At 49.3% G+C, this 57671-nt stretch carries 41 protein-coding genes and 1 pseudogene (1 of these 42 running past the window's edge); 19 read left to right on the top strand and 23 right to left on the bottom strand.

Annotation, left to right across the window (positions count from 1 at the left end):
* Together pdxA and H6G00_RS10800 are read left to right on the top strand one after the other, a co-directional pair.
* Window positions 1-393, top strand: partial view of a 4-hydroxythreonine-4-phosphate dehydrogenase PdxA gene (pdxA, locus tag H6G00_RS10805; protein ID WP_190796727.1) — the final stretch only. Its footprint begins 726 nt before the window's first position; the window shows 393 of its 1119 coding nt (coding positions 727-1119); the start codon falls outside the window, past its left edge; it ends in the stop codon at window positions 391-393.
* A gap of 419 nt (window positions 394-812) precedes the next feature.
* Complete coding sequence (locus H6G00_RS10800; protein ID WP_190682948.1) at window positions 813-1034, top strand: DUF4327 family protein; 222 nt, start codon at window positions 813-815, stop codon at window positions 1032-1034.
* Between the two features lie 119 nt (window positions 1035-1153).
* On the opposite strand, the gene H6G00_RS10795 is transcribed toward H6G00_RS10800, so the two are convergent.
* The 3 genes from H6G00_RS10795 to H6G00_RS10785 form a co-directional block, all read right to left on the bottom strand.
* Window positions 1154-1540 (bottom strand): hypothetical protein, encoded by a 387-nt coding sequence (locus H6G00_RS10795; protein ID WP_190682950.1) that lies wholly within the window; start codon window positions 1538-1540, stop codon window positions 1154-1156.
* A 98-nt stretch (window positions 1541-1638) separates the two neighbouring features.
* Window positions 1639-1986 carry a hypothetical protein gene (locus tag H6G00_RS10790; RefSeq protein WP_190796726.1) on the bottom strand — a complete coding sequence of 116 codons (348 nt, stop codon included), beginning with the start codon at window positions 1984-1986 and terminating at the stop codon, window positions 1639-1641.
* A gap of 124 nt (window positions 1987-2110) precedes the next feature.
* Window positions 2111-3166, bottom strand: a complete 1056-nt coding sequence (locus H6G00_RS10785; protein ID WP_190796725.1) for a D-Ala-D-Ala carboxypeptidase family metallohydrolase — start codon at window positions 3164-3166, stop codon at window positions 2111-2113.
* 534 nt (window positions 3167-3700) lie between these two features.
* Between H6G00_RS10785 and H6G00_RS10780 the strand changes: the two genes are divergently transcribed.
* From H6G00_RS10780 to tilS, 3 genes are all read left to right on the top strand, one after another.
* Window positions 3701-4591 carry a cation diffusion facilitator family transporter gene (locus H6G00_RS10780; RefSeq protein WP_347278167.1) on the top strand — a complete coding sequence of 297 codons (891 nt, stop codon included), beginning with the start codon at window positions 3701-3703 and terminating at the stop codon, window positions 4589-4591.
* A gap of 87 nt (window positions 4592-4678) precedes the next feature.
* Window positions 4679-5707 (top strand): c-type cytochrome biogenesis protein CcsB, encoded by a 1029-nt coding sequence (ccsB, locus tag H6G00_RS10775; protein ID WP_190796724.1) that lies wholly within the window; start codon window positions 4679-4681, stop codon window positions 5705-5707.
* 22 nt (window positions 5708-5729) lie between these two features.
* Window positions 5730-6761, top strand: a complete 1032-nt coding sequence (tilS, locus tag H6G00_RS10770) for a tRNA lysidine(34) synthetase TilS (RefSeq protein WP_190796723.1) — start codon at window positions 5730-5732, stop codon at window positions 6759-6761.
* Between the two features lie 9 nt (window positions 6762-6770).
* Here the strand turns inward: tilS and hmpF are convergent, their stop codons facing one another.
* Entirely contained in the window at window positions 6771-8537 is a 1767-nt protein-coding gene (gene hmpF / locus H6G00_RS10765; protein ID WP_190796722.1) for a pilus motility taxis protein HmpF, read from the bottom strand.
* A gap of 547 nt (window positions 8538-9084) precedes the next feature.
* Here hmpF and H6G00_RS10760 point away from each other — a divergent pair.
* The 8 genes from H6G00_RS10760 to H6G00_RS10720 all read left to right on the top strand — a co-directional run bounded on the left by H6G00_RS10760 (window position 9085) and on the right by H6G00_RS10720 (window position 25826).
* Window positions 9085-10377 (top strand): response regulator, encoded by a 1293-nt coding sequence (locus tag H6G00_RS10760; protein ID WP_190796721.1) that lies wholly within the window; start codon window positions 9085-9087, stop codon window positions 10375-10377.
* Between the two features lie 111 nt (window positions 10378-10488).
* On the top strand, window positions 10489-10854 hold the full coding sequence (locus H6G00_RS10755; RefSeq protein WP_190642131.1) for a response regulator: 366 nt from the start codon (window positions 10489-10491) through the stop codon (window positions 10852-10854).
* Window positions 10855-10895: 41 nt separating this feature from the next.
* On the top strand, window positions 10896-11426 hold the full coding sequence (locus H6G00_RS10750) for a chemotaxis protein CheW (RefSeq protein ID WP_190796720.1): 531 nt from the start codon (window positions 10896-10898) through the stop codon (window positions 11424-11426).
* 42 nt (window positions 11427-11468) lie between these two features.
* Window positions 11469-14291 carry a methyl-accepting chemotaxis protein gene (locus H6G00_RS10745; protein ID WP_190796719.1) on the top strand — a complete coding sequence of 941 codons (2823 nt, stop codon included), beginning with the start codon at window positions 11469-11471 and terminating at the stop codon, window positions 14289-14291.
* A gap of 236 nt (window positions 14292-14527) precedes the next feature.
* Window positions 14528-21400 carry a response regulator gene (locus H6G00_RS34675; protein ID WP_199318427.1) on the top strand — a complete coding sequence of 2291 codons (6873 nt, stop codon included), beginning with the start codon at window positions 14528-14530 and terminating at the stop codon, window positions 21398-21400.
* A gap of 293 nt (window positions 21401-21693) precedes the next feature.
* Window positions 21694-22602 carry an Hsp33 family molecular chaperone HslO gene (gene hslO, locus H6G00_RS10730; protein ID WP_190642134.1) on the top strand — a complete coding sequence of 303 codons (909 nt, stop codon included), beginning with the start codon at window positions 21694-21696 and terminating at the stop codon, window positions 22600-22602.
* A 208-nt stretch (window positions 22603-22810) separates the two neighbouring features.
* Entirely contained in the window at window positions 22811-24907 is a 2097-nt protein-coding gene (locus tag H6G00_RS10725) for a chromosome segregation ATPase (protein WP_190642135.1), read from the top strand.
* A 184-nt stretch (window positions 24908-25091) separates the two neighbouring features.
* On the top strand, window positions 25092-25826 hold the full coding sequence (locus H6G00_RS10720; RefSeq protein WP_190682971.1) for a TVP38/TMEM64 family protein: 735 nt from the start codon (window positions 25092-25094) through the stop codon (window positions 25824-25826).
* A gap of 33 nt (window positions 25827-25859) precedes the next feature.
* On the opposite strand, the gene H6G00_RS10715 is transcribed toward H6G00_RS10720, so the two are convergent.
* The 3 genes from H6G00_RS10715 to crtD form a co-directional block, all read right to left on the bottom strand.
* Window positions 25860-27851, bottom strand: coding sequence for a TIR domain-containing protein (locus H6G00_RS10715; RefSeq protein WP_190796718.1), 1992 nt, complete (start codon window positions 27849-27851; stop codon window positions 25860-25862).
* A gap of 142 nt (window positions 27852-27993) precedes the next feature.
* Window positions 27994-28704 (bottom strand): Uma2 family endonuclease, encoded by a 711-nt coding sequence (locus H6G00_RS10710; RefSeq protein WP_190796717.1) that lies wholly within the window; start codon window positions 28702-28704, stop codon window positions 27994-27996.
* 151 nt (window positions 28705-28855) lie between these two features.
* A complete protein-coding gene (gene crtD, locus H6G00_RS10705) occupies window positions 28856-30379 on the bottom strand; it encodes a C-3',4' desaturase CrtD (RefSeq protein ID WP_242042222.1) in 1524 nt (507 codons plus the stop codon).
* A 522-nt stretch (window positions 30380-30901) separates the two neighbouring features.
* Here crtD and H6G00_RS10700 point away from each other — a divergent pair.
* Window positions 30902-31499: pseudogene (locus H6G00_RS10700) on the top strand (Uma2 family endonuclease).
* A gap of 138 nt (window positions 31500-31637) precedes the next feature.
* On the top strand, window positions 31638-32546 hold the full coding sequence (locus tag H6G00_RS10695; protein ID WP_190796716.1) for a hypothetical protein: 909 nt from the start codon (window positions 31638-31640) through the stop codon (window positions 32544-32546).
* A 28-nt stretch (window positions 32547-32574) separates the two neighbouring features.
* Here the strand turns inward: H6G00_RS10695 and glpK are convergent, their stop codons facing one another.
* The 9 genes from glpK to H6G00_RS10650 form a co-directional block, all read right to left on the bottom strand.
* A complete protein-coding gene (glpK, locus tag H6G00_RS10690; RefSeq protein ID WP_190796715.1) occupies window positions 32575-34071 on the bottom strand; it encodes a glycerol kinase GlpK in 1497 nt (498 codons plus the stop codon).
* Window positions 34072-34236: 165 nt separating this feature from the next.
* On the bottom strand, window positions 34237-35766 hold the full coding sequence (locus H6G00_RS10685; RefSeq protein WP_190796714.1) for a bifunctional orotidine-5'-phosphate decarboxylase/orotate phosphoribosyltransferase: 1530 nt from the start codon (window positions 35764-35766) through the stop codon (window positions 34237-34239).
* A gap of 57 nt (window positions 35767-35823) precedes the next feature.
* Window positions 35824-36483, bottom strand: a complete 660-nt coding sequence (locus H6G00_RS10680) for a hypothetical protein (RefSeq protein ID WP_190796713.1) — start codon at window positions 36481-36483, stop codon at window positions 35824-35826.
* A 305-nt stretch (window positions 36484-36788) separates the two neighbouring features.
* Window positions 36789-37706, bottom strand: a complete 918-nt coding sequence (locus H6G00_RS10675; RefSeq protein WP_190796712.1) for a glutaminase — start codon at window positions 37704-37706, stop codon at window positions 36789-36791.
* 43 nt (window positions 37707-37749) lie between these two features.
* A complete protein-coding gene (ppk1, locus tag H6G00_RS10670; RefSeq protein WP_190796711.1) occupies window positions 37750-39942 on the bottom strand; it encodes a polyphosphate kinase 1 in 2193 nt (730 codons plus the stop codon).
* 209 nt (window positions 39943-40151) lie between these two features.
* Window positions 40152-40301 carry a hypothetical protein gene (locus tag H6G00_RS10665; RefSeq protein ID WP_190796710.1) on the bottom strand — a complete coding sequence of 50 codons (150 nt, stop codon included), beginning with the start codon at window positions 40299-40301 and terminating at the stop codon, window positions 40152-40154.
* A 249-nt stretch (window positions 40302-40550) separates the two neighbouring features.
* Complete coding sequence (locus H6G00_RS10660; protein ID WP_190796709.1) at window positions 40551-41288, bottom strand: PEP-CTERM sorting domain-containing protein; 738 nt, start codon at window positions 41286-41288, stop codon at window positions 40551-40553.
* A gap of 358 nt (window positions 41289-41646) precedes the next feature.
* A complete protein-coding gene (locus tag H6G00_RS10655; RefSeq protein ID WP_190796708.1) occupies window positions 41647-43263 on the bottom strand; it encodes an ATP-dependent DNA ligase in 1617 nt (538 codons plus the stop codon).
* Window positions 43263-44255: a ligase-associated DNA damage response exonuclease gene (locus H6G00_RS10650; RefSeq protein ID WP_190796707.1), complete on the bottom strand. Its 993-nt coding sequence runs from the start codon at window positions 44253-44255 to the stop codon at window positions 43263-43265. Before H6G00_RS10650 ends, H6G00_RS10655 begins: the two co-directional genes overlap by 1 nt.
* A gap of 131 nt (window positions 44256-44386) precedes the next feature.
* Between H6G00_RS10650 and H6G00_RS10645 the strand changes: the two genes are divergently transcribed.
* Window positions 44387-44908, top strand: coding sequence for a MarR family transcriptional regulator (locus H6G00_RS10645; RefSeq protein ID WP_190796706.1), 522 nt, complete (start codon window positions 44387-44389; stop codon window positions 44906-44908).
* Window positions 44905-45783 (top strand): DMT family transporter, encoded by an 879-nt coding sequence (locus H6G00_RS10640; protein WP_190642151.1) that lies wholly within the window; start codon window positions 44905-44907, stop codon window positions 45781-45783. The genes H6G00_RS10645 and H6G00_RS10640 overlap by 4 nt, the downstream gene beginning before the upstream one ends.
* A gap of 40 nt (window positions 45784-45823) precedes the next feature.
* Here H6G00_RS10640 and H6G00_RS10635 read toward each other — a convergent pair whose 3' ends face one another.
* The 5 genes from H6G00_RS10635 to H6G00_RS10615 form a co-directional block, all read right to left on the bottom strand.
* Window positions 45824-49429, bottom strand: coding sequence for a hybrid sensor histidine kinase/response regulator (locus tag H6G00_RS10635; protein ID WP_190796705.1), 3606 nt, complete (start codon window positions 49427-49429; stop codon window positions 45824-45826).
* A gap of 70 nt (window positions 49430-49499) precedes the next feature.
* Window positions 49500-52013: a methyl-accepting chemotaxis protein gene (locus H6G00_RS34670; protein ID WP_199318426.1), complete on the bottom strand. Its 2514-nt coding sequence runs from the start codon at window positions 52011-52013 to the stop codon at window positions 49500-49502.
* Window positions 52014-52066: 53 nt separating this feature from the next.
* Window positions 52067-52651, bottom strand: coding sequence for a chemotaxis protein CheW (locus H6G00_RS10625; protein ID WP_190796704.1), 585 nt, complete (start codon window positions 52649-52651; stop codon window positions 52067-52069).
* 58 nt (window positions 52652-52709) lie between these two features.
* Window positions 52710-53075: a response regulator gene (locus H6G00_RS10620; RefSeq protein WP_190642155.1), complete on the bottom strand. Its 366-nt coding sequence runs from the start codon at window positions 53073-53075 to the stop codon at window positions 52710-52712.
* Between the two features lie 53 nt (window positions 53076-53128).
* On the bottom strand, window positions 53129-54406 hold the full coding sequence (locus H6G00_RS10615) for a response regulator (RefSeq protein ID WP_199318425.1): 1278 nt from the start codon (window positions 54404-54406) through the stop codon (window positions 53129-53131).
* 908 nt (window positions 54407-55314) lie between these two features.
* On the opposite strand from H6G00_RS10615, the gene H6G00_RS10610 reads away from it, so the two are divergent.
* Together H6G00_RS10610 and H6G00_RS10605 are read left to right on the top strand one after the other, a co-directional pair.
* Window positions 55315-55935, top strand: a complete 621-nt coding sequence (locus H6G00_RS10610; protein ID WP_242042220.1) for a YdeI/OmpD-associated family protein — start codon at window positions 55315-55317, stop codon at window positions 55933-55935.
* A 36-nt stretch (window positions 55936-55971) separates the two neighbouring features.
* Window positions 55972-56586: a Uma2 family endonuclease gene (locus H6G00_RS10605; RefSeq protein WP_190642156.1), complete on the top strand. Its 615-nt coding sequence runs from the start codon at window positions 55972-55974 to the stop codon at window positions 56584-56586.
* Window positions 56587-56794: 208 nt separating this feature from the next.
* On the opposite strand, the gene H6G00_RS10600 is transcribed toward H6G00_RS10605, so the two are convergent.
* Window positions 56795-57043, bottom strand: a complete 249-nt coding sequence (locus H6G00_RS10600; RefSeq protein ID WP_190796703.1) for a hypothetical protein — start codon at window positions 57041-57043, stop codon at window positions 56795-56797.
* A gap of 259 nt (window positions 57044-57302) precedes the next feature.
* Window positions 57303-57656, bottom strand: coding sequence for a hypothetical protein (locus tag H6G00_RS10595; protein ID WP_190796702.1), 354 nt, complete (start codon window positions 57654-57656; stop codon window positions 57303-57305).
* Between the last annotated feature and the right edge of the window lie 15 nt (window positions 57657-57671).

Genomic DNA, 57671 nt, shown 5'->3' with positions numbered 1-57671 from the left:
GAGCAGGACTGGTTGATTCCCTGGCTCAAAGAAATGGGCGATCGCTATCCTCATATCCAGCTGGAAGGACCCGTTCCACCTGACACCCTCTGGACGCGTCCTGGTCAAGCCTGGTTCGGGACTACTCAATCGTCAGCGCATGATGCGTACCTGGCGCTTTACCACGATCAGGGGCTAATTCCGGTTAAGTTAATGGCGTTTGACCGAGCCGTCAACACTACCATTGGGCTACCGTTTGTCCGCACTTCTCCTGATCATGGCACGGCCTTTGATATTGCTAGGCGAGGGGTTGCAGATGCGACCAGCATGAAAGCAGCTTTGCAACTGGCAGCAGAGTTAGTACAGCAACGCACCACTTTGTATCAAAGTCGAGCGGTTAAGTTTAAAGAATAGTATCAGTTCTAGCAAAAGCAAGCTTTGAGGATCTAGAGTTAACGGGTTTTCTGGGGCATAGGCTGAGTCAGTCGGACATACGACTTAGGGAAGAAATAGCAATCACGCAATTAAATCAGCTAAACCCTCTAATCCATCTCTACAAACCATTAGGGGCTTTTCGTTAGATTACAGGAGAAGGGGAAAATGTCAGGACTTGATGACTTTCGTAATTTTTATTAATATAATCAGATAGTGTTTAGCTTGAAGATAAGAAAGATTCAGTATAGAGGGCTACAAAGTCAAGGGCTTGCTAGCCGACCTGTTCAATTTTGTCTATTAATTTCGCTTTAATACGGCAATCTTCCACTTTTATTCATTTTTCGGTCAAAGCTCTCGGTCGTCACAGTTAATACGTTGGTAAAGCAGAGGGTGAATCAATGCTCCAATCCATTCAATACTCCATGGACTTCATTCGGGATGAAGCTCGTCAACTCGTTCAACAAGGAGTGATCAGCCGTCATCAGCCCATTTATGTTCTTTGCCAGTACATTCCCGCCCGGGAATGGACTTGGGTTGAATGTGAGTTAGAAAAAAGCAGCTTTCTGCTCCGCGATCGCATTGGTGATCTGCTGGGGCGGGAAGATTGGGATAACGATTAGTCACAAAGCGAAGCTACAAAACAATCAGTCACCCTGACACGCGCTTGGCGATACTAGGCGATCGCCAGTGCAGCAAGTGTCAAAGTGAGTCCAGAATGAGCGTCAGGGACTTTTCGAGACTAAGATGGTGAATCTTGCTCTCGTAGTCTCTCAAGCTCTGCCCGAATCGCAGCAATTTGTGCAGTCAGCTCTTCTAAATCAAGCTGCACATCGGGTGGAGCGGCCGTTGCCGTACTGGAACTGTTAGGAGTGCTAGGGGTATCGCTGGAGTTTGTTTGAGCAGCGCGTTGAGACAAAATTGTGTCCACAAAGTTTCGTGCTTCTTGCTCCGTCATCTCACCTTTTACGGCCCATTCTTCAGTGAGTTGACCTAGTTCAGCTCTTAGCCTGTAAAGGTTTTCGTCACGACGTTGCGGATCTTGCAAGGTTTCGATTAATGATGCAGTCGCGCCCAGGGTAACGCGAAATCCTTTTTGGACAATTTGGAGAAGAGTGTCTGAGTTCATTAAGGTTTTTAGAGGCTAGGCGTTCTGTTGCCCCGATTCTACGCTTTCCAGTGAGGCGATCGCAATTGCTGGGGGCTTTCGATCCTTGCTGCGCTGGTTCACTGCTGTTCTAAATATTGGTTGATATCTTCGATCAGACGCGTCAGCTCGGCTTCTGTGCTGAGACGAATACGTTCATCCCGCAGCGTGATCAAAACTTTTGCTGCAAAAGGGCTAGACCATATATTCGGGTTGCAAAAGATTTCTAAAAAGACATCTCCGGTATATTGGTATTCCATTGGTTTTTGGGGATTAGGCTTCCCCGCGCCCGAAGTGGCATGAGAGGCAGTGGCTCTAAGGCTATCCATTAGAGTGGCGATCGCCGCCTGAAGCGCTTTTGCTGCCTCTGGTGAAAAGTTAAACGAAACAGATCCCTCAACAAGATTCAGCCTGAGTTGGGAAGACATACAGCACTCCTCAATAAGTTAGTTATTAATAGGTCAAAAGATAATTGCAGGCAGAACTGTAGGGTGTGTTAGCGCAGGGAACACTATCAATCTTGCAGTATCCTGCACTGCGCTCAACACTTGCTCAAAAGCCCCATTTGCGTCGTCCGCCCACATCAAGGTGGACAATATGTCTGCGGTTGCCAGGATAAACTCCCACACCGCCTGGCCACCAAGACATTACCGCATTTGCAACCTGCCGCCCAGAATATCCAGCAACAGAAATATCTGCAGCCCTGCCGCTTAAGTGCTGGCTGTTTCTTACCCCACCCACCCGAGTGTTATAGGGCTCGGGGCGATACCAGGATGTAATTCTAAACGGTCTACCAATCTGGTTTCTAGCTCGCTGAAGCTGCCTTGCTAGAGCCAAAATGTTACTGACTTCCTGGGTCGTTTTAGGAATACGAGTGCCGCTTTTAGTCGCTTCCCCCCAAGTAAAGCTACCCCCCGGAATGATGGGTTGATCGGTGTAGAAAGTACTCTGGTTGCCAGGGAGTTTAAAGCTTCTCCCTTGAAATGGTCGGGGCGCTCCTGCTCCAGGACTTGGTGTAGGCGATGGGGTAGAACTGGGAACTTGAGGAATGGGGTAGACCACATCGTTGTCAAACTCGACATGGGCGTGCTGTTCGTAGACAAACCAGGAACTCAACCCTCGGATGTAGTCTTCTTGGTTTTCTAACGCAAATTTAATGTGATTATTAAAGTCTCCCTGAGCATTGGCATAGGCATAGGACTGAAGCTCAAAAGACGCACCTTTGGCGATCGCCTGCACCTCTTCAGCACTCAACTGCCCTGACTGAAGAGGACGACGCTTAAATAGTGTGTTTTCTGTCACCTTCAAAATAAAGCTGGCTGCCTGCTCTTCTTGCGGATAGACCACCTTGCCATCAAACTCAACTTGGGCATGGCGATTGTAAACATACCAGGTGTTCATACCGCGAATGTAATAGGCTTGATTGGCGATCGCAAACTTGATGTGACCATCAAATTCTCCGTTTGCATCGGCGTAAGCATAGGATTGAATTTCTAACGTAGCACCCGCCGATACGCTATAACGTTCCTCTGTTTCTAGCTCTGAAGCCGAAACGGGACGACGCTTAAAGACGGTGTTTTGGGTCACTCTTAAGACCTGACGCACCATAGGATGATCCTCACTAAAACGGTTATTGGGGTGATATTTTTGGCATCACTTAGGTTCTTTTCAAAAGTGGAATCTAAGCTGCAACTGCCTTGAATTCAATAGCCTTGAGACTAAATAGCCACGTAGCTCAAATCCTAATTTAATGACATTCAGCTTAAGCTCCTTGTTTATCGTTTATCTCAAGATGCCTAAATTTGAAGTCTGGCCGCGTAAGGACTATTTCGCCAGATGAAATTCGCCTTTCGTCAAATACTGCCATGAATTGAGTCGGGGAGGCTGATAGTCTTCAATCATACAGTTGCTTTTAACCGTTTGAGCAACCGTTTAAACCGCTTAAACCGCCAGAATTCGCGCTCGTCAATCTCATACCGTTTCTAGATGTAGCTTCAAAGAGGATTGTTATAACGTTCAGTTGCCATTACACAGAATTTAAGAAATTGGAAAGATAGGTTCTTGTACACAATCTGTTTTTCTTGAGATGCCGTGATTTCCGTGTGATTTTGGTGAAGAGCATTATTGAAGTGAGACAAAGCCGTGGACTACCGCGCTCAGGTGCGTCGAGTATTGCTGATCACACTGCTGCTTAACCTGCTGGTCATGTTGATTAAAGCAGGAGTAGGTTGGTGGACAGGTTCACTCAGTTTGATTGCAGATGCGCTGCATAGCGTCACCGATAGTGCTAGCAATGTTTTAGGACTAATCGCCAGCAGATTTTCTTCACCTGAACCCGACCGGGACCATCCCTACGGACATCAAAAATTTGAAGCCGTCGGTGCGTTGGGAATTGCCGCATTTCTAGGAATTGCCTGTTTTGAAATTTTGCAGGGGGCAGTCGAGCGAATCTTTGCAGGTGGGCAGACCGTGGAACTGTCGGCGATCGCTCTATGGCTGGTGTTATTTGTATTAGGAGTGAATATTTTTGTTGCCTTTTACGAGCGGCGGGTAGGGCAACGGTTGGGTAGCAATATTCTGATTGCGGATGCTCACCACACCATGAGCGACATCTGGATCACCATCACAGTTTTGGTGAGCTTGTTGGGCGTTTGGTTAGGCTACCAATGGCTGGATATTTTCTTAGCATTTCCAGTGGCGCTGCTGGTGTTTCGCAGTGGGTGGATGGTGCTACGGGCCAACTTACCCTGGCTAGTGGATGAAATGGCGATCGCCCCAGAAGCAATCTACCAGGTCGTGATGCAGGTACCCGGTGTGATCAACTGTCACGATATTGCTTCTAGAGGTCTATTAGGACGGCAAGTGTTTATGGAAATGCATTTGATCGTAGATGCTGAAGACGTAGCCGCAGCCCACCAAATTACAGAAGCCGTAGAAACCCATTTAGAAGAGAGATATGGCCCTGTTCGTATTAGCATTCATGTCGAGCCACCTAACTATCAGTCCAGCCAGATTAGCTACAGCAAAGAGTGAAGAATGGAGGTTTGGATCAATCCATACGCCTATAGGCAGAGGAAGACCGATAGGATAGAGAGAGAAGTTTAAGGGGAGAAGAAACGCATGGATTTGGTTTCGCTTCAGGGATGGCTTGATAACGCCTCATTTGCCGTTCTGTTTGTCACCATGCTGCTTTATTGGGGCGGTACGGCGTTTCCCCGAATTCCCTACCTGGCAATTTTAGGAACGGGGGGAATGGCGATCGCCAATCTTTGCATCGCGACCCTTCTAGCCTCCCGTTGGATCGAAGCAGGTTATTTTCCCCTCAGCAATCTGTACGAGTCACTATTTTTTCTGGCATGGGGCATTACTGCTGTGCATCTGGTGGTGGAGAACTCGAGCCGCAGTCGCCTCGTTGGTACCGTTACGGCACCTGTGGCGATGAGCATTACGGCTTTTGCAACGCTGACTCTGCCCTCTCAAATGCAGAACGCTGAGCCATTGGTGCCTGCTCTCAAGTCAAACTGGCTAATGATGCACGTCAGCGTCATGTTGCTGAGCTATGCCGCGCTACTGGTTGGGGCACTGCTGGCGATCGCTTTCTTGGTCGTCACTCGCGGTCAAAACATTGAACTGCGCGGCAGTTCTGTCGGCACGGGAGCCTATCGCGATTCGCGCCGTCAACTCCGCAAACCCAGTGAAGCTAACCAGATGGTCGTAGTTGCTGAAACGACCTCAGCCATCGAGAGTCAGGCTGTAGGCGGCACGGCTGTATTAGATGCTGTAGCAACCTCTGCTCCTGTTGCTACTGAACCTTTGTCTCCTCAACGCTTGAGTTTGGCAGATACACTAGACAACATTAGCTATCGCACCATTGGATTAGGATTTCCGCTGCTCACGATTGGCATTATTGCTGGAGCCGTTTGGGCAAACGAAGCCTGGGGGTCTTATTGGAGTTGGGACCCGAAGGAAACTTGGGCGCTAATTACCTGGCTCGTTTTTGCAGCTTATCTGCACGCCCGGATCACTCGGGGTTGGCAGGGTCGCCGTCCCGCGATCCTTGCAGCATCAGGCTTTGTCGTGGTCTGGGTCTGTTACCTGGGAGTCAATATCTTAGGGAAGGGCTTACATAGCTATGGTTGGTTTTTCTAGGGTTGCTCGTGGGTTATGACGCATGACCTGGACAGCAATTCATGCGTCAGTGCATCAAATCATTCGGGCTAGAGGTTTGTTGCAGAAGGGTCAACATCTGCTGGTAGCGGTTTCTGGTGGACAGGACTCACTATGTCTGGTGCGGTTGCTGCTCGATTTACAGCCTAAATGGAATTGGACCTTGGCGATCGCTCACTGCGACCACCGCTGGCGATCAGATTCCTCAGCGAATGCAGATTACGTTGAGCAATTAGCTCAACAGTGGCAAGTTCCCTATTTTGGGGTGGTGGCAATCGCTCCACCTAAAAGCGAAGCCGCAGCACGAGAATGGCGCTATGGGGAGCTTGCTGAAATTGCAAGAAAACACGGTTATAGTGCCATTGCAACAGGGCATACGGCTAGCGATCGCGCTGAAACATTGCTCTACAACCTGATGCGGGGCAGCGGTGCAGATGGGCTGCAAGCCCTGACCTGGCAGCGAGAGCTAAGTCCTGGGTTGCATCTTGTCCGACCGCTGCTCGAAATGACCCGGGCTGAAACAGCCCAGTTTTGTGAAACGGCTCAGCTTCAGGTTTGGCAAGATGCAACTAATCAGGATCTACACTACGCCCGCAACCGCATTCGCCGGGAACTGTTGCCTTACCTCAAAACTCACTTCAACCCCCGAATTGAGCAAGCGCTATCGCAAACGGCGGAGCTACTGCGAGGCGACATCAATTATTTAGAAACAGCTACTACTGCCCTGCGACAGCAAGCAACCGCACTAGAGCCTTCCACATCAAACCAGTCCCCTTCAAAGGAAGATTGCTCAGAGCATCGACTCAACCGATTGGTGTTAAAGTCGGCTCACCCAGCCCTTCAGCGGCGAGTCATGCGGCAATGGCTGCAACAGGTTTTACCCGAAGCCCCTAACTTTGACCAGATCGAAAAGCTCACTGCACTTATCTCTGCGCCGAATCGCACTCAAACAGACCCTTTTCCTGGAGGAGCGATCGCGGTTGTCCGGGGAGACTGGATCTGCCTGCACACTAGCAATTCATCAAACAATCCATAAAATGGCTGCTTATGAAGTCGCAAACTCTGGAGTCGGATTGCTCGTCAATTGCTCAATGGTTTGCTGCATTTCTGCGATCGCCTGAAGCTGATAGTCGCTGGCTTCCTGGAACTGGGCGGTGAGGTTGGCGATCGCCTCCAGCTTTTCCTTTACGCTATTGAGGTTGTCCTGAGTCGGTTGCAGCGTCTCCTGATATAAGTTGACCCTGCCCCACAGTTCTGCTGCCTGAGCTTTTTGGGTCTGCCACTGCTGCTCTAGCTGCTTGATTTCATTGCGCTTTAGCTCTTGTTCACCCGCCTGATGATCAACAGCGCCCTGAGCTTGCTCAATTGCCGTCTGAATCTGCTGAATCTGTTCCTGAAGTTCTTTTAAGTCCTCTGCTTGCTGCTGCCGTAGCTCTTCAAGCTGTGTGATAATCGGCTCTAAATTCAGATTCCCTTCCCCAGAAGGCGAGTTTTCTACCGTTTTACCTTGGCGACGGTCTAAAACTGTTTGGTGTTGCTGAAGCACCTGTTCTCGGTCTCGATAGTTACGCCGCTGACCGACCAGTGTTTCATTCAACATCTTGTAGCGATCTTGTTCCTCGGCTAGTTCCGTTTCTAGCGCCATTCGGTCGTACTCGCTAGCCTGCTGCATCCGCTCTTTGAGGGCATCGATCGCCTCTTGTTGCAGCGTCAGTTCCTCTTCCTGCCCGTTAACAAACCGAAAAACCTTTTCTAAATCTCGCTGCAAATCTTGTACAACCTTTTGCAGTTCGTCGATTGACATTTGCTCCAGGGTATCAACGTCAACCCTAGTTCCAACCAAGACCTTGTCTGATCCTTCTGCAATTCGGCAAATCTGCCGATGCAGATCGTCCTGGTTTTGCGATCGCACCATCAGCGCCTGTGCCTGTGCCTGCTTCAGCGTCAGTGCATTTTGCTGCACCAATAGCTCAGAGCGCGATCGCTCCAAAGCATCCTGCGCCTCATGCCAAGCCTGCCAGCGATTTTGAATATCTGGAGTCTGCTGGTCTACTTCCAACTGAAGCTGCTGAGCCGAATTGCGCTGTTGCTCCAGATTTTGCCAGTGATGGTCGAGCGTTTGCTGATACTGAGAAATTGCCTCAAAAGAAAAGTTAAGCTGTTCCCGCACAGACTCCGTTGGTGCAACCGCTCCGGACAATCGACTCAACAATTCTTGGATGTGTAGAGCCTGTTCTTCATCCAGTCCGACCGTCTGCTGTAGCTCTGCCTGACGCTCCTCCAGCTTATGCATCTCTCCGTGCAGCTGCGCCCACGCTCCCTCTAGCTCCTGGTTCTTGCGGTCAAACTCTTCCCGCAGTCGATTCACTTCTTCACGGGTTGCTTCAATTTCTTGCTGCTGCTGCTCTAGCTTCTCAAACTCTTGCTCCATCTGTTCGAGCTGTTCGCGGCGGGTTTCCATCTCCATCTCTCGGAGATTTAGCTCCTGGCTCTGGTAAGTAAGAGACTGCTTCCACTGCTCAATTTCTTCTTCCTGGGTTTTAAACTTCTCTTGTAAACGCGAGAAGTTTTGCAGAATGCTAACGAGCTGGCGACCTGCTTCACTATGCCGCTGCACCTGCTTGCCATTGGTTAAATCCACCATGACCAGTGCGCCCGCGTTGTATCCAGCGTCATCCGGTGCTGGAATGATTTCATCTCCCGATACGGCAGTCCAACATTGCTCAGACCGCTGACAGGCCAACAGCTTAAACTCAGCCTTGCCACCTCCAATCACTCTAGCCTTTCTCTGTACTTCTGCCAGATACAGCACGCCGATAATCCCCTTCCGTGTCTTAGCTTGATTCTGTTTCTATTAGCTTATTTGCGAACTCAGCTATCCAGTCTAGTTGGCTTAAATCTAGTTGGCTCAAATTCGATTGGTTTAAATCTAAATTAATTGAATCCAGTTTAAGGAGACAACGCTAGCAAAACAACCTGCTATAGCAATTTCTATAGCAATTTCACTGATTCAATTTCGCTTTCGACACCACAGTGACACCTAAACTCCACCAGACTTGTTACAGCAACATTGCCAAACTGAACCAAATAGCACCCCTGGAATCCATCAATGGTATCGTCACTTTAGGGCGGATTGCCAACAACACTGCTTCTTTTCTGATTGATCTCATTAAAAGGGAACTGAAACTTCTAAGAGGAAGTTATAGTTATATGACACATATTGCACCCTTGCCGAGTCAGTTGCTTTAGGATTGCAGTGATTGCCACAGTCAGTTACTTGGAAGTTGTGAAAGTTAGAGCGATCAGGTAGGCAAGCTTGACCCAGGTTTAGGCTGTTTTCAGGAGAGCATTTTGGCTACATGCAGGGCAAGTTGAGCGAAATCGATATCCGCAGCATTTTACAGCTCGTTGAGTTGGGTCAGAGAACGGGTGAGCTGTTTGTGGAAGCGTATGGAATGGGAAGCATTGTGGGCGATGCGGTCGGTAGCTCTGCCTTGCGACGTGCCTCTAAACGAATGAGCGATCGCTCCTGGTTTGTTTTCTTCATCAATGGTCAAATCATTTACGCTGGCGACAGCGGCGGTAATCTAACTCGGCTGCGCGACCATCTGCGGCGCTACAAAAAACCAGATAACGTCCTTGATAACATCAGCGTTTCCTCAATTGCTACTGTCAACGCACCTGAATATGGACACCTCTGGGCACTGCTAGAAAACCACATTCTTACACCCGCTCAGGGACGCAGCATCATCCAGAGCATGGTGCATGAGACCTTGTTTGATCTGCTCAGCTTTCACCAAGGCTCTTTCATTTTTGAAATTGGACCCGCCCTCTCTCCCCAACTCACCACCCTGGAGATTGGTCCGCTGCTGGTCAAGATTATTAAACAGGTGCAGGAATGGAAGCAGTTTCATCCTCACATTCAGTCACCGGATCAGTGCCCTGTAATTTCAGACCCTACGCAGTTGCGTGAAGCTTTGAATGAGAATGCTTTCAAAATGCTAGGCAGATGGGTAGACGGGAAGACCTCCATCCGGCAAATGGCGCGCTACCTCAATCGGGACATTCTCACAGTTGCCAAAGCTATCTATCCCTATGTACAGCAAGGGCTAGTGCAGCTCTTGCACCTCACTTCAGAAGAATCTCTGTTTGGCAGACGTAACTTTGACCTGCCGCAGCAAGACAAGGTGCCTCGCATTGTTTGCATCGATGACGGAGCAACCATCCGCAAAGCAGTGGAATTTATCTTGAACGAGCAAGGTTATGAAGCCACTGCGATTAGCAATCCAGTTAGGGCGCTGAGTCTAGTTTTTCAGCTAAAGCCCGACCTGATTTTGTGTGACATCGCCATGCCAGAACTAGATGGCTACGAAATTTGCGCCATGCTGCGTAAGTCTACTGCATTCCGGCAAACCCCCATCGTGATGCTGACGGGCAAAGAAGGCTTTATTGACCGGGTAAAAGCCCGCATGGTAGGAGCAACGGACTATTTGACGAAGCCGTTTGGCGAAAATGAATTATTGATGCTGGTAGAAAAATATGTTGGGTTGGGGTATCCCGATCGCCCCCGCCCTGATCGCCTTCTCGCAGAAGCCTTGGAAGATGAGCTAGAAATTGATATTCCTTCCGCTTCTACTTCATCAAAACCTTAAGGTTAAATCCAGTTAATTATGATAAGGAGTACTTTACTTAGTTTGATTAGACTCCAAGGTAGATTACAGTAGTTCTTTCCGTTGGCGATCGCGGTGAGCAGGTGGGAAGTTATGAGTACAGTTCTAGTGGTAGAAGACAGTGTGACGCAGCGGGAGATGATTACAGATTTGCTCAAAGGCAGCGGATTAGACGTAACGGTCGCCAGCGACGGAGTCGAGGCACTAGAGCAAATTCAGGGAAAATGTCCTGATTTAGTTGTGCTAGACATTGTGATGCCACGCATGAACGGATATGAAGTTTGCCGCAGGCTTAAAGCTGATCCAAAAACTCAAAATGTTCCTGTGGTAATGTGTTCCTCCAAAGGCGAAGAATTCGACCGCTATTGGGGAATGAAACAAGGAGCCGACGCCTACATTGCCAAACCTTTTCAACCGACAGAGTTAGTAGGTACGGTTAAACAATTGTTACGAGGGTAGAATTATTGCGATAAAAGCCGTTTCAAAAAATAGCAGGTGTGATGATAGGCAACTCAGATTTCTTAACAGGTAGAGGTCAAGACCAAGTTCCAGAATTTCAGGAATTAGAGAGTCCTGAAGGTGAACTGCATCTGAGGTTTTTTGTGCCTTCAGGAGATGAATTTGCCTTACCTGCAACTGGAATTCGCGAAGTCATCTCATCTTCTTCCGACCGAATTACTCCCATCCCGAATGTTTCTCCCTTATTGTTAGGTACACTAAACGTTCGTGGAAGAGTAATCTGGGTCGCGGATCTCGGTCAATTTTTAGGAGATCCAACTCCTTTAAGCACAGATAGGCAAGACATTTCAGTGATCGCTGTCGAAGATCAAGACGCTATGCTAGGCTTAGCAGTTGACCGGATTTTAGGAATGGACTGGTTGGATGTTGATGAAATTCAAATACCAACCAACGTCCCAGACGGGATGGCTCCTTTTCTTCGGGGAGAGTGGTCAACAGGAAAAGAATCTAACCGATTTCTTAGACTGCTCGATCAGATAGCAATTCTTCGATCAGCACGGTGGGCAGCATGAACTTTTAGCATAAGCGGGTATTGCACGGGCAGGAGAAGGCAAATGGGATCAGGCACGGAGTACGCACAGGAATATCAACAGGCTGAGAAAGCCTACATGCAGGGCAGCTATGAAGAGGCCGCTGCCATTGTCGATCGCCTGGTTGAAGATTACCCAGAAGACCCAAACGTGCGTCTTTTACGGGGGCACATCTACTGCTATGGCTTACAGCAATACGAGGTGGCACTAGAGCAATATCAGTCGGTATTGGGACTCACCTCAGATGCAGAATACCTTGACTACGCCAATAACGGCATGGCTTATGCAGGGCAGTTCATTGGTGCTGGAGATCTCGATGAGGACGACATCGATGACTTTGCTGCCGATGGATTTACAGATATTGATGAAGACTTCGACAGCACCATGGAGTCTCAAGCGGCGTTTAATTCCGCTAACTTTGGTGCGCCTGCTGACAACTGGCAAGATTCGCCCGACCAAAATTTTGGCAGTGACTTTGACTTTGCCAGCCTTGATGTAGATAGCTCCGACGATATACCAGTAAGTTCTGGCTATGCCGCTGCTAGCAGCACCTCCCCGTTTGACGACCCCTTTGCTAGTGGCGGAACAAGCCATGTAGCGGGTGAAGCCGAAGCCGAAACCTTTGACGATTTTGGTGATCCCTTTACAGTAGACGAAGACTCTTTTGACTTCTCAGGCAATTCGGACAGTGTTGATCCAGATGCAGCAGATATGCCCAGCATCTACACTAGCAGTTCGGGTTATGCCAGCGATTCAGGCTTTTCGACTGGCAGTAAGTTTGCTCCTCCCAGCGACTTTGATGAATCTGACTATACGCCGCCTGATTTTCAGGATTCATCTGGGTTAAACACGCGTCCACCCACCGATGAAGAGACTCTGTTTATGGCTGCGGAAGAATCTGCGGCGACCTTTAAGCAAGAAGAAACGTTTGGTTACGCTGATCCAGACTCAGGCGAGTACAACGGTAGTTTCTATGACGATGACGATCGCACCTTTGTCTCTTCAGAAGGAAACGGCTATTCAGAAGGTTTCGATGAAAGTGACTTTGCTACCAACGAAGAGGTCGCGTTTGTCAGCGATTCCTCCGCAGGTGTAGGCAGTCGCAGCAATGTAGACTTTCTCGACGAATTTGACGAGTTTGATGACTTAGGCAGCATTTCCGACTTTGATTTGTCTGATAACTCTGCTGGCTTTGCTAGCCCCAACATCAGCTCTGGCTTTGGCAGTTCTAACAACAGCGATGGTGGCTTTGACTTTGGTGACAGTAGCGATCACTCGGTCATCCGCGAGGATGAGATCTTTAGTATCTCTGGCAGCTCCGAGCAGTTGCCAACGTTTGCCCATTCTGATAATCAAAGCTTAGATACCGAGGTCAATGTTGAACAGGGCACTCTCAGTTTCCTGGAAAATACACCACTGGGTGGGAAGAAGCTGGTGGTGGCGATCGCCACGGGTGTCGTTTCCCTCTTAACCGTAGCCTTTATCCACTACGGCTTTAGACTCGTTACAACGAGAAATCAAAGCCTTGCTCAGGAAACCCGCGTCCAAATTGCTTCACAGCTTGATCGGGCAGCCCTGGCAGCGAGCCTGGCTGCTGGATTGGTCGGTGGCACAACTGCCTTTATCCTCGCTGGAGCAACCAACAAGCAAATCAAGCGCACAGCCGACGATTTACAGGCTCAATTTGAAGCCGTATCTCACGGCGATTTGAGTGCGCGAGCAACAGTCTATTCTAAAGATGAATTTGGTCAACTTGCGGCTGGGTTTAACCAAATGGCGCGAGTAATCTTGACCACTACCAGCGAAGCGCAGCGCAAGGCAGAAGAGCAAGAACAGGCTAAGGAAGACTTGCAACGTCAGGTGATTCGCCTGCTGGACGATGTAGAAGGCGCAGCGAGAGGCGACTTGACCGTACAGGCAGAGGTAACGGCTGATGTACTGGGCGCGGTAGCGGATTCCTTTAACCTGACCATTCAGAACCTGCGAGACATCGTACAACAGGTGAAGATTGCGGCACGTCAGGTTAATAAAGGTGCAACGGAAAACGAAATTTTTGCGCGATCGCTTTCCTCTGACGCTTTGCGACAGGCAGAAGAGCTAGCCGTGACGCTAAATTCTGTGCAGGTGATGACCGACTCGATTCAGCGGGTAGCCGAAAGTGCCCGTGAAGCCGAGGAAGTGGCGCGTTCAGCATCGGCAACCGCCCTTAAGGGCGGCGAAGCGGTAGAACGCACCGTATCCGGTATTCTCGAAATTCGAGAAACGGTTGCAGAAACCACTCGTAAAGTGAAGCGACTGGCAGAATCTTCCCAGGAAATTTCCAAGATTGTGGCGTTGATTTCTCAAATCGCTTCTCGCACCAACCTGCTGGCGCTTAACGCCAGTATTGAGGCGGCGCGAGCCGGAGAAGCGGGACGAGGCTTTGCGATCGTGGCAGACGAAGTGCGACAGTTGGCTGACCGAGCCGCAAAAGCCTCTAAGGAAATTGAGCAGATCGTCCTGCAAATTCAGAGTGAGACGGGCTCTGTAATGACTGCGATGGAAGAAGGCACGCAGCAGGTGATTGAGGGTACTCGGCTGGCAGAGCAGGCCAAGCGATCGCTCGAAGACATCATTCAGGTGTCAAACCGAATCGATGTACTGGTGCGATCCATCACCGCCGATACCGTTGAGCAGACCGAAACCTCCCGCAACGTGGCACAAGTCATGCAGTCGGTCGAATTGACGGCTCAAGAAACCTCTCAAGAAGCACAGCGGGTGTCTGGTTCTTTGCAAAGCCTGGTTGGCGTTGCGCGAGATCTGCTCACGTCGGTGGAGCGATTCCGAGTAGAGGCAGATCCCAAATAAGCCACTGTTTAGGAGTAACCCAAAACCCTAGATATTAAGATTCAGGTAGTGCAAGAGTAGATTTACTTAGCTTTGATGTCGATTTAAATAGAATCGGGTAAAGTTAATCAAACAAAGACTGAATTTGAAGCTCAGTTAAAACTGGGGGCACACCACACCTGAGGTCGTCGCTTTGTCCCCGTTGAAATGCACTTTAGCCGAGGGGCTCTGCCCAGATTAATCAGAGGGACACTGCTATGCTGTCTGAACAACAACAGCGGATTATGGGGTACTTCATTGAGGAGGCGAAAGACCACCTCAATACGATTGAGCAGGGTTTGCTGAATCTACAAAGTACGATCGCCGACCCAGAGATGGTTAATGAGATGTTCCGGGCGGCACATTCCGTCAAGGGTGGGGCAGCTATGCTGGGGCTAAACGGCATCCAGCAAACCTCTCACCGCCTGGAAGATTACTTCAAAGTCTTAAAAGAATGCCCTATTCAGGTTGACCAAAAGTTAGAAACTCTGTTTTTGCGGGTGTTTGATACGCTTCAGGAATTGCTTGAGCACCTGCAAGGACCGTTTGGCTTAACCGATGACAAAGCTGAAGAGGTGATGTCGGACGTGATGCCCGTATTCACAGCACTCAACGAACATCTGGGTCGGCTTGTTAGCCAATGTGGATCGGTGCCCCCAGAAGACGTTGATCTGGGGCTGGAACAACCTGTCGCCGCTGCTCCTGCTGCCCCCTCAAGGATGCAACCTGTCTCTGAGGAAAGCGCTCTGAGACTAGTATTTCAAAGTGATGTTCCGGCTCAGTTGCGAGAGATGTTGGGACTGTTTAAGCAAACAGACCAGCCTGTTAGCCGTGAACAGCTTCAGTTTGTATGCCATAATCTGGCCCAAGCGGGAGAACAGTTTGAGTTAGCTCAATGGTGTGAACTGCTGGAACTTGCTCGGCGGGCGATCGCCCACTCCGACAACAGCTACCGCACCCTCGCGCCGACCGTTATCAAAGACATTAAGCAAGCCCAAGAGCTTGTTCTGTCTGGTCGTTCTGCCGAAATTTGCTGTAGCGAAAGCCTCAGAGCCTTATTGCCCGCTGAACCTGAACCCGTAGAAGGTCTGGACGATTTTGCAGACCTGTTGGCTTCAGTAGACTTTGACCGCAGTGACAGCGAACTGGAGCTACCCAACTTCGCGCTTGATACTGATGACGAGCCACTGACCGCTGCGGAATCTACCGAGCCAGACAATCTGTTTGACCAGGATGATAGCTGGTTCACCGAATCAACTTTCGTTGATGAATCAACTTCTGCTCAACAAGAGAGCAATTTCTCGGAAGCTGACCTTGGGTTTGGGGAACCCGCTCCAGAGTACAACGATCCAGGTACAGGTCTGAATCTAGGGCAACCTTCCAGTCCGTCACGATTCGCAGATCATACGGGTCCAGAAGTCGGTGCGGCTGAGCTAAACAGTTTAGCTGACCTGTTTGAAGGGGAAGTTCCCGATTTGGGAATGACCTGGCAGGAGGAAGTCGTGATTGTAGATGCATCTGGGGATTTCTCAGATGCGCTTGATGCAGATGCTTCTAGCGACTTTTCAGACCTGCTGTTTGACCAGGATGCTCTGGACGACGACCTGTCGCTGCAAGCCGAAATCCAGGATGACGATGACCTGTCAGGGCTGCTAAACAGCAGTGAACTCTTTGGCGATAGTTCTGGAATGAGTCAGTCGTCAGCCTTGGACGATCTAGGCGACTTGATGAACGAAATGCCTGACCAGCCAGAGGGCGATCTAATCGCGAACCTCAATGTTGAAGCCACAGGTGAAGTCACAGACGAACTGTCTCTAGATTTCTTGGAAAGCGAATTTGAAAGTTCGGATCTGTCCGATGCCGACCCCTTTGCCGATGTGGAAGTAGACGAACCAGACACCCAAAGTAGTCTGCCCAAAGCAAGCGGTGACTTGGAAAACCTCACGGATCTGTTTGCCGATCTGGATGAGGATTTCACGGCAGAAGCTTCTGACCCTTTCTCGTTAAATCATTTAGACCAGGCGTTTACGGCAGAAGAACCTGAACTAGAGCAACCAGATCAAGCTCCTGAACCGTTTGCTGAGTTCCCGTTTGGTGAACTTCCTGATCCCTTCTCAGACGAAGACGAACTTTCAGAAACCCTGTCTACTAATCAGACAGATCAGGCAGATGATCTGGTTCTGGAGTTGGACGACGTTGACCTAAGCAGCTTTGAGACAGATGATTTCTCGATAGACACAATGGAAATGGAGAGCGATCCCTTGCGGGTATCTCTCGGAGATCGCCCCTCCTCCGACTCCCCCGAATCTGCCGATGCCGCTCAAGACTGGGAAATATTGCAAGATTCCAGTGGCGACGATTCTCTCATTGATGCCTTCTTACACGACGATGGACCCGTTACCGCAGCCCAACCTGCGGAGGATCTGCTAATTGAAGAAGATTTACCTCTGGAAGAGGAACTGCTGGTAGACACAGAAACGCCGATCGAAACCTTAGCCGATGATGCATCGCTATTCGTCTCAGAGCCGGATAATACGTCGCTGTTTGTCTCAGAGCCCGAGGCTCCGCCTGCCGCACATATACCCAGCGCAAAGCAAACAGTCTCTTCCGTATTTGATCCTTGGGACGAGGAATTTGAGGAATTTACTCAAACTCAGGGACAACCTTCCTCAATTCACGATTTCGATGCGGACGACGACTTTTTTGACTCATTCTCAGGAGTCTCTGTCACTCAAAGCTCGAAAAAGAATCAGGCAGATGCAGATTTGTTTGCCGATCCATTTGACGACCCTATTCCGGCTCAACCCGTAACGTCGTCCCAACAGGTCGTGCCGGCCGTACCGCAAGCAGAACCAGAACTTGATTACGTTACAGAAAATGAGGCAACCTCTGAGGCTTTTGATGACGAAGTACTCGAATCAATGGCCGCAACAGATGCCGCTGCCCTAGGAGGGGTTGTTGTAGAGGAGCTATTTGTAGAGGGCTTCGTCATAGACCTATCCGAGTCTGAGGACGAACCTGTTTCAGAGCCATCAGAGCCATCTAACTTTGTGGAAGGATTTACTTCCGACTCGTCTGACTTTGTAGAAGGATTTGTTTTTGACTCGTTTGACACAGAGGAAACTGAATCTGAAGCAGAGTTTGACGGACTGTTTGAACCTGAAGCCAACTTTGCAGCAGAATCACTGGATTTAACGGACGACCTGTCTAACCTAGAAGAGGCAGGGGAAGATCTGGGAGGACTTTTTGGAGAAGGGGAAGAAGCGATCGCTCCTTCTCCAACATCCGATCTTTCAGACGATTTTTCAGACAACGATACTGACTTTGACAGCTTGTTCGAGCCAGAGATCACTGAACCGCTTGAGCCAGTTGCCCTCGACCTTTCCTCGGAGGAAGATACAGAGTTTTCTAACCTGTTTGGCAAGACGGACGATGAAGCCGATTTGAGCGACTTATCTGCTCCAGATTTATCTGGAACTGACGATGCCCTTTTCGATCTTGGCACCGTCGAAGACTCAACAGAACCTCAAGGTTTCTCAGAAGACTTATTTGATCTGGAAGACACTACGGGACTAGATCTAGATCTGACGGAATCTGCCGCCGATTTAGACTTTGACCTGGGTGCAGAAACGGCTGAAACAACAAACTTCAACCTGGATGCCGAAGAAACCGAAGATTTAGGCTTCAACCTGGATGCTGATAGTACTTCGGATCTGGATTTCAACCTGGATGCTGATAGTACTTCGGATCTGGATTTCAACCTGGATGCTGAAGAAACCGAGGATCTAGATTTCAACCTGGATGTTGAAGAAACTGAGAATTTGAGCTTTAGTCTAGATGCTGAAGAAACTGAAGATTTAGGCTTCAATCTAAATGCTGATAGTGCGTCGGATCTAGATCTCAACTTGGATGTTGAGGGTACCGAAGATTTAGGCTTCAACCTGGATGCTGATAGTCCTTCGGATCTGGATTTCAACCTGGATACCGATGGTACTTCGGTTCTAGACTTCAACCTGGATGCTGCGGAAGCTGAAGAAACTGAGGATTTGAGCTTTAGTCTGGATGCTGAAGAAACTGAAGATTTAGGCTTCAACCTGGATGCTGATAGTCCTTCGGACCTAGACTTCAATCTAGATACTGATAGCACTGAAAGTTTAGAAGCATTGGATGAAGCGATGCTTGGTCTTGATGACAGTGCAGTTAGTGAGCAGGAACAGGATTTTTCAGCCATGTTCGCTGAGGAATCTGGGTTAGATTTCGAGACCGAACTTTCTGCAGCACAGGATGTAGAGACTGATGAGGCATTCAGCTTTGATGAGATGAATGTTGGCGAAGACGCAGGCATTCTAAACGAGGAAGCTTTTGACTTTGACCTGTTCGGTGAAGGTGAGGAATCGAGTGAGGAAGCGATCGCATCGGAGGCGATCGCCTTTGATGAGCTAACAGACACTCCCACCACTGATGTCAACGACCTCGACCTTGACGACCTGTCTTTTGGTTCAGAAACCGATCTGGAAGAAATCACAGGCGTTCCAGAAATCAGCGAAATGACCGAAGTGGATGTTTTACCTGACCTTTCGGACTCCAGCCCGGAAGCAGTCAGTATTACTGAAGCGGACGACTTTACTGATTTAGATGCGCTGCTAGGTGACGCTGATGAAGTGGATGAGGCGATTTCGGAGGGATACCCGCAGGGGGTCGCCCTTGACGCTGAACTCGATGCGATCGAGTCTGATGATTTCGCCGATTTAGATGCCCTGCTGGAAGAATCTACTGAATCCACTACTTCAGTTGCAGAATCAGTCGCAGAACCCCTGCAAGACGATTTTTCCGACCTGGATACGTTGCTTGAAGATCAAGTAGCTGAACCCATCTCCCTCGATTTTGATGCTTCATCTTCAGAAGCGGTAGACGATTTTGCCGATTTGGACGCACTGTTGGGTGATGATTTTGCAGCCATATCGCCATCTGCCCACTCACCAAATCAGGCAGTAGAAGCTGTTGATGAATTCGACGACCTGGAAAAGCTGCTGGAAGATGCCGACCAAACTCTGGGTGGTTCACCGACTAGCAAGAACGCCCGCCGTCCTGCTCTCGCACCCAATCGCCGCAATACTCGTCGAGGCGGAGGAGTTCTTAGCGACCAGACGATGAGAGTTTCGGTGAAAAACCTGGACAACCTTAACAACCTGGTTGGGGAACTCGTCGTTAACCGTAACAGCTTGGAGCAAGGACAGGAACGCCTAAGACAGTTTCTGGATAATCTGCTCTACCAGGTGCAGCAATTGAGCGATGTAGGGCAACGGATGCGCGATTTGTATGAGCGATCGCTCTTAGAAAGCTCCCTGCTCTCCAACCGTAAAAGCTATCAGCTTTCCCCTCCTGGCAACGGCGGCTCCACCATAACCCAAAACAGCCACTCCACAGGCTTAAGCTTTGATGCCCTGGAGATGGACCGCTTCACCGGCTTCCATACCCTTTCCCAGGAAATGATCGAACTGATTGTCAGAGTTAGGGAATCTGCCTCTGACATCGATTTCGTCGTCGATGAAACTGACCAGGTAACGCGAATGTTCCGTCAGGTCACGACACAGCTTCAGGAAGGCTTAACCCGTTCTCGCATGGTGCCCTTTGCTCAGACAGCCGATCGCCTCCCCAGAGCTGTGCGCGACATCTCCCTTAAGTGCGGCAAACAAGCTGAGCTAACCATTGAAGGACGGGAAACCTTGATCGACAAAATGATCCTGGAACAGCTTTACGATCCGATGACTCACTTGGTCAACAATGCCATTACTCATGGCATTGAAACCCCAGAAGAAAGGATCGCAGCCCGCAAGCCTCCCGTTGGACGAATTACCGTTCGCACCTTCCATCAGGGTAACCAAACCGTCATTTCGGTCACCGACGATGGCGCTGGCATCAATCCCCAGAAGGTCAAAGCCAAAGCACTGGAAAAAGGCTTAATTACACCAGCCGAATCCAGAGAAATGACCGAATTAGATGTCTATGACCTGCTGTTTCATCATGGCTTCTCCACTAAGGACAAAGCAGATGATTTGTCCGGTCGCGGAATCGGTATGGACGTTGTACGTACCAGCTTGAATGAAATTCGCGGTGTAATTAACATTGATTCCACTGTCGGTAAAGGCACCACCTTTACCGTTCGTCTGCCGCTCACTCTCAGCATCTCTAAAGCGCTCTGCTGCATCAGCAACCGTGCTCGCATCGCCTTCCCAATGGACGGGGTAGAGGACATGCTAGACGTACCCAAAGAGCGCATTCAAACCGACAGCGAAGGACGCTCCTGCATCCTCTGGCGCGATACGTTGCTGCCCTTCCAGCCGCTGTCAGAATTGCTGAAATATAACCGCAGTTTGGGTCGTGGTAGTGTGTACGGCGGCAACCAGGAAGAGGACATCGTTTCAGTGGTCGTATTACGCAGCGCAGGCAATTTCCTTGCCCTCCAGGTTGATCAAGTGCTGGGCGAACAGGAAATTGTAATCAAGCAGCTAGAAGGACCAGTGCCCAAACCCGTCGGTGTTGCAGGTGCAACCGTGCTAGGGGATGGTCGAATCATGCCGATCGCCGATGTGCTAGAGCTAATTGACCTCTCCGTTGGTCGGATTCGTCGTGAGGCAGGCAATGCCCTCTGGGAGAAAGAGCAAGAGCCACCCGCCGAACCGCCAGTCATCAAGACCGACCCAACGGTGCTGATTGTAGACGACTCCATCACCGTCCGCGAATTGCTCTCAATGACCTTCAACAAAGTGGGCTATCGAGTCGAGCAAGCGCGTGATGGTCAGGAAGCCTGGGAAAAACTCCGTTCTGGACTGCCCTGCGACCTGGTCTTCTGCGACATCGAGATGCCGCGCATGGACGGTCTAGAATTGCTCTCGCGCATTCAGAAAGACCCTAACCTGGCGCATCTGCCGATCGCCATGCTCACCTCCAGAGGAGCCGATCGCCATCGCCAAATGGCCGTTCAACTGGGTGCCAAAGGCTACTTCACGAAGCCTTACCTGGAAGAAGCGTTACTGGATGCTGCTCAACGGATGCTCAAGGGCGAGGTACTCGTCACCGGGGATAGCTAGTTTCATGTTGCCTGATCAGGTTTAGGGGTGGGGCGATCGCTCCACCCTAAAGACACATTCACAAAAGGACATCCATAATTCCTAGTTCCCAAGCTCCAGCCTGAGAATTGCCTAAAGAAGCTCTAGCTTTCTCCGAATTTAGAAGGAAGTTGGAGCTTCAGTTCAGCATTACCAAGCTTCAGCTTGGCAACGAGTAAACGGATATCCACCCGCACGTAGTCCGTCTGACTTCGGCTATCAAACAGACACCGTAGAATGGAATAAGGGACTATTAAGAAGTATTTAGGATTTTCATGGCGGATCAGTTAGTTCGAGCGACGGCAGCAGATGGAGGAATTCGCACCGTCGGCGTAATTACCACACGTCTTACAGAAGAAGCCAGACAGCGCCACAACCTTTCCTACGTTGCGACTGCAGCACTAGGGCGAACCATGTCAGCAGGGCTTCTGCTTGCCTCCAGCATGAAGCGACCCGAATCACGAGTGAACATTCGGATCAATGGTGACGGTCCGTTAGGTGGCATCCTAGTTGATGCCGGATTAGACGGAACCGTGCGCGGCTATGTCGATAACCCAACCGTAGAACTTCCTCCTAGCCCAATTGGCAAGCTGGATGTAGGTGCAGCTGTAGGACACAACGGCTACCTATATGTCGTTAGAGATGTGGGCTACGGCTATCCTTACTCCAGTACGGTAGAGCTGGTTTCTGGAGAAATTGGGGATGATGTCACTCACTATCTCGTTAGCTCTGAGCAAACTCCCTCAGCTCTCGTTTTGGGCGTGTTTGTCAGTGCTGAAGGGGTAACGGCATCGGGTGGGCTACTGGTGCAGGTAATGCCCAAAGCTGCCAGAGATGAAGCCCTAGTGCAACTGTTAGAATCTCGCGTTGCTTCTCTAGCTGGGTTTACCCCATTACTCAAAGAGGGTAAATCGCTGCAACAGATGTTTGAGCAACTGTTGGGCGATATGAATCTGGAAATTTTTCCAGAAACTCAGATGTTGCGCTTCCACTGCGGTTGTTCCTTCGATCGCGTCTTAGGAGCCTTGAAGATGTTGGGCAAGGACGAGCTGCGAGACATGATCGAAAAAGACGACGGAGCCGAAGCTACCTGCCATTTCTGCAACGAAGTATATCAGGCTAGCAGCGATGAGCTAGAACAGTTGATTCGAGATTTGCAGGCAGAAGCAGGGGCTAGGGGGTGAAGGGGGCAAGAGACCAGGAACTAGGGGTGATGCAGGAGCTTCGCTCTGATAATGTCTGGGGACATTCAATCTTCCATTCCCTAGCCTCCAGCCTCTAGTCTCTAGCCCCCAGAAAGTGGCGTTTTCCTCCATTGAGGAGTAGGATTGCAACTATTGCGTACTGCTGCTCGACGATCTAGGTTGCTGCGCCATTGTTGTGGGCTGGGATATGAGTAAAGATTGGGGAACACCGGAGCATCGTCCAGATTTGGGGCGAGCACATCGAATTCCTAAAAAGCTGCCTAAAGTACCTGCGTCTCGCAAACGTCCGTTGCCCCAGCAGGGGCCACCTATGCCGAAGTTGCCTGCGCCTGAGTCTTCTTTGCTGCGTCCAACTGTCCAACCGATGCCGGGAGGGCGACGATCGCCCCGTCCGATTCCACCTGCTGAGCAGTTGCCCTACGCCCAGCTTACGACAGCGCAATCGCCTCATCTTCCTGGTGCAGACTATCCAGAAGACCCTCAACAGGCAAGACGGCGTAGATTACAGTTGCCCAAGCTGCGACTTCCAACCAGTCTCAAGTTTTGGGCGATCGCTTCTGTAGTTACGCTGACTGGAGTTAGCATCGTTTCGGTTGCGCTATTGCTGAAGCTGCCTGCGGTACCAAACTGTCCGTCGATTTTCTGGCCGACTGCATCAGCATCTTTGCGGCTGTATTGCGCTCAACTGGCAGCAAACAAGCAAACGGCAAATGACTTGCTGGAGGCGATTGAGCTAATCAACAGTCTGCCTGCCGACCATCCCCTACGTCCAGAAATCAACCGCCACATTGAGGACTGGTCGCAACAAGTTTTGGACTTGGCAGAGGAAGCCTTTGATCAGGGTAAGTTTTCAGAAGCATTGGATATTGCCAACAAAATTCCTGCTGACACCTCTGCTCGTGCCCAAGTACAGGAACGGGTCGATCGCTGGAACGGAATTTGGGCAGAAGCGGAGAAGATTTACAAAGACGCAGAAGCCGCCCTTCGGCAGCAGGATTTGCGAAAGGCATTTGATATTGCGGTTGGGTTGTTGTCCGTCGATAACACTTACTGGAAGACTACCAAATATGACGAGTTGAACGGGCTAATTAATGCGACTCGTGAGGATGCAGCGAAACTCGCTGAGGCAAGACGGTTTATCGATCGAGGAGGTCTGTCCAACCTGAGCGAGGCAGTCAAGCTGGCAGAAGAAATTGGTGATGGCAGCTATGCCTATGGTGAAGCCCAAAAGGTAATCACTGAAGCGGGCAAAGGAATGCTGGAGCTAGCAGAATCAGCGTTAAATCGTCAGGATGCAGATGAGGCGATCGCCATTCTGCGTCGCATTCCCGAACGCGCCAACTTGGAGGCAGAAGCTCAAGATTTGACTCATTTAGCATCCGCTTATTCCCAATCGTGGGGCGGTACGGTTGCCGATCTGGAAGCTGCAATCGTTCAAGCACAGCGGCTGCGGCAGGGTCGTCCACTTTATGGCAGAGCGCAGGAGTTAATCAGCCAGTGGCAGGCAGAGATACAAGACATCATGCGGCTGGAAACGGCAAGACAGTTAGCGCAACCTGGCTCTGTAGGAGATTTGCGAGCAGCAATCGCCGAGGCAGAGCAAATTCCGCGTGGCAATCCACGTCGGGCTGAGGCGCGAGAGGCGATCGCCGACTGGACTCGTGAAGCTGAGACGATGGAAGACAGACCCATCCTAGATACAGCCGATCGGTTTGCTAATAGCGGTGATCTGACATCAGCCATTGAGCAGGCTAATCGAATTGGGTCGGGTCGGGCCCTGTCTGATGAGGCTCGTCAGCGGGTGCGAGATTGGACAGATCAAATTCAGCGCACTCAAGACCAGCCTTATCTAGACCGGGCGAGAGAACTAGCTGCCCTGGGCAACTTACCAGAAGCGATTGCCCTGGCAGAGCAGATCGGACAGGGACGCGCCCTCCACGACGAGGCGCAGGCAGATATTCGTACCTGGCGTAACCAGACTCTGGAGCAAGAGCGAATGCAGCAGGCCTACGAGGCAGCTAGCATTAGCACAACGACTGGGTTGCTTGCAGCAATTCGGGCGGCCGAGCAAGTTCCTGAGGACAGCCCAACTCGCCCAGAAGCTGAACAGATGATCAACCTCTGGAGTCAGCAAATTTTGCAGGCCGCCCAGCAGCAGGCTGGATACGATTTGGAGGGGGCGATCGCCACCGCTGAGAGCATTCCACCTCGTACTGAAGCTTATGACGCTGCCCAGCTCCAGGCCCAAACCTGGCGACAGCAGCTAACGGGTGAAGAGCTTTAGGCTGGGATAGTTTGTGCTTGGCACTTACCTTGGCACTACCCTTTGTGTTTAGCACTACATAGAGGCGAGGCATTTTGTCTCTGTGAGGAATACCCATTGGGTTTCCTTGAGACAGATGGCAAAGTTTTGTGTCGTAGACTAAACCTTTAAAAGAGGCGCATTTACAAGTCTCTTAAAGCATTTTATGAAGGCATGGTTACGTCAAAGAAAGTCTCTACTGCTGGTTTTGCTTGGAGTACTAGTTGCGATACTCGTAGCGACAAGTGCGCTACCGCTAAAGGAATGGTCAGTTGGGCTAAATGAGTGGCTGCGATCGCTCGGCTGGTGGGCAATTCCCGCATTTATTGTGATTTACGTGCTGGTAAGTGTTGCAGGCTTGCCCAACATTGCGTTGATTTTAGTTGCAGGAACCGTTTTTGGTTTAGTCGTAGGCATTGCGTCTGCGTCCGTTGCCGATACGTTGGGTGCCGTTGTTTGTTTTGGTCTGGGTCGAACAGTTGCTCGCAAACGGGTGAAGAAACTGATGCAGCGCTATCCTACCTTTGGGCAGCTTGATCAGGCGATCGCAAAAAAAGGCTGGAAAATTCTACTCCTCAGTCGCCTTTCGCCGATCATTCCCTCCAACGTGCTGAACTATGGCTTTAGCTGCACCAAAGTCAATTTCTGGCAGTACTTCTTCTTTACCTGGCTGGGAATGATTCCGGTGATCGCGCTGTATGTCTACATCGGCTATTTCGGCACATCCATCATCGGTGGCGACAATTCTCCTCGCTCCCTGATTCTCCAAGGTGGAGGGCTACTAGCAACAGCAGGGGTCGCTATCTACACCACCCGACTAGCAAAAACAGCATTGTCACAGCCAGACGAGCAGAAGGAGGGAGAGAATGAGAAGAATGAGGATAAGAAAGATGATGGATGAGGAATGACAACTTCCTGCCCTAACCCCCAGCCCCTAGTCTCTTCCACAAAGCTGGCGATCGCTCTCATCAATCGCAGGATTAGTGTTCAAGTAGTCTTTTAGCCAATCGCATCCTTGCTGTAGAAAGGTGGTTAGGTCGGTATTAGAGAGCGATCGCACCGAGTCATCTTGATTCCCCATTACGCTTTCATCAGCCCTTGATATAACGCTTAGTTCCTCCTGCTCCACTTCAAGTCCTGAAGCTTGGCGGCTAGAATCCCACAATCGCACAGTGCCATCCTCTCCTGCTGTCGCAAGCTGCTTTCCGTCAGGGCTAAATCGCACGACATTTACACCACTTTGATGTCCTATGAATTTGGCTAGTTGCTGTCCAGAAAGATCCCAGAGCTTGATTCTGCCATCTTCTCCCGCTGTCGCAAGCTGGGTTCCATCAGAGCTGAACTGAATACTCGTAACTTCAACCGGGTGAGCTTTGAATTCTCCGATCTTTTCACCAGAAATATTCCAAAGCCAGACCGTGCCATCTTCTCCCGCTGCTGCAAGTTGGGTTCCGTCTGGGTGAAAATCGACACTGCTAAACTCACTTCCATCTCCTCTAAACTCAACAGGTGGCTTTCCAAACAAATCCCAAAGCCGTATCGTGTCATCTCTCCCAGAGGAAGCAATCTGAGTACCGTCAGGGCTGAAGCTGATACTGCTGACTTCTCCTGTATGTCCTTGAAACTGTCGGGACTCACCTGAAAAGCTCCACAGTCTAACAATCCCATCTTCTCCGGCTGTAGCCACTTGTCTACCACCGGAACTGAAACTGACATCAGTAAGTCCGGTTGGATAAATTCTAAGGGCAACCAGTTGTTGCTCAGACAGATCCCATAGCTGCAACATTCCATTTTCCCCGGCGATCGCAAGCTGCATTCCGTCAGGGCTAAAACTAATGTTGCTGACTTCGTCTGGGTGTCCGGCAATCTCGGCTAGCTTTTCTCCTGTCAAACTCCAGATCCGGGTCACGCCATCCTCTCCGGCCGTAGCAATTTGACCCCCATTAGGATTAAAACTGATGCCATTCACCTCACCGGGATGGGCTGGAATTCGATTCTGTTCTTGAATATTTTGCAGAATGGTTTGCAGAGCCAGCACAGGACTGAGGGTTGGATATTGCTCAACAGAACGATTCTCCACCACCGACTGCAAATATCGTCCAGCTTTGATTGCTTTCAACAGACCATCTAATTGAGATGAGTCAAATTGCTCCAACGCATCGTCTGTTTCTTGCTCCAATCGGTTGACTATCTTGGTATGGAGCTGTTGTTGAAACGCCTGAACTGTGACAACTGTTGCCGCCGCTAAAGTCACTAGAGCAATGCCCATGACCAGGGTGGCAATTCGGAGTCTACGCTTTGCTGTCTCATTTGCCTGAGCAATTCGCTCACTAAAATCTTCTGCCTCTCGACTTTTGCTAATGTAGTTTTTTTGCTGCTCAGTTGGCTGAGGATCTTTATTGGCACTCTGTTGCAACCATTGCTCTGCATCTTTTAGGTTGCTGCCGCGCAATAAAAAGCTGTCGTTGCGACCTTTGTCTTCCCATTCCAAAGTGCGAACGAGAATTTGAGTGTGAGTATGCAAATGCTCCAGGTCAGTATCGATCGCCTTGATTAAGGCTTGAAAGGCAATATCAAAGTCATCATCCTCTCGAAAAAATAACCAGTTGTGACGCGCTAACGCAGGATGCAGCAAGGCTTGATTCAATTCTTCTCGATGCACAATCGGCACTAAACGCTTGTTGTGCAACACTGCGTGCTCAACTTCCCGCCGACAAACAGAAGAAGTAATGGAATCTGGACTGATGATAAAGACAAAAGTATTTGCCCCTTCGATACCGCGTTTGATCTCTTGCCACCAGTCGGCAGTGAGGGGAATGTCCTGCCAATCAATCCAGGTTTCTCGTCCTGTAGCTTCTAGCGCAGCATGAAGTAATTGGGTAAAGACTTTATCCTTGCGGGAGTAAGAAATAAAGATGTCGGTCATGCTGCCCCTGCTAAAGCGAGATCTGAACACAAGATAGCTGTGCTTTGGGGAGAATTGCAGAGGAGTTTACTAAATTTCTTGAGCAGATGAACAGGGTGAGCAGAGAGGCGACCCCCTGCGGGTATCTCTCCGAGATCACCCCTTATTCTTCTGGCTCAATGCCAGCGGCGCGTAGCTGTGCTGCCAGTCGCTCTGCCCGTTGACGCTCCTGTTCTGCCCGTTGGCGCTCCTGTTCTGCCCGTTGGCGCTCCTGTTCTGCCCGTTGGCGTTCTTGCTTCAGTGCCTGCGCCAATTCTTCGGAAACTAGTAGCTTTTCACCCGTGTCTTCACGATAAAAATTAAGTAACTGTTCTTCAACCTGCAAGCGCAGGGCTAACGGCTCACTACGCCCATCAATAATTGATTCATAAATCTCACCCCGGAGGCGATATCCTTGCAACTGCCCCTCAATCCATTCACCTTTGGGGTCAAACAGCCAATATTCTCGTACCCCCATCTGTTCATACAGAGTTTTCTTATGGACTTTGTCCTGCTCACGGGTGCCTTCTGATGTGATTTCAAAGATGACAGCGGGTACCTGACCTTCCTCCCAAGCTTTATAGTTGTCGCGGGGTCCAGGCACTACATCAAATATCACCATGACATCAGGAGCAACGCGCAGCCGGGGAAATCCTTCAGCAAAATAAAAAAACTGGTTGCTCAACACGATGGCTTGCTGACCTTCTAGATAAAGGCGCAGAGCAGTGATAATCGCGATGATTGCATCTACATGAATTGAAGTCTCTGCCAAGGGTTCACCGTCAGAACTGGGGTAGATGATTGTGGTTGGCTCAGTCGGGACGTAGGCAGTCATAAGAATTGCCGATTCTTAGAATTAGGGCTGGTAGTTAATCATTAGTCACTGATCATTGTCGTTGACCACTGGCTATTAGTCGTTAGGTGTTGGCTTACATGAATGACTAATAGCTAAAAACCTTAATCTTATTTTGCCTTCATCAGATGTCCTATGCCTCAATCTGCCGAACAACGGTAAGAGCAGAATAGCTTACCCCTGCGGTGCCTTCACCGGGATGAGTAGAGTCTCCAACCAGCCAGAGGTGCTTGACTGGCGTACGATTGGCAAATCCAAACGGGCCAAAGGTGGGGATGCGTTGACCAATGCCGCCGACAATGCCGCGATCGCGCCCTGTAAAGTGAGCAAAGGTGCGTGGCGTTGCCGCTTCAGTATGAACCAGGGTTTCAGGAGTGAGGTGAAAGAATTGGGATAAGCGGACGATCGCCTCTTCCGTATACTGCTGCTTCAATGACTCATAGTTGTCGCAGTGTGACCAGATTGTTGGATCAGTGAATGAGGAAGCAATTACCGTAGCCTTGCCCTCTGGTGCACGCCCATCTCCAGGATGGCTAACCGAGACAAATGAAGAATTGTTTTCACCAATTGGTCCGTCGTAGTCGTAGAGAAATTGAAGATGCGGCGGACAATCAGCAGGAATAGCAGACTGGTCAACACCCAGATACACCACAAATGCGCCCGATGCTGAAGGCAATTTTTCTACTCGTCGCTCATAGCCTTTGGGAGCTTCTGTGCCCAATAGCTGCATCAAATTTTGCACAGTGACGTTAGCGACGATGTGGTCAGCGGTTTCTGTCCAGGTTTCGCCTGTTTTTTGATTGCGAATGGCGATCGCCTTTGCCTGCCCATTCTCCGTATAAATCTGCTCAACGGTGTGACGCATCAGCAGTTTGCCGCCATCCCGCTCTAGAGATGCCACGAGGCGATCGCTTAATACCTGCATACTGCCCTGCAAATGATAAAGTCCCTGTGGCTCCTGAGAAACCCCTAGCGCAGTTGCTGCATAGAGCAGCGCCGTATCTTCTGCATCAACTTGAGAATAAAGCTTGAGCTGAAGGTCAAGAAATGTTTTGAGACGGCGATCGCCCCCCAACCCATACCAGCGCAATACCTGACCCACTGTTGAAAAAGTATGTGGCAGCGTAAACAGCGTTCCTGGACGAACCGCCTGAACAAGCTGCCCAAAATCCCACAGGTTACGGGGCGGCAACACCGGATCGCGGGACTGAAATGCCCAGCTATAGCGAAACAAGTCTGCCATTAGTTGCCAAAACGGTTCACTGCCCGGAAACTGTCGTTGTCGCTCAGCCTGCCAGCGATCGGAGTCACGCCAAACGCTGATCGGTTGAGTCTCTCCTGGCAAATACACTGCACAAGCCGGATCGCAAGGAGTTGCTTCTGGCAAATCAATGTCTAATTCTGCAAAGATCCGACGATGAATTCCTCCAGGTTCTAACCCTGCAACTTGAGTCGCACCAACATCAAATGTAAACCCGCGTCGCTTAAACGTCGAAGCACACCCACCCGGCACCAGCGCCTGATCTAGCACCAACACCTGATAACCCCGATGCGCTAATAGCGCCGCTGCAGTCAGTCCCCCAATGCCCGCCCCAATCACGACTACTCGTTTAGCGTTGGAATAGGTACGACTCGACATTGGAAACCTGCCAACCATGATTTACATTCCTTAATAATTCTATAATATTCCACCCTTAGAACTTTTGATCGATAAGGTAAGAGCAAGTAAAACCTTAGTAATGCCATTTCGATTTGAGCTTACACAGAACTAGCTTCAATGAAACAGGGCTCTTTATTTAAGTCCCTACTTTTTATACTTCTTGTTCTATACAGCTTCACGAAGAATTGGTATAGGTTACCTTTCCTAATGCAGATGTATAGATCGTCAGGGTTTTAAGTAACGGATTAAACAGGATAAGCAATGTCAGAATTACTGCTTTGGGAGTACAGCGTGGAGGTAGTAGGCGGGTTGTTCAAATTTCGCTTCGCCAAATACCCAGAATTGCAAGCTGTGTGTACTAGAAGAGGAAGAGAAGGTTGGGAACTAACTTACGTAACGTATGACTGGCTTACTGTCACTTATGTTTTATTTTTCAAAAGGGCAGTGACAAAGAGGTAGGGCATCAGCCGAATCAGGGATACGAGAGTTGAATCAGATTCACCAAAGTTAGAGGATGTTATGACTCAAGCAATCATTGCTCCCATTCAAAAGGAAGAACCTCTGCTGTTTGAGCCACTGCCCTGGAGGGAGTTTAAAGCTGTTGAGCAGTTGTTAGACCGTCCTGGCTACCGACTGTCGTTTTTAGATGGAATATTGGAGATCAGACGGATGCCAGGAGAACCGCATGAAACAATTAAAAAAAGAATTGCAGCCTTAGTAGAACTTTACCTACTGATGGCAGGATACGATTTCATCCCAACGGGGTCAATGACAATAGAAAATGAAGCGACTGCCGTTAAACGCGAAGCAGATGAGTCTTATAAACTGTTCCCTGGTCGATCGCGCCCTGACTTAGTCATCGAAGTTGTGTTTACCAGTGGGGGTATCAACAAACTAGAGGCATACAAGCGGCTGAAGACCCCTGAAGTGTGGTTTTGGGAGGACGGTGTGTTACAGGTTTATCACCTGCGAACAGAAGAGGATAGGCTCCGCTATGAGAAGATTTCCAGCAGTGTAGGAATTGCAAGGAATTGATCTGGATTTGTTAATACGTTGCATAGGCATGACCAATCACGTTGAAGCGGTGAAGACATTTCAGCAGTCACTTCAGAAATAGCTGAGAATTGGCGATCGCCCTCTATCTCTCGCTACACTTCAACACTCAAGACTAGTAGGGTGAAGGCAAATGAAGCTTCATTAAGTTAACTTTCGGACTATAGAGAGTTAAATAGTACGAACAAATAGCTTCTAGCAAATGCGTCAACCCAATAAGAATCAAGGAAGCCAGAGTTTTTACCAGATAAATCGTTCCTTGTCAGGACTACTATCAACCCGATTGAAGCGTAGAAAGCTTTTAGCGGGTGCAGGGCTTTTACTCGGTTTAGGCACTGCTCGACATCAGGGTTGGGCAACTCCTAACTCAAACTTGAGGTGGCGATCGCCCTCAGAACTGGTCGCTGTTGGGTTTGAGCGATCGCCCGTTGTAATGATGAACGAAGCCCACAGCGGAGCTACTAGAAACATTCGCAGCCGTGAAATTGGACGACAAATTCTACCTGTTGCTCATGCGGCAGGAGTTCGTTATCTGGCAATGGAAGCGTTAACACAATTCGTCGCAACCGAGACAAACCAAACTCGACAGTTGCCCAAATTACCAGAAGATGCAGCAAACTACATGACTCATCCTGAAATGAGAGCCTTTGTTCAAGCAGCTTTGAGTTTAGGTTGGACGCTAATTTCTTACGAAATTGATTTTGAGGAATATCCCTCGTCTGACACGCTTTCGCTAGAATTTACAAACTTACGGGAGAGAGTTCAGGCAGAGAATCTAGTCAACGGCTTACAAAATCTGCCCTCTAGTGCCAAACTGCTGGTCTGGTGTGGCAACAGCCATCACATCAAAATCACAACTGACGAATGGACTCCAATGGGTTATCACTTTGTCCAACTCAGCGGAATTGAACACTTTGCGATTGATCAGTCAATCACAGTCAACTGGGACGACAATCCAGAACGGCTACGCCGATTGGGTGAGTTTATGCCTGATTTGGTGAGGCAGGGCGGCACGGCTAGTTTTCTAATTGAAGAAGCACCAAGCAGCTTACCCCTCCAAGAGAGCGGTATAGATGCAGTCATTCTTTCAACGCAAAACAAACTGGAGTAACCCCGTTTCTACATAAAACCTTAAAGCTTTACGAGATAGGGCTTTGCCAGCGGGCACGGTCAACCGCTTGATGCCATGAGGCAAGCAGCGTATGTCGTTGGTCATCACTCATGTTGGGTTCAAATCGACGTTCGACCTGCCACTGCTGAGCAATTTCTGCTTCATCTTGCCAGTAGCCAACTGCCAGACCTGCCAGGTAAGCGGCTCCCAAAGCCGTTGTCTCAGTGATTTTGGGACGCACCACCGGAACACCTAGCACGTCTGCCTGAAACTGCATTAGCAAGTCGTTTCGGGACGCGCCGCCGTTCACCCGCAGTTCTGAAAGCTCCAGGTTAGAGTCTTGCCGCATGGCAATGAGTACGTCTGCCGTCTGGTAGGCGATGCTTTCCAAGGCGGCACGGGCGATGTGGGCGCTGGTGGAGCCACGAGTTAGCCCGACGATGGTACCGCGAGCGTAGCTGTCCCAGTGGGGCGCACCCAGACCCACAAAGGCAGGCACCAGGTAAACGTCGCCATTATCGGGAACACTCATTGCCAGCGATTCCACTTCTGCACTGTTGCGAATGATGCCCAGTCCATCCCGTAGCCATTGCACAACGGCACCCGCGATGAAGATGCTGCCTTCTAAGGCGTAGTTGATTCGATGATTTAGTTTCCAGGCAATGGTGGTGAGCAGCTTATAGCGGGAGAGAACCGGCTCGTCGCCAATGTTGAGCAGCACAAAGCAGCCCGTGCCATAGGTGTTTTTAGCCATGCCGCGATCGCCACACACCTGCCCAAAGGTTGCCGCCTGCTGGTCACCCGCGATGCCTGCGATCGCCACTCTTGCACCCAAGATTCCTTCTGCGGTGTGTCCATATACTTCTGATGAGGAGCGAACCTCTGGCAACACCGAACGGGGAATTTCTAGAATCTCCAGCAATTCCTCATCCCACTCACAGGTGTGAATGTTAAAAAGCAAAGTACGGCAGGCATTCGTCGCATCAGTGATGTGAAGTTCTCCATCGGTCAGTTTCCACACTAACCAGGAGTCAATCGTGCCAAAGGCGAGTTCACCCCGTTCGGCTCTCTGACGCGCGTTGGGAACATGATCAAGCAGCCACTTCAGTTTTGTGCCACTGAAGTAGGAATCAATCACTAATCCCGTTTTTTGTTGAAAAGTTGATTCATAACCAGCCGCCTTCAGCTGATCACAATGACCGGCAGTGCGACGGTCTTGCCAAACGATTGCATTGTGAATTGGCTGTCCAGTTTTCCTATCCCAAACCAGAGTCGTTTCTCGCTGATTGGTGATGCCGATCGCCGCAATATCTCTAGCACGAATGCCAATGTGGGCGATCGCCTCATTTGCGACCCCCAGTTGAGACGACCAAATCTCATTTGCATCATGCTCAACCCAACCCGGTTGCGGAAAAATTTGGCGAAACTCCTTCTGGGCAATGGAGAGAATATCGCCACTGTGATTAAACACAATTGCCCGCGAACTGGTTGTGCCTTGATCAAAGGCGAGGATGTATTGGGTCATTGGTCATTCGTCACTAGTCACTGGTCATCACCTTACAATAGACCTTCTGTGTGAACGGTAGCGCCGCCCTGCCACGCTACCGTTCACGCTTCAAAAAAGTGATTGATGGCAGTCTAATGAATGATGAACAACAAATGACGAATGATGAGTAACCAATAACAAAAATTAAGAGGCCTCGGCTTCTGCCAATGCCTCAAACTGCTTTTGACTGATGCGCCCTGATTGATAGAGTGCCTCAGTCACTTCCGATAGCGTGAGTACCGAGTGGGCCGTGTACCCATTACTCCGCAATCTATCTTTTACGCCACCTTCGTGATCCAAAAACACAACGATGTCGCGGACCTCTAACCCAGCGGATTGCAGCTTTGCGGCTCCTTCCATAGCGCTGTTACCGCTGATCAAAATATCATCAACGACGACTACCGTTTCTCCAGGCTCAAAATTGCCTTCGATCAGGCGACGAGTGCCATGCGCTTTCACTTCTTTGCGAGGAAAAATCATGGGACGGTTTAGCCGCAGGGATAACCCTGTTGCGGTTGGCAAGGAACCGTAGGGAATGCCTGCAATCCGGTCAAATTCAAGCGTTGTGAGAATATCTGCGTAAGCATTTAGAATCCTGTGAAAGATCTGGGGATTCGAGATGATCTTACGCAGATCAATGTAATAGGGAAAAGTTTCGCCCGACGCCTGAACAAATTCGCCAAACAGGATGCAGCCAATATCATAAAGCTGCAAGATGAGCTCCAGGTGGGGCTGTTGCTCCAGGGTGCAAACATCGGATACCCAGAGGTCACAGGTTGCTCCTTCACGCACAGCTTTGGCTCTGGCTAAATTAACCTGATCTCGCAGCGATCGCACCGCTGTAGACAAATCAGCCTGACCCAGCCAGTCTTGAGGGATAGGAATCAGTAACCCCTCCCCATTTACATCTAGACCTGCCGCTAGCATTTGGGAGAGATCTACCCCCTCCTGCCAGATGCTTCGTGCCAGAATTAAGCGCTCTGGGGCGATCGCCCGTACACTGCTCAAGACCGAGGGAAGTGTAGTTCCTACTTCTAATCCCAATTGCTCTGGTGTCCCCCAGTTTCTTGACTCCTTAGCAACCTGGAGATAGAGTGGCAAACCTAGATTGGGCTGAGTTTGCACCGTTTGGGCTTGTGCGGTTTGAACTTGAATAGACTCTTGCACCGCCAAAGCAGATGGATTAGACGTACAGCAAAGCAAAAACACTGCCTTGCCGGGATACACCAGAAAAGGAGCAACTAGATCTTGCCCAACATAAGGGTTGAGCGTCACAGCATCGACCCGCCACTGTTCAAACAGACTACGGGCAAAGGGAGTGCTGGTGTTTAAGTCTCCATGCTTGGCATCTAAAATAACCGGAATGTGAGATGGAATTGCTTGTAAAACTCGCTGCAACAGTTCCATTCCGGGGACACCTAATGCCTGATAAAAGCCCAACGTTGGCTTGTAGGCACAGACCAATTCACTCGTTTCGGCAATGATGAACTGTAACCATTGCCATAACCCTTCAATGAGAGTATCGCCAGGGTAAGGGCTATCATTCCAGCGATACTCTGATGTTGTGGCTCTGTTAAATTGAGCGGGCAACAGTTCTGGGTTTGGGTCAAGTCCGACGATCAGCAAACTGGAATGGTGTGCGATCGCCGACTCTAACTTATTAAAAAAATGCATGAGCAAATGCAGGGAGACTTCCCAATAGCGTAAATCACCATCGGGTAAATCACCAGGTTAAGAAGCTAGATCAGCACTTGCGGCTTCTTTGGAGAGGCTGTAGTGTCCAGTTTTGCCCCGATACCACTTATTGCTTTTCAAACCGGTTGAGAGAATGTTAGCAATCCGGGTGCTAGCTTTGCTCCGCATTTCTCTTGGCGTTTCATAAACAAAGATAGAGCCAATTACCTCTGGAATGCTTACCACTCCATCTTTTTGACCTTCTAATACAGTTAGAACGGCCTGTGTGAGAGATGAACCACCAAACTCCGATCGCATGTAATTCTGCAAATCTTGTCCTCTACGAGAACCTTTGCGAGGTGCAGGAGCCTTGGCTTGAGTTGCACGAGGGCGACGAGTTTTTTTAGTTTTTTCTGCGGGGGCTGCTCCGTTTGAACCATTTGTTTCAGGAGAAGCGACAGCAGTTTGAACAGCAGAAGTGAGCAATTCGAGATCAGGTTCAGCCTGCTTAACAGCAGATTTTTTATTGGCAGTGTCAGAACTGTTTGCTGGAGCTGAATCTGGTGAAAAGATGTTGATTACAGATTGCAAGCTGCCACGCTTTTCACGAATCGTTTCAAGTTGAGCAAATAGTTGCGCTTCTTGAGCTGCCAGATCGGATTCAACCTCCATTAACTTAGACAGGGTTGGATCATCGACACGGTTTGTCTTCGGCATTGTTAGAGATTCCTTGATTGACTGTAGCTTTAAGACTGAAATTGGAAGGTTGAAAGTTTCATGCAGGGCTGGTTTCACAGAAAAAAAGAACCTGCAGTTACCGCACTGTTGCTTACTCTTTCAATCCTTTCTTTCTCTATTAAAGTGCGAATTGGATGATTTATCACACTTGTCACATACAAATGTATATCAATATTTGGTGATTTGTGCAAAAAAGGGAAATGTTAGTCACTTAAGTTAGCCAAAAAAGAGTGGCAGGACTGAGTATTGCTACCTTTTTTGGCTACAACTATAGAGATGATGGATTATCCAAATAGATTAAGCTGTAATTCTTTTGATAAAGCTTCGATGAAGGCAAGACCTGCAACAGAATTTCCTACACTATCCAAAGCGGGACCGTAGCAGGCGATCGCCCCTTGTCCGGGTACGACTGCCAGCAGCGCTCCACTAATTCCTGACTTTATCGGCAGTCCTATCCGAATGGCAAAGCGACTGGATGCTTCGTATAAACCACAAGTCAGCATGACTGCATTCACGATCTGGCGATGGAGCGGCTTTAGCCAATCACTTTCAATCGCTAGCAGTTTACCCAAGCGCGCCAAGTCTCTCACCTGACCTGACAAACAGCAAATCTGTTCATAAGCATCAAGTGCCATTTCCAAATTTTCTAAATATCCTGCTTCTGATAGGTAACGAGCAAGGGATTGATTGACTTCTCTGCCTGCCAAACGAACTGAGGCAAGCATTTCCTCATCTAGCCACAGTTGAGCACCCGATCGCTCGTTTAACCAGTCGCATAGGTTCTGGCAGCGCTGACTTGCGTTGTCTCCAGGTAACTTTTCGGTGAGGGCGATCGCCCCACTGTTAATCATTGGGTTACGAGGGCGACCCCGATCAACAATCAGTTGCTTTAAAGAATTGAAGGGAGCATCAGAGGGTTGAACCCCAATCTGTTGAAAGACCTCCTGTTCTCCCCAGCGCTCCAACAGATAGAGCAGCAGAAATGGCTTGATCGCGCTCATCAGCGGAAAAGTCAGCGTTGTGTTGCCACAGCAGTAACTATTGCCCAGCCCAACCTCAATCTGAACGGCAAACCAGCGCGCATCGGCTTGAGCCAATTGATCAATACGCTCGATGACTCGCCCGTGAACTGCCCTCTTTTGGGCACTCTCTGCCCATCTGATCAGCTGATTTTGGGTTAATTGGGCTAGTCCTGTTGTCATGCCGGTTGTCATGATTGAGGGTTGAGCGATCGCAATATCCTGATTAAACTGATTTCAATGTTCCTACTGATTGCAATGCTTTTTCCATCAAGATAGTTTGAGCGTTGCCCTCAGGCTCATCTTTGGTAGGGCGGCGCTGCACATATTCGCCGCTAGGCTGAAGTTCCCAAGCTTGACGATTATCGGATAAGAAAATATCTAATAAATCCTTTAGCGTTTTGGCAATCTCTGGATCATCGATTGGGGTAACGGCTTCCACGCGGCGATCGAGGTTGCGAGGCATCCAGTCAGCGCTACCGATAAACGTCTCTGGCTGACCATTATTGTGAAAGTAGAAGATACGCGAGTGTTCTAAATAGCGCCCCACAATACTGATGACCCGGATATTCTCACTCATGCCTTTCACGCCGGGACGTAGACAGCACATGCCGCGCACAACGACATCGATCTCGACCCCTGACTGAGAGGCTTCATACAAAGCGGCAATAATTTGCGGATCGACCAGGGAATTCATCTTAGCGGTGATGCGTCCCTGATCTCCGTTACGGCTATGTTGGGTTTCGCGGCGAATCAATTCAGTCATGCGATGACGCAAATTGACTGGAGCCACCAGTAGCTTGCGGTAAGCGCTCTGTCGAGAACAACCTGTAAGGTAATTAAACAAATCGGTCAAATCTGCACCTAACTCTTCTCGGCAGCTTAACAAACCTAGATCGGTGTAGAGTCTGGCAGTTTTGGGGTTGTAGTTGCCCGTGCCAACATGAACATAGCGACGAATGCGCGGGGCTATGCTATTCCCTTTTGGATCACCCTCCTGCCGCACCACCAGCACCACTTTGGTATGCGTTTTTAGCCCCACTAGCCCATACACTACATGCACGCCGGTACTTTCTAACCGCCGTGCCCAGAGAATGTTGTTCTCCTCATCAAAGCGGGCTTTTAGCTCCACCAGGGCAACTACCTGTTTACCATTTTCAGCCGCAGCAATCAGGGCTTTGACAATTGGGGAGTCTCCTGAAGTGCGGTAGAGGGTCATCTTGATCGCCAGTACGTTCGGGTCAGCCGCCGCCTGCGTGATAAATTGCTGTACCGATGCTGAAAAAGATTCGTAGGGATGGTGTACCAGCAAATCGCGTTGGCGAATCACCGAGAAAAAATCTTCGTGAGCTTCCTGGCTAAGCAGGTCATCGTGGGAGGCGATCGCCGCCTGCAAGCGAGGTGGGGCAACGGGAGCCCAGGGTTTGTCCTTTAGCTCAGGCAACGGCAACCCCATGAGAGCCATCAAATCCTTTAGATTGAGCAGCCCGTCTACCTCATACACATCATTCTCAGCCAAATCCATTTCTCGCATCAGTGTTCGTCGCACCCAGTCAGGCGTGGAGGTTTGGATCTCTAATCGCACCACAAATCCGCCCATTCGCCGCCTGCGGAGTCCCTGTTCGATCGCCAGCAGCAGGTCATCTGCCTCATCCTCCTGCACTGCGATATCGGCATCTCGCGTCACCCGAAACAGATAATATTCCTGGATATTCATTCCCGCAAACAAAAACTCCAGGTTGTGAGCAATCACCTGCTCTAACGGTACGCCTGCCCAAACGGTGTGCTGTCCGTTTTGCCGCTGCAACTCCTCCGGCAACACCACAAATCGCGGCAAAATATTTGGCACCTTTACTCTGGCAAAATGTTCGGTTCCCGTTTCTGGATCTTTTGCCACCACGGCTAAGTTCAAACTGAGATTAGAAATATGGGGAAACGGATGTCCCGGATCGACTGCTAGCGGCGTTAATACCGGAAAAATTCGCTCTTCAAAAAAGTGCCGCAGGTAAAGCCGCTGCTCTTGAGTCAAATCCATATAGTTCAGAATATGGATACCTTTCTCCGCTAGTTTTGGACGCAGTTCTTGCTCAAAGTGACGGTGTTGCTGAGTCACCATTGGCCGCAGATGCGGACAAATCAGATCAAGCTGTTCCTGGGGAGTGAGTCCATCGGGGGTCAATTTACTGACTTGAGCTTCAATCTGTTCTTTGATTGCAGCTACCCGCACCATAAAAAACTCATCCAGGTTCGTGCTAAAGATAGCAACAAATTTGAGCCGCTCTAGTAGGGGAACGCGAGAATCTAACGCCTCATGCAGCACCCGCCTGTTAAACTCCAGCCAACTCAGTTCCCGATTCAGATAACGCTGAGATAGGTCGCTCAAGTTCACTTCTGAAGTAATATTTTTCGCGGTAGTCATAGCTCTGCCTGAGAAAAGTTATTTAGGATACTCCCAGAAATAACCCCAAAGCGAAAGTCTTCCTGCAAACATCTAATACCAATTCTAAAAAAGAGGCTACAGATGAAAGGGCACCCTTTCATCTGTAGCCTCTTTTTTAGAGAAACGTTATAACGCAATCAGCAATAGAGTGCTGGTCCTTTTCTAATCTGCACGCTAATGCAATATAGCTAGAGAATCGTGCTGGCGATCGGCAATTTTCGCAGGTAGTGGCTAAACAAAAAACACAGAGGTACCCCAATCAGGGTCACTCCAAAAAATTTAAGCAACGGTGGAATTGGCAGCGGGGCAAACCCGATTTGTAGTCCAATTACAATCACGACGTGAATGAGATAAACCGCGTAAGCATTAGCAGATAACCATTGTTCTCACTTGCCTCGCTTGTTGAGGTATTCACGGAACAGCACCAGGATGCCAATACACAAACCGACGCATATAGTGGTTTCCCAGATGCTCCAGACGAGCGATCGCCCAAAAATTCAAAATCCTCAAATTCCAAGAATCTGAGGACTTTAAACTTTCGTTTCTACTTATTCAAGGGATACACGACTAACACGCAAGCTTTCCGACTATGCTTGGCACAGCTTGCGACGACGGGTTGCAAATACACCACCAATCAGGCTTAAGCCGAGGACAGTAGCAGGCTCAGGAACCGTTACCTCATCATCATCACCCGGCGTTCCACCAAGCAGCTTATCGCTACCTGCCCCTGCATTCACCTGCTGGAAGCGAGCCGCAATGTCAACTCCATCAGTGGTATCAGAGTAGGCAGCAAGAAACTCTGCTTCTAGCTCTGCTGCTGTCTTTCCGGGAGTAAAGCCAGCTACCACAAAGCTAATTTGAGATGTTGCTCCTTGAGGTAACGCATCGGTGGCTTGACCACCTTCAAAGTTGTTGTTGTCAGCAATTCCAATGCTGAAGTTGCCCGCAGAGTTGCTGAAAGGAGTGAAGTTGACTTTAGTTAGGAAGGTATCAAGATACTGGTCGCCTACAAATGAGGTTGGGTTAACAGTCAGGCCGGGCAGTAGATCGAGAGCGATTCCGGTCAGCTTTGAAGTGGTTGCGCCAGCCCCAAAAATTGAGTCGCCTGTCGTATTTTCAATCTTGAGGTCAACTTTGATTGCATTGGAGTTGCCAACTACCTCGCTAAAGTCGAAGGTCAGTAGGGCTGAAGCACCCGTTGCCTGAGGGTTAGAAGATTGGCTGCTTGAGCCAAATGAAAAGGTAAATGCTTGAGCTGGAAGTGAAGCGGAGAGAGCGATCGCCAAAGCACCTACAGCAGTAGGCAGAAATGCAGTCATTTTCATGTTTAAAGCTTTCTTTTGAAGAAGCGGAGAGAGGTTGTTCACCTGTTACTCCTTCAGTATGTATCATTTGGTACGTGTTGTGTAGCACTTCACGTAGACTTCAGCAAAGGAGTAACAGACTTTACCTTTCATTAAAAAATAATAGGCTTTACATCTGTAAATTTATTGGGCAGTGCTGAAGAATAAACATTTTAGAGAACCTGAAGACTCATGCTGCTAATAGCTTTTATTTGAAAAGTGATGTCTCTCAAAGAGTTGCTCAATCCTGACTTCGTCTTCTTTAAGAACCGATACATCGTGTCCGTACAATCCGATTGTGGGCTCAGTATTTTTTCGGAGAATAGGTTCTATGACCCAATTAATTAGATTGCTCTATCGTTTTGAGCAGTTCAAAGGCAGTCTGGAGCGTGTCTATTTCTTCAACGGGCTTATCTTTACGCCAGCGCAGAATTCGCGGAAATCTAACCGAAATACCCGATTTATGACGCTTTGACTCGGTGATTCCTTCAAATCCAATCTCGAAGACCTGGATCGGCTCAACCGAGCGAACCGGACCAAACTTTTCAATGGTATGTCTGCGAATCCATTTGTCTAGCTCATTAATCTCGTCATTGTCTAACCCTGAGTAAGCTTTGGCAAAGGAAACGAGTTCTCCGTTGTGCCAGAGGGCAAAGGTGTAGTCCGTAAACAGGTTTGCTCGTTTGCCCGTGCCTGCCTGAGCATAAATCAGGACTGCATCTAACGACATTGGATTGACTTTGTATTTCCACCAGTAGCCGCGCTTGCGCCCAACTAGGTAGGGACTGTCTTTGGCTTTGATCACTAGCCCTTCTGCCCCTTGCTGGCGCGATCGCTCCCTTAACTCCTGCAAATCCGCAAAAGACGAAAAGCTTAGTGAAGTGGAAACGGTTGTCAGACTAGTAGAAAGGGAAGTTAACAGCTCAGCCAGAAGGTTTCGCCGTTCGAGCAAAGGTTTTTCTCGAATATCCTGACTGTTATGTTCCAGCAAATCATAAGCAATAAAGTGAACTGGGTTTTCTGCCAGCAGCTTTTTGGTGACTGATTTTCGTCCCAGTCGCTTTTGCAGAGCATTGAAATTCATGGGACGGTCGCCCTCCCAGCACAAAATTTCCCCATCCACTACATGCCCATTGGGAAGTAGCTGAAACCCCTCCACCAATTCTGGAAACTGCTGAGTAATTAGATCTTCTCCGCGTGACCAGATAAATACCTCATCCGCTCGTTTAATAATCTGGGCGCGAATGCCATCCCACTTCCACTCGGCTTGCCATCTAGCGGGTTCTTCTTCCTGAAAACGATCTTCATCCAATGGAGAAGCTAGGAAGAAAGGGTAAGGCTGACTGGGGGCAAGTTCCTCATTGTCTGTTTGAATCAGTTGACGATAGAAGTTTATCGACGGCTCAAAGTCACCCATCAGCCGATGGGCCAAAACCGATTCGGGTAAGTTGTACTCTGCTGATAATGCCTTCACTAATAGCTTCTCGGACACGCCAACCCGAAATGCACCCGTCAAAACTTTGTTTAAGACAAAAATTTCTGTGTCTTCCAGGGAAGCCCACCAGGACACCACTAAATCCCGCAATTCCCCCTCAGATTGAACCGTTTTAACCTGGGGAATTACCTTTTCCATCCACTCGTGTAAGGGGCGATCCACTTTCTCCTGAGACTCCAGGGGGCTGTGGCGCAGCAATAGGGCGATCGTTTCGGCTGAATCTCCTACATGGGCGTAGCAATCTTCAAACAACCACTCTGGAATATCAGATATTTGCAGAAAGACATCCCTCAACACTCGGGAGGTAATCAGCCGCTTGCGAGTTTTGCCCAAAAACAGATAGATTGCCCAAACCGCATTCTCAGGAATTTCATCATAGAAATATTGCCGCAACGCTCTTACTTTTTCATTCGTCGAGGTGGTTGCGTCAACCTGCTGAAACAGTTGAGAAAACCGTTTCATTAGATATCTCCTTCCCCTTCAAACAAAGTCTTTAAGGGCTGAGCATTTAAGTCATAGGTTTCATGTAAGTAACGGGAAAGAACTTCGGACTGCCCATGAGTCACGTACACCGTTTTAGCACCCGTTTGCAAAATCGTATTAACTAAACCGGACCAGTCCGCGTGGTCAGACAGCACAAATCCCCGTTCGTAACCCCGTCTGCGTCGGGCACCTCGAACCGCCATCCAGCCTGATGCAAAAGCGGTTTGGGGCTGCACAAAGCGTTTCATCCAGCTGGAACGGTGCGCGGAAGGAGGAGCCAACACCAGATCGCCAGTGTATTTGTGGCTGCGAGGCATCTCAGTAGTGGAAATAGTTTCTAGCATTTTCACGCCGACCTGTCTGTAGATTTCGGTCAAGACGTGAACTGCACCATGCACATATACGGGGCGATCGCTGAATTTGCACAACTCACCCAATATCCGTTGCGCTTTCCCAAAAGAGTAGCAGAACAGTAGAGAAGGTCGTTCTAAATCACTCTGCCACCACTGGTAAATCTGGCGGCAGGTTTCCTCTCCCGTATCCCACTCATAAATGGGTAAACCAAAGGTTGCTTCGGTGATAAACACATCACAGGGAATAACTTCAAACGGGGCACAAGTCGGGTCTGCACATCGCTTGTAGTCTCCTGACACCACCCAAACCTGATCGCCACATTCCACTCTAATTTGAGCTGAGCCAAGCACATGACCGGCAGAGTGAAAGGAAACCCAGGTATTCCCTAACTTTAGTTTTTCACCATATTCAACTCCCTGAAGATTGATCTCATCGCCCAGACGTTTCCTCAAAATCCCTTCGGAGATGTGAGTAGCAATGTATTGATTTGCGCCAGAGCGGGCGTGGTCAGAGTGAGCGTGCGTAATCAGGGCACAATCTACCGATCGCCAGGGGTCAATATAAAACCCTCCCTGCTCACAGTACAACCCTTCCTGACGCACAGTAATCAGTGACATGGAGCCAATGACTCTTTACTAAGACGAACAGTTTTAGCTTAGCGTTTACCTCCTAGACATGAGCCAAAACTTCTCCTTTACATTCAGCTCTTAAATATGCATGATGCATACATACTTAAGAGATTCCACCTATGGATCAAGAGCGAACCCTGAACCTTTTGGGTGCTATGGCGTTGAGCATTGTTGATGGCTTGAGTGCTGCAGTTGAGGAAAATGCCGGACATGGCGGCGAAACGCCTGCTGCACTGGTCACTTTAGGTGTAGAACCTGGACTTTCAATCAATGCGCTGCGGCAAATTCTAGACCTTTCTCATCCTGGAACGGTTCGTTTGATCGATCGACTAGAGACGCAGGGGCTAGTTGAGCGCAGGGCTGGTGCAGATGGTCGAACGCTTGCCTTATTTCTCACAGATACAGGACATGAAAGGCGCAAAACAATTCTGGCTGAGCGGCGAAAACCGTTGCAAGCTGCGGTTAATTCGCTTACGGCTGATGAATCCGCACAGTTAACTCAGCTTTTGGAAAAGATGCTCTCCGCAATGACGACGAGCGAGTTGCGCGCCTTTGCGATTTGTCGTCTGTGTGAGGAAGAAGTGTGTCCGGGCGATCGCTGCCCCGTTGAACAGAAATATTGTCAGATGGTAAATCCATGAACCCAATCGTTATTGCTCTGAGCTACGCCTTTTGCTGGGGAGTAGGGCTAACGCTCACTAAAATTGCTCTCTCAGAAATTAGGCCCACCACGCTGCTGATTATTCAACTGCTGTCCAGTGTCAGCTTTCTGGCGATCGCCTGCTATTGCCAAAATCGCCAACTGCCGTTTTCCTGGAGCAACCTTAAACAAGGTTTTGCAGGAATTTTTGAACCGGCTCTTGCTTACATGGTCGGAACCTTTGGCGTAGAAATGACCACTGCCAGCAAAGCAACATTAATTGGCTCTTCTGAAGTGATTCTGACAGTTTTGTTTGCCGCAGTCTTCCTAGGTGAGAAACTCACTCGGATAAAATTTTTGCTAGCTGGGATTAGCTTTGTAGGCGTATGCCTGCTGCTGTTGAGGGATGAAGGCACAAACTATGCCTCATTTAGCGGCGATTTGCTCGTGCTGCTTGGCACTCTCTTTGCGGTATTTTATGTGATTTTGAGCAAGCAACAGATTGCTAACTCAGATCCATTACAGCTTACTGCTTCCCAGCAGTTTGTCGGTTTAATGGTAACGGTGCTATGTTTTAGTGCTTTGTCAGTTCTAAATTCAAACTATGAAGTGAATGCCGCCCATATTTCACTTCCCTTTTGGCTGCTTGCAGTCGGGTCAGGCGTTATGCAGTATGCTTTGGCGTTCTTGCTCTATTTAACTGCCTTGCAAAATCTGCCAGTCAGCCACGCTGCTTTTTACGTCGCGCTCATTCCGGTCTTTGGTGTAACCAGTGCGATTTTGATCCTCGGTGAACGACCCAGTTTAATTCAGTGGGTAGGAGCCGGATTGATTATTGCATCGTCCTATTTTGCCAACAAGCTTCAGACAGTGTAATCGACATGAGCAATGCCAATCGAGTTTAAGCCCAGAAGTATTAAGTGGATTGGGCGATCGCAGCTAGCGCCTTACCCGGCACATCCAGCATATTTTTCAGAGTGGTAATAAATTCCTGTTCTAGATAGGGCTTTGTGAAATAGGCGCTAGCTCCCAGTTGGTTGGCAAGCCAGCGATGTTTTTCATTGCTCCGAGAGGTAAGCATGACGATGGGAATAGCCACCAACTTTGCGTCTTTGCGGCGCTGACTCAGGAACTCAAAGCCATTCATGTTGGGCATCTCAATATCACACACAATGATTTGCACCGTGGCATGTTGCAACTGGGCGATCGCCTCTCGTCCATCTCTTGCCTGCGTTACCCGAAAGCCTGCCCTTTCTAAAGAGATTGCCGCTGTTCGCCGCAGCGTTACAGAGTCGTCAATGATCAAAACCGTTGGGCTTTGAGCCGCTTTAATCACGGGCGGTTTTTTGGCAGGAAATAATGCCTGCGGCTGTACAGCAGGCATTGGCTCATATTCTTCTGTGATCAGCGTTGCGGTTGTGGGTTGATTGAAGCTCAGCGCCAGGAGCGCCGCCCCGTCGATCACAGGAATCAGGCTACCGTCCCCTAAAATGGTGCAACCGTAAGCATAGCTGGGAGGGGCGATCGCCAACCCAAAGGGTTTAATCACGAGTTCTTGCTCTGTCACCAGGCGATCGACTTCCAATGCAAAGATTTGCTGCTCTTGGCGCAACACCAGCATCGGCAGCGACCAATCTTTGGGCAATGAAATAGTGGACAAAGCCTTGCTGGGCGGATTTTCGGGCAACGGGCAACTGTAGCTGAGTAAGTCTGCTAAACGGTAAGTGGGAATAATTTGTTCTCGCCAATTCAGGTAGCGCTGAGTGCCTGACCGTCGCACTTGTCCCGGTTGCGGATTCAGAATTTCTTCGATGCTGTCAGCGGGTAACGCCACTGCAGTGGAGCCGATCAGACAAATCACCAGTTTGGCAATAGTTAAGGTAAGGGGTAGATATAGAGTGAAAATGGTGCCTCGTCCAGGCGTAGAGGTAACAGTGACAGTTCCTTTGATCAATCGCAGTTGCGATCGCACCACATCTAACCCTATGCCTCGCCCCGATAGCTCTGTCACCTGGCGGGCAGTGGAAAATCCTGGTTCAAAGATGAGTTCGTACAGTTGAGCAGGGTCTAGGGTTGCAGCCTGTTCTGCGTCTATCCAACCCAGGGCGATCGCTCGACTCCGAATCCGATTTAAATCTAGCCCCTGACCATCGTCCCTGACCTGAATAATTGTTTGATTGCCTTTGTGATAAGCCCGTATCTCAATTTGTCCTTGCTCTGGTTTGCCTCGCTGCTGTCTTACGTTGACAGGCTCAATTCCGTGGTCAAATGCATTTCGGAGTAAATGCAGCAACGGATCAAACAGTCTCTCTAGAATCGCTTTATCCACTAGCACTCCTGCTCCCGACAGCTTCAGTGCGACGGGTTTGTGATAGGTTGTGGACAAGTCACGAATCATCCGAGGAAAGCGATTGATCACCTCGCCCAGCGGAAACATCCTGGCCCAGATCAACTCATCTCGAAGCTGAGTCAACATGCTTCGCTGTTGATCCAAAATTTGGTTAGAGTGTCCAGCAAATAAAGAAACGTCGTCTACGGTTTCTTCAAGCTGTGCGATATCTTCTAAAATTTCCTGGATTTGAGTATGTAAAGCCCCATAGCTATCCATCTCTAGCGGGTCAAACTCTGCCAGGGCAGAAGTGACAGACGTAGCCGGAACAGGGTTAAACGCACGAGTTGGAAACTTTTCTGTTGGTTCTGTATTGGTTTGGCTGGCTGACAACGATTCCCAGCGAGAGCTGCGGCGCTCTGGCTCCACCAACATTTGGTCAGACAATTCTCGCAGATGACTCACGGTGTCTCGAAATCGAGCAAAGCGGCTTAGCAATTCCTTGAGAGAGGTCTGAAGCTGCTCATTTTGTAGGGAAAGACCATCTCGGTTGATTGCCAGTTCACCGACCAAGTTGTTCATTCGTTCAAGTCGTTCTGAGCCAACTCGAACGGTGAGATTTGGCGTGATCACTGCTTCCCCTTGCTGAATAGGGGGGTGGGGTCTTTTGCTGAGGTTGGTGGCGATCGCCGTTCGCCGATCAGCAGATTTATTGGGAGCGATCGCGCTACTTTGATGGGGCTGAATTTGACTCGGTTGAATTGCTCCAGGGAGATCTACTGGTGAAGGAACTTGCAGTGCATTCGTTGAGGAATTAGAAGTTGGATCTGGCAAAGATTGCTCAGAGGACTGCATCTGGGGAAAGCGATCGAAGATCTGTTCAATCGATTGAATAGCAGACTCTATATTTTCAGGTACATTATCAGAGATATCACTCCGGAGTAGATCAACATTCTGTAGCTCTGGCAGGATAGAAGTATTGACAAAACTCTCGGTTGAAGCCTCTTCAGATGCGGTTTCCGTCGGCGTGAGTACGTCAGAAGAAGCCAGCGTTTTTGCTGACTCTGATAAATAAGCAACCCACTCAACATTCAACGGTTCCTCAAGGTTCATGGGGTTGGGGATACTGCGGGTTACCAGTTCCGCTTCACCCATTAACAGATCGACTTCGCAAATTGTTTCGTAGACTGCTATTGGATCTATCTCTAAATCAAGCTGATCATCGGTTTGAGTAATATCTAAGCGATCGCCAATAGCCTCCTGATTTGTATCTTGTGACTGAATAGGCAGATCAAACGGGCTAACTCCATCGCCAAAAATATCTTGGAGTAAGGGGATTGCCGCATCAATGGTGAGAGATTCAGTGGTGGAGACGGATGACGCAACTGGCGCAGCAGGCACCGTCAGCGCTATCAAAGCTTCAGAGGGAGCGCCTTGACCCAACTCCAACTGATTTACTCCGCCAGCCAACACGGCTTGTCTACTGCGTTCAAAGTCAGCCATTGCTAGTTTGGTGATTTCTAGCACTCGGTCAGGGTTAGCATTTAAAGCTGTTTTTACTGTTTCAGCGATCGCCTCAAATTCCGACAGATTCATCAACTCAGCGAAACCCGCAAAAACTTCTACCTGAGCGCGCAATTCACCTGCGACTTCATAGTTTTGGGGATTGGCGACAACTGCGGCAAGCCGCTCTAATCCTTGCGCCACATCGATTTCCAAAATTGAGGAAATCATATCAACCCCCAAATCAGAAGAACTAGGAATGTAGTTTTCCGTTTGGGTGAGGGCATCGCCAAAGCGTTCCTCAATTTGACTGAAAACGGGTTCGGCGATCGCCAGGGCTTGCTCAGCATCAAAGGAACCCATCGTAATCCGCAACATCAGGGGCAATCGTAGGCAATCGTAAGCCTGGAGCAACTGGTCTTCTAGCTCAGCATCAACGATTAGGCTGTCGCTGTAGAATGCTTTAAAGATGTTTTCTAGACGGTGAGCCAGGGTGGCGATCGCTTCCAAGCCCACGCTAGCAGCACCTCCCTTGATCGAGTGGGCGGCCCGCATTAAATTATGAACTATGGTTGTATTGCGCTCCTGCTGCAACGTCAGCAACCCAGATTCAATCACCTGCAACAGCTCAGGAGCCTCTTGAATAAAAAATTGATAGGCTTGGTCGCGAATATCAGGGTTGATTGCCATGATGCAGGGTGAGAATTGGGGATTGGAAAGTAGGTTGGGTGAAGCAAAGCGAAACCCAACAGAATGAGGATTAGCTAACTCTGAACTGACTCACTTCAATCTGGAGATCCTGAGCCACCTGCCGCAGTTGCTCAAACGAAGCAGCCACCTGAGCCGCTTCCTCTGAAGTACGGTTGGCAATCAGCACCACCCCTTGCATTGTTTGCGTCACCGTTTTAGATGCTTCCGTTTGCATCGTTGCCGCTTGTGCAATTGCTTTCACCTGGCGACTAATTTGAGCCGTGGCAGCCGTAATCTTGTTCAAGCTCTGTCGCGTTTCATCCACTAGTCGGGTTCCACTGACAACCTGCTCGGTGCCCGACTCCATCGTCGCGACCACTTCATTCGTCTCTGCTTGAATGCTCGCGACCAGCTTCCTGATTTCTTCGGTTGCTTCTGCTGATTGTCTGGCGAGCACTCGCACTTCTGCGGCAACGACGGCAAAGCCGCGTCCTTCTTCTCCGGCACGAGAGGCTTCAATTGAAGCATTGAGCGCGAGCATGTTTGTCTGAGCGGCAAAGCTGCTAATCAACTCCACCACTGCTGAGATACGTTGCGACGACTCCCCCAGGTGCTTTACCTTCTTGGCAGTTTCAGCAACGGTGGCTCGAATCGCTTGAATTCCAGCGACGGTGCGGTTCATTGCTGCATCGCCTTCATCCACCGTTTGAGCAGCTTGTTGGGCTGCGGCTTCTGCTTGTTCGGCACTGATGGCGACGGCTTGCACCACTTCGGACATTTCTTCAATCCGACTCAGAGCCGTGGTAATTTCAGCGGATTGCCGCAATGCTTCCTCCGAGAGATTTTGCACCGAGGCTTCGTTGTCGCGTGTTGCCTGGTCTACTTGAGTGGCAGCGGCTTGCACCTGTGCCACAATCTTCTGCAAGCTTTCTACCGTCGCGTTGTAAGAGTCAGCAACAGTACCAATCTCGTCAGCGGTGACGCGAGCACGAACGGTCAGGTCACCGTGTCGAATCGGGTCTACTTCTTGCAACAGTTGCAAGGCGCGTTGCTGTAGCTCTTCTTTGGTTTGTTCGGAGAGTTCTTTGGCTTGGTCAGCAGTTTCTTTGGCTTGCTGCAGTTCGACGGTGCGTTGGACAACCCGTGCTTCCAGGGCTTGGTTGGTTTCTTCTAGGGCTTGATTAGTTTCTTCTAGCGTGCTGAAGGAGTTTCGCAGTTGCGCTGTCATTTGGTTGAAGGAGTGAGCTAACTTGCTCAGTTCATCCACGCCTTTTACCTGCACAACCTGGTCTAGATCTCCTTGCGAGATCGCCCTTGATGCCTGGTTTAGTTCCTCAATCGGTCCCGTAATCCACCGCGAGGTAGCAAGACTAACGGCGATCGCCACCCCCAGCGCAGCCAGAGAAAGCAGTACCGTAGTACGGGTATTGGCATCAATTTGAGCGGTAAAGTCGGACTGGGGCAGAACAACTACAATCAGCCAGTCCAGTCCGCGTTCATCTTTAAAGGGCGTGACCTGGAGGAAGTGGCGATCGCCATTCACCTCAAAGCTACTTTGCGTCTCTGCCTCAACCTTAGCTAGCTCACCAAATGTCTCATTTAAATAAGTCGCACTAGCGCGAATCAGTGGCACCTCACTCTCCACCGCTGGAAGCCGCAGAACTTCCTCACCCTCATTGCTCACCCGAAATGGCTCTTCCTCGGTTGAAGAAGCCACAATGTCTCCAGAGCGCTCCACAATAAACGCCAGCCCAGACTTACCCACTTCAATTTCCTGCAAAAACTGATTCAGCGAAGAAAGCGTCAGGTCATTTCCCAGCACGCCCACCAGTTGACCGTTCGCCCCGTAGTAGGGCTGTACCGCAGTAATCACCAGCTTGGGCGACGCAAAATAAGAATAAATTTCACTCCAGGTTGGCTCACCTGCCTCCACCGAAGCGGTATACCAGGGGCGCACCCGTGGGTCGTGACTGCCGCTTTCATTTAACAAATTTGCCGAATTGCCCTGAGCATCCGTCGCATAAGTGCGGTAGTTAAACCCAGTAGATTCGTTGCTCAAATCTAGCCGCAAACTTCCATCTGCCAATCGCTCAAGACCGACAAATTCCCGTTGTTCTGAGCCGAACTGAATATAGCCAATCGAGTCAAACAGTTGAATCTGCTTCGAAAAATGCCGCCCCACAGCTGCCGGATCTTGTACATTCAACCAACCTGCTCGAATCGCGTCCGCATTCACCTGGTTAATCAAATGCGGCGTTTCCACATAATCCAAGAGGTTCTGCTCAATCCGGCTGCTGACCTCATTCTCAAGCTGTCCAGCCAGGTCATTCACTGCTTGCTGTCCATTTCGATAGGAGAGATAGCCCACTAACCCCACCGCACCGAAGATTTGCAGCACAACAGGCACAACCAGGAGCAGACGCAGCGAAATCCGACGCTTCCTTTCCAGTGGTGAGGGTTGGGACGGAACCTGATCGCCTTTAAAGTCAGGAGTTGCCCCCTGCTCAACCTGAGTTTCCTCAAGCACCGGAGTATGGACTTGGGTAGCATTCTGCCAACTGGGCTGAGAAGGAGTCGGAGTCATGGTATCAACCTTGTCATCAAGAGAGCTTGGGAATTAGGAACTGAGTCCTGTTGCTAAGACTGAGGCATCGCCCGAATGATGGCTTCCCCATCCAAAACCGCCAACATATCGCCACCTGACTTCCACCAGTAGCCTCGCAAAAAAGGCGCTAGCTGCGGCGAGACGGCTGTGCGAGGTAGGGGCTGAATCATTTCTGGGTCGCACCACTCAATGTCTTCGACTCGATTAACGACTAGACCTAGCATTTGGTTTCGAGCAGAGCCTGCTTTGTGGTTACGAACCTGAAGGATTACAGTAGGAAAGGCTGAAACATTAGTTGCTTGTTGGTACCAGGGCATAAAGCCACACAGGTGCCCCAAGTCCACCGTCCATAAGATCTCACCTCGCCAGTTGTAAACTCCCATCACCCAGTCCGGCATATGCGGAATGGGGGTAACTCGTTCTGTTGGCAAGGTCAGCACTTCCGATAATTGCTGAATCGGCAAAAGAACGGTGGCATTCGGGAAAAGATATAGCCGCAAGAACTGCTCACTTGCGCTGGGAGGAGCAGAAACAATATCTTGCGCTGGCGCAGATGATGCAAGCTGCAAATGAGCAGACGGTAACCCAGAATCTGAAACTGACAGAGAGTTAGACATTAATTTGTCCAGGGTTTGTCCAGAATTCGTTCAAAGTGGAAACTGCTGTAAGTTGCGATTAGGGTTTGATCAGTTGCTTGACTGTGCGTAAAAACTCTTCTTGATCAATAGGTTTGGATAGGTAGGCGGCGGCTCCCTGCTTCATGCCCCAAAACTTATCCATCGCACTGCCTTTGGTCGAGCAAATAATCACAGGAATATCGCTGGTGTCGGCTCTTTCTTTTAATTCTCGACAGACCTCAAAGCCGCTGCGTCCTGGCAGCACAACATCTAAAACCACAACATCAGGTTTTTGTTTGGTAATTGTTGCTAAGGCTTCTTCTCCACTTTGAGCAACTAAGACATTTACCCCACCTTGCTGCAAACAGTGAATCAAAATCTGCATATCTGTTAGCGAGTCATCCACAACTAGCGCCGTACCCATCACATTCACCTCAAAAAATAAGTCACAGAACTGTTAGTGTCAGTGGTCTAGTGTCAGTGGTCGGTAGCCACAGAAAAGCGGGCTGTATTGGGGTCACCAGATGCAGATCCACTGACTGGATTTTCCCTGGATGCGTCCCGGTCGGTGGGTGCATGGTTACTGGCTATACCCTGATTTAAGTGCTTACGAACTGCACCCAGCACTGCTTCAGCTTCTAGGGGTTTAGTGAGGAAGTCAGTCGCTCCAGCGGAGCTAGAGCGGAGACGGCTCACAAATCCGTCATTCCCAGTCAAGATCACAATCGGGGTGTCTCGAAAACAGGAAATTTTGCGCAACTTTTCGCAGATTTCGTAGCCATTCGCCGTTGGCATGACCAGATCTAGAAAAATCAGGTCAGGCTTGCGAGAGAGCAAAATGCTAATGGCTCTCAAGGGATCGTTAACTCCCACAAATTGATAACCAGCAGATGCAATAATTTTTTCCATCATGTTGCAAACCCAGAAGCTGTCGTCAATGCAGGCGATTAGTGGATTTGCTACTGGTTCTTCTACAGGTTTTTTAGGAATTGCTGGAGCTAGTGCTTTGGGAGGCTGTTTCTGCAAAACAGGGGTAGGCAGGTCAGCGATGCTGATGAACCCAACCCAACCCATTCGGACGAAGGGCAGCAGCGAGGTTGCGATCGCCGCCACATCTCGCTGCATCTTGACTGACAGGTCGCGCAGGGTTTGCTGTCCGTCCAGGAGTTCGACTAAATTTTCGTAAAAGCGGGCTGAACTGAGTTTCCGCAACTGTTCCTGTTGTTTGATCACGGGTGCTTTGTTGGGCGAATAGTCGCCGAGCTTCGCGTCTTGCCAGGTGCGCTGGAGCCTTTCAACCTGGGCGATCGCCCCTCCCACATCAACCAAACCCAGGTGTGCAAACGTGGACAAAGAACGGTCTTGATTAACCTGGTCGGTCAAATCTACTGCCTGAGTCACATCAAACAGCACCTCGATCACAATGTCCCGAATCACCCGTGCAGCGTGCTCACGGGTGATTTTTTGTTGAGTCACCCAAAGCTTTAACAGCGCATATTCCCAGCCAATCGTCAGATCAGCACTACTGCGATCGAATTCTGCATCGGGTGCCATATCGCGATCGCCAATCCAGGAACAGTGAATCGCCAAATTTCTGCGCCATCGCCTGACCGGATGAGTGCCGCCCATGGCATACACAATAGAGCCTTGAGACAGATAAAAAGTCCACTGCTGACCTGCTGGCACTACATGTACCAGTTGACCGCTGAAGTGAAGCTGCTGCAAATTCTTGAGAAACCAAATCGTATGTCTCAAAGCACTAAACCTCCGCTTAGACGGGAGGGAAGATTTGTTTATTTCAGAAAAGCCACGGCTGACAAAAAAGCTTGACCTGCTAAGTGCAGACAAGAATCTGAAATCACATCCAAAAAGCGGCGATCAATCCTTTAACCCGGTAAATTGCTAGCCCTGTTTGTGGAGGTAGATGAATTGTGATTTCTGCTACAGAAAATTGCTAATTTTGCAACTGGTAGTGCAACGGTTACAGTCTGACTTCGTTTGAAGATGATAGCTTGGAAACAAACGATTTGGTAGAACTTCGTGAAAGACAAGTTGAAACCTAAATACCTCTTGCCTGTGTTGCTTGTGTTACACCCAAATGTGTTCATCGTATGTGCATTATATAATCTTATACCTAATTAGGGTTTTGCAAGGTGTAAAAGCAGAGTTAATAGAATCTTCAAAAATGTTATTGCATCGATTCATAGTATGAGCTGGTGCATTAATTCACTAAATTCTTGTGCGTTAAATGTGCGTATAAATCCAACTCAAATTATTTTGATAATCTACTCCGAAACTGATAGTTTTAATAATCCCAAAGCGTTTACGAGCCTAATCCTTTAGGGGATGACTTCTCACAATTCTATCGCCTTGCAACTCAACTTATATCTACTTATCTGGACTTTTTTGGACTAGAAAACTGATGCGCCAGAACGTTAATTGTGTTTCTATACACTGGATAGATTTCTTGCTTTAGACGGACATTTTAGATGTCAAACGAGTTGAAACCAAGCAAAAAATAAACAAAGAAACAGCTTAAATTAAAGAGAATCTAAATAGCAGCAGACGTTTAGAGAAACCCTGAAATTGCTATTTAATGCACTCGTGGCTCAAGTGCAGATTTTATAGGGGTGTTGCACGGTGCAATCTCCATTCTCGTTAAAATGAGCAGCAAGAAGCAAGTCGCCGACTATACCGTCATGACTGAAGTGCCAACAAACTCGACCCATCCCAAAACACGGTCAGAATGGCGTGCTTGGTTAGAACAACATCACACACGCGACAAAGGGGTTTGGCTCATCAGCTACAAAAAAGCAACGGGAAAGCCGCGATTTGACTATGAAGAAGCGGTAGAGGAGGCGCTGTGTTTTGGCTGGATTGACAGCAAAGGCAACAAGCTGGATGAGGAGCGATCGCTTCTCTGGTTTGCCCCCCGAAAACCTGGTACTGGCTGGTCAAAACTAAACAAAGAACGAGTCGAGCGATTAATTGCACAGAATATGATGATGCCTGCGGGACTGGCAAAAGTTGAAGCTGCTAAGCAAGATGGTTCCTGGAATGCCCTGGATGCGATCGAGGCGCTAGAAATTCCGCCTGATTTAGAAACAGCCTTGGCTAGCTACGCCGAGGCAAAACAGAATTTTGAAGCATTCCCACGCTCGGTTAAACGGGGCATTTTAGAATGGGTTGCTGCGGCTAAGAGACCCGAAACGCGGACTAAACGCATAAACGAGACAGCTCAATTAGCAGCTCAAAATCTGCGAGCGAATCAATGGCAAAGGTAATTAAGAAGAATTCAGCAAAGGAAATGAGGTGAGTTTATGCTCCAAGCATTACAGCAGCCAATCACATTTGATGAATTTTTCGAGTGGCTACCCGAAACTTCTGAATGCCGCTATGAGTTACGCCGTGGGGCTATTGTAGAGATGCCAAAACCAACAGGCAAGCATTCAAATGTATCTGGCAATTTAGCTTATGAGTTGGGCGCTGCGATTCGTCAGGCAAACTTACCCTACTTCATTCCCAGAGAATGCATTGTCCGTTCGGTAGATGGTAATTCTGGATATGAACCCGATGTCATTGTTTTGGATGAATCTGCACTAATAGATGAACCTCAGTGGGAAAGCGGTTCTATCATCACGTTGGGCAAATCGGTCAAAATTATTGTGGAAGTCGTTTCAACTAATTGGCGAGATGATTACTTCATGAAGCTTGGGGAATATGAAGCATTAGGCATCCAGGAATATTGGATTGTAGATCACGTCGCATTGGGTGGACGACGTTTTATTGGCAATCCCAAACAGCCAACAATCACAGTTTGCCAATGGGTAGATGGAGAATACGAGTTGCAACAATTTCGAGCAGGCGATCGCCTAAACTCACCCACCTTTCCCAGTTTAAAACTAACTGTCGATCAGATTTTTGCGACAGGATAACAAATTCCCCGGTGCCCTAAAGGATGTAGGTTGGGTGGAACAACGTGAAACCCAACACTTGCGTAGATTCTGTTGGGTTCCGCTTTGCTTCACCCAACCTACTGTATATCAATAGTTTTTAGAGTTTTGTTAGGCAACTAGGTCACTTCTTTGAATAGAGCGCGATCGCCCCCTCTCCTCAAGAGCGATCGCCCCTTCCCTTTTATCCTTATCCTTCTCGTCTGCGATCGCGAGTCAAGATACTCATCACTTCACCAGAACTGGGCGCAGGTAAAAGCGGACTCCAGGCACTTACTTCGGCGAAACCGCGTCGATATAGGTCGTGAATCGTTTTAATTACACCATCGCGAGAGCCGATCACTAAAATTCGTAATCGTTCACGATCGGGACTTTGGAGAGCGGCAACTTCTCTCTCAACGGGTGATGCGCTGGGAGATTCTAAAAAACAGTGAGACATGATTTGTGACTCCTTAGGGTTTTTGAGGAAACCCCAAAAACCTAGCCACCCCGCACTTTTTTGACACGACAAGTCGGGGTGGCTAAGGAGTGTTAAAATTCACCGTTAGCCGCCAGACTGCTTCTACCAGTTTGGGGGTTAGTCGCTCAAAGCTGTTACCAGCAGCGATGAGCGACGCTAGATTTTTGGGTCGTGGCGGCTGTCTTGTGTAAGAAAAACAACCTTAACGTGAGAGCATATCTGGGATGATGTCTCCTCGTCAAGATGTTGGGGCAATAGTTTTGCTGACAGCAGTACGCGATCGCCGACGATCTGATTTGCGCGTTCCGCCTGCCATTTCATACTCATTGCTATTTTTGCCATATCGAGAGGCAACATTCAACAGCATGTGTTCAGAGTAATCGTTTAATGCCCGCTCTGCTTCGAGCAAGTCATTTTGAGTTTTATCCACCAGCGATCGCGCCTGGTTATGGGCAGCTAGCTTTTCTTTCACGTCCTGCAACCTTTCGTTGTAGCCCTCTTTCATCACTCTAGGCGGAGTAAAATAAGAGTGAGTTTCTCCAAAGTTAGATAGGGCAATGGTTACACCCCGCCAAGCCGTTAGTACAGTCACGTTCATCGACAACTA

Origin of the sequence: Leptolyngbya sp. FACHB-541, from assembly GCF_014695875.1 — a bacterium.
Taxonomy (GTDB): Bacteria; Cyanobacteriota; Cyanobacteriia; order Elainellales; family Elainellaceae; genus JAAUTN01.
The sequence above is the reverse complement of the archived record's forward strand: the minus strand, read 5'-3'. Positions and strand labels throughout refer to the sequence as shown.

What these genes read in the sequence shown, in the direction of transcription:
- H6G00_RS34675 (WP_199318427.1), top strand. Translation starts at nt 14,528, where the DNA reads ATGCTGTCTGAACAACAACAGCGGATTATGGGGTACTTCATTGAGGAG.
- H6G00_RS10605 (WP_190642156.1), top strand. Translation starts at nt 55,972, where the DNA reads ATGCTCCAAGCATTACAGCAGCCAATCACATTTGATGAATTTTTCGAG.
- H6G00_RS10785 (WP_190796725.1), bottom strand. Translation starts at nt 3,166, where the DNA reads ATGGTGCGTCAGGTCTTAAGAGTGACCCAAAACACCGTCTTTAAGCGT.
- ppk1 (WP_190796711.1), bottom strand. Translation starts at nt 39,942, where the DNA reads ATGACTACCGCGAAAAATATTACTTCAGAAGTGAACTTGAGCGACCTA.
- H6G00_RS10635 (WP_190796705.1), bottom strand. Translation starts at nt 49,429, where the DNA reads ATGGCAATCAACCCTGATATTCGCGACCAAGCCTATCAATTTTTTATT.
- H6G00_RS10650 (WP_190796707.1), bottom strand. Translation starts at nt 44,255, where the DNA reads ATGTCACTGATTACTGTGCGTCAGGAAGGGTTGTACTGTGAGCAGGGA.
- H6G00_RS10710 (WP_190796717.1), bottom strand. Translation starts at nt 28,704, where the DNA reads ATGACTGCCTACGTCCCGACTGAGCCAACCACAATCATCTACCCCAGT.
- H6G00_RS10745 (WP_190796719.1), top strand. Translation starts at nt 11,469, where the DNA reads ATGGGATCAGGCACGGAGTACGCACAGGAATATCAACAGGCTGAGAAA.
- H6G00_RS34670 (WP_199318426.1), bottom strand. Translation starts at nt 52,013, where the DNA reads ATGACTCCGACTCCTTCTCAGCCCAGTTGGCAGAATGCTACCCAAGTC.
- H6G00_RS10750 (WP_190796720.1), top strand. Translation starts at nt 10,896, where the DNA reads ATGATAGGCAACTCAGATTTCTTAACAGGTAGAGGTCAAGACCAAGTT.
- H6G00_RS10675 (WP_190796712.1), bottom strand. Translation starts at nt 37,706, where the DNA reads ATGACAACAGGACTAGCCCAATTAACCCAAAATCAGCTGATCAGATGG.
- H6G00_RS10620 (WP_190642155.1), bottom strand. Translation starts at nt 53,075, where the DNA reads ATGGGTACGGCGCTAGTTGTGGATGACTCGCTAACAGATATGCAGATT.
- glpK (WP_190796715.1), bottom strand. Translation starts at nt 34,071, where the DNA reads ATGACCCAATACATCCTCGCCTTTGATCAAGGCACAACCAGTTCGCGG.
- H6G00_RS10640 (WP_190642151.1), top strand. Translation starts at nt 44,905, where the DNA reads ATGAACCCAATCGTTATTGCTCTGAGCTACGCCTTTTGCTGGGGAGTA.
- H6G00_RS10755 (WP_190642131.1), top strand. Translation starts at nt 10,489, where the DNA reads ATGAGTACAGTTCTAGTGGTAGAAGACAGTGTGACGCAGCGGGAGATG.
- ccsB (WP_190796724.1), top strand. Translation starts at nt 4,679, where the DNA reads ATGGATTTGGTTTCGCTTCAGGGATGGCTTGATAACGCCTCATTTGCC.
- H6G00_RS10645 (WP_190796706.1), top strand. Translation starts at nt 44,387, where the DNA reads ATGGATCAAGAGCGAACCCTGAACCTTTTGGGTGCTATGGCGTTGAGC.
- H6G00_RS10715 (WP_190796718.1), bottom strand. Translation starts at nt 27,851, where the DNA reads ATGACCGACATCTTTATTTCTTACTCCCGCAAGGATAAAGTCTTTACC.
- H6G00_RS10725 (WP_190642135.1), top strand. Translation starts at nt 22,811, where the DNA reads ATGAGTAAAGATTGGGGAACACCGGAGCATCGTCCAGATTTGGGGCGA.
- H6G00_RS10800 (WP_190682948.1), top strand. Translation starts at nt 813, where the DNA reads ATGCTCCAATCCATTCAATACTCCATGGACTTCATTCGGGATGAAGCT.
- H6G00_RS10795 (WP_190682950.1), bottom strand. Translation starts at nt 1,540, where the DNA reads ATGAACTCAGACACTCTTCTCCAAATTGTCCAAAAAGGATTTCGCGTT.
- H6G00_RS10720 (WP_190682971.1), top strand. Translation starts at nt 25,092, where the DNA reads ATGAAGGCATGGTTACGTCAAAGAAAGTCTCTACTGCTGGTTTTGCTT.
- H6G00_RS10625 (WP_190796704.1), bottom strand. Translation starts at nt 52,651, where the DNA reads ATGTCTAACTCTCTGTCAGTTTCAGATTCTGGGTTACCGTCTGCTCAT.
- tilS (WP_190796723.1), top strand. Translation starts at nt 5,730, where the DNA reads ATGACCTGGACAGCAATTCATGCGTCAGTGCATCAAATCATTCGGGCT.
- H6G00_RS10680 (WP_190796713.1), bottom strand. Translation starts at nt 36,483, where the DNA reads ATGCCGAAGACAAACCGTGTCGATGATCCAACCCTGTCTAAGTTAATG.
- H6G00_RS10655 (WP_190796708.1), bottom strand. Translation starts at nt 43,263, where the DNA reads ATGAAACGGTTTTCTCAACTGTTTCAGCAGGTTGACGCAACCACCTCG.
- H6G00_RS10790 (WP_190796726.1), bottom strand. Translation starts at nt 1,986, where the DNA reads ATGTCTTCCCAACTCAGGCTGAATCTTGTTGAGGGATCTGTTTCGTTT.
- crtD (WP_242042222.1), bottom strand. Translation starts at nt 30,379, where the DNA reads ATGGTTGGCAGGTTTCCAATGTCGAGTCGTACCTATTCCAACGCTAAA.
- H6G00_RS10660 (WP_190796709.1), bottom strand. Translation starts at nt 41,288, where the DNA reads ATGAAAATGACTGCATTTCTGCCTACTGCTGTAGGTGCTTTGGCGATC.
- H6G00_RS10685 (WP_190796714.1), bottom strand. Translation starts at nt 35,766, where the DNA reads ATGCATTTTTTTAATAAGTTAGAGTCGGCGATCGCACACCATTCCAGT.
- H6G00_RS10600 (WP_190796703.1), bottom strand. Translation starts at nt 57,043, where the DNA reads ATGTCTCACTGTTTTTTAGAATCTCCCAGCGCATCACCCGTTGAGAGA.
- H6G00_RS10695 (WP_190796716.1), top strand. Translation starts at nt 31,638, where the DNA reads ATGCGTCAACCCAATAAGAATCAAGGAAGCCAGAGTTTTTACCAGATA.
- H6G00_RS10760 (WP_190796721.1), top strand. Translation starts at nt 9,085, where the DNA reads ATGCAGGGCAAGTTGAGCGAAATCGATATCCGCAGCATTTTACAGCTC.
- hslO (WP_190642134.1), top strand. Translation starts at nt 21,694, where the DNA reads ATGGCGGATCAGTTAGTTCGAGCGACGGCAGCAGATGGAGGAATTCGC.
- H6G00_RS10610 (WP_242042220.1), top strand. Translation starts at nt 55,315, where the DNA reads ATGAGCAGCAAGAAGCAAGTCGCCGACTATACCGTCATGACTGAAGTG.